Origin of the sequence: Bythopirellula sp. (genome assembly GCF_041737835.1) — a bacterium.
Taxonomy (GTDB): domain Bacteria; phylum Planctomycetota; class Planctomycetia; order Pirellulales; family Lacipirellulaceae; genus Bythopirellula.
This window is the reverse complement of record NZ_JBGSQY010000054.1, coordinates 57,672-101,922: the sequence shown is the minus strand read 5'-3', so window position 1 is coordinate 101,922 and position 44,251 is coordinate 57,672. Positions and strand designations below refer to the sequence as shown.

At 55.0% G+C, this 44,251-nt stretch carries 26 protein-coding genes and 1 pseudogene (1 of these 27 running past the window's edge); 15 read left to right on the top strand and 12 right to left on the bottom strand.

What is annotated here, in order from left to right:
- The 7 genes and pseudogenes from AC6T8Q_RS17295 to AC6T8Q_RS17265 form a co-directional block, all read right to left on the bottom strand.
- Nucleotides 1-497 (bottom strand): heterodisulfide reductase-related iron-sulfur binding cluster (locus tag AC6T8Q_RS17295; RefSeq protein WP_500680275.1); only part of this gene is annotated, 497 nt, incomplete at its 3' end.
- A gap of 35 nt (nucleotides 498-532) precedes the next feature.
- A pseudogene (locus tag AC6T8Q_RS17290) lies at nucleotides 533-1,813 on the bottom strand (L-rhamnose isomerase).
- A 52-nt stretch (nucleotides 1,814-1,865) separates the two neighbouring features.
- Nucleotides 1,866-3,326, bottom strand: a complete 1,461-nt coding sequence (locus tag AC6T8Q_RS17285) for a rhamnulokinase (RefSeq protein WP_500680274.1) — start codon at nucleotides 3,324-3,326, stop codon at nucleotides 1,866-1,868.
- 12 nt (nucleotides 3,327-3,338) lie between these two features.
- Complete coding sequence (locus tag AC6T8Q_RS17280; RefSeq protein ID WP_500680273.1) at nucleotides 3,339-5,534, bottom strand: bifunctional rhamnulose-1-phosphate aldolase/short-chain dehydrogenase; 2,196 nt, start codon at nucleotides 5,532-5,534, stop codon at nucleotides 3,339-3,341.
- A gap of 306 nt (nucleotides 5,535-5,840) precedes the next feature.
- Nucleotides 5,841-9,047 (bottom strand): PEP-CTERM sorting domain-containing protein, encoded by a 3,207-nt coding sequence (locus AC6T8Q_RS17275; protein ID WP_500680272.1) that lies wholly within the window; start codon nucleotides 9,045-9,047, stop codon nucleotides 5,841-5,843.
- Between the two features lie 273 nt (nucleotides 9,048-9,320).
- Complete coding sequence (locus AC6T8Q_RS17270) at nucleotides 9,321-10,292, bottom strand: PEP-CTERM sorting domain-containing protein (protein ID WP_500680271.1); 972 nt, start codon at nucleotides 10,290-10,292, stop codon at nucleotides 9,321-9,323.
- A 337-nt stretch (nucleotides 10,293-10,629) separates the two neighbouring features.
- Complete coding sequence (locus tag AC6T8Q_RS17265; protein WP_496922527.1) at nucleotides 10,630-11,787, bottom strand: XylR family transcriptional regulator; 1,158 nt, start codon at nucleotides 11,785-11,787, stop codon at nucleotides 10,630-10,632.
- 359 nt (nucleotides 11,788-12,146) lie between these two features.
- On the opposite strand from AC6T8Q_RS17265, the gene AC6T8Q_RS17260 reads away from it, so the two are divergent.
- The gene (locus AC6T8Q_RS17260; protein WP_500680270.1) at nucleotides 12,147-13,238 is read left to right on the top strand and encodes a DUF1559 family PulG-like putative transporter; all 1,092 of its coding nucleotides are present in this window, start codon (nucleotides 12,147-12,149) and stop codon (nucleotides 13,236-13,238) included.
- Between the two features lie 472 nt (nucleotides 13,239-13,710).
- Here AC6T8Q_RS17260 and AC6T8Q_RS17255 read toward each other — a convergent pair whose 3' ends face one another.
- A complete protein-coding gene (locus tag AC6T8Q_RS17255; RefSeq protein ID WP_500680269.1) occupies nucleotides 13,711-16,335 on the bottom strand; it encodes a dockerin type I domain-containing protein in 2,625 nt (874 codons plus the stop codon).
- Here AC6T8Q_RS17255 and AC6T8Q_RS17250 point away from each other — a divergent pair.
- The 14 genes from AC6T8Q_RS17250 (at nucleotide 16,334) to AC6T8Q_RS17185 (ending at nucleotide 38,100) form a co-directional block, all read left to right on the top strand.
- On the top strand, nucleotides 16,334-16,531 hold the full coding sequence (locus tag AC6T8Q_RS17250; RefSeq protein WP_500680268.1) for a hypothetical protein: 198 nt from the start codon (nucleotides 16,334-16,336) through the stop codon (nucleotides 16,529-16,531). The genes AC6T8Q_RS17255 and AC6T8Q_RS17250 overlap by 2 nt on opposite strands.
- A gap of 192 nt (nucleotides 16,532-16,723) precedes the next feature.
- The gene (locus AC6T8Q_RS17245; RefSeq protein WP_500680267.1) at nucleotides 16,724-18,136 is read left to right on the top strand and encodes a glycoside hydrolase family 28 protein; all 1,413 of its coding nucleotides are present in this window, start codon (nucleotides 16,724-16,726) and stop codon (nucleotides 18,134-18,136) included.
- 5 nt (nucleotides 18,137-18,141) lie between these two features.
- Complete coding sequence (locus AC6T8Q_RS17240) at nucleotides 18,142-20,592, top strand: pectate lyase family protein (protein WP_500680266.1); 2,451 nt, start codon at nucleotides 18,142-18,144, stop codon at nucleotides 20,590-20,592.
- A 6-nt stretch (nucleotides 20,593-20,598) separates the two neighbouring features.
- The gene (locus AC6T8Q_RS17235; RefSeq protein WP_500680265.1) at nucleotides 20,599-23,067 is read left to right on the top strand and encodes an alpha-L-fucosidase; all 2,469 of its coding nucleotides are present in this window, start codon (nucleotides 20,599-20,601) and stop codon (nucleotides 23,065-23,067) included.
- Between the two features lie 2 nt (nucleotides 23,068-23,069).
- Nucleotides 23,070-24,494 (top strand): L-fucose/L-arabinose isomerase family protein, encoded by a 1,425-nt coding sequence (locus AC6T8Q_RS17230; protein WP_500680264.1) that lies wholly within the window; start codon nucleotides 23,070-23,072, stop codon nucleotides 24,492-24,494.
- Nucleotides 24,495-24,502: 8 nt separating this feature from the next.
- Nucleotides 24,503-25,339, top strand: a complete 837-nt coding sequence (locus AC6T8Q_RS17225; protein WP_500680263.1) for a transketolase — start codon at nucleotides 24,503-24,505, stop codon at nucleotides 25,337-25,339.
- Nucleotides 25,336-26,352 (top strand): transketolase family protein, encoded by a 1,017-nt coding sequence (locus AC6T8Q_RS17220; RefSeq protein ID WP_500680262.1) that lies wholly within the window; start codon nucleotides 25,336-25,338, stop codon nucleotides 26,350-26,352. Before AC6T8Q_RS17225 ends, AC6T8Q_RS17220 begins: the two co-directional genes overlap by 4 nt.
- On the top strand, nucleotides 26,349-27,827 hold the full coding sequence (locus AC6T8Q_RS17215) for an FGGY family carbohydrate kinase (RefSeq protein ID WP_500680261.1): 1,479 nt from the start codon (nucleotides 26,349-26,351) through the stop codon (nucleotides 27,825-27,827). Before AC6T8Q_RS17220 ends, AC6T8Q_RS17215 begins: the two co-directional genes overlap by 4 nt.
- Before the next feature lie 34 nt (nucleotides 27,828-27,861).
- Nucleotides 27,862-28,854 (top strand): D-ribose ABC transporter substrate-binding protein, encoded by a 993-nt coding sequence (locus tag AC6T8Q_RS17210; protein ID WP_500680260.1) that lies wholly within the window; start codon nucleotides 27,862-27,864, stop codon nucleotides 28,852-28,854.
- A 5-nt stretch (nucleotides 28,855-28,859) separates the two neighbouring features.
- Nucleotides 28,860-29,504 (top strand): DUF2291 family protein, encoded by a 645-nt coding sequence (locus AC6T8Q_RS17205; protein ID WP_500680259.1) that lies wholly within the window; start codon nucleotides 28,860-28,862, stop codon nucleotides 29,502-29,504.
- Nucleotides 29,501-31,042 carry a sugar ABC transporter ATP-binding protein gene (locus AC6T8Q_RS17200; protein ID WP_500680258.1) on the top strand — a complete coding sequence of 514 codons (1,542 nt, stop codon included), beginning with the start codon at nucleotides 29,501-29,503 and terminating at the stop codon, nucleotides 31,040-31,042. Before AC6T8Q_RS17205 ends, AC6T8Q_RS17200 begins: the two co-directional genes overlap by 4 nt.
- A complete protein-coding gene (locus AC6T8Q_RS17195; protein ID WP_496922513.1) occupies nucleotides 31,039-32,013 on the top strand; it encodes an ABC transporter permease in 975 nt (324 codons plus the stop codon). The genes AC6T8Q_RS17200 and AC6T8Q_RS17195 overlap by 4 nt, the downstream gene beginning before the upstream one ends.
- A 19-nt stretch (nucleotides 32,014-32,032) precedes the next feature.
- On the top strand, nucleotides 32,033-35,281 hold the full coding sequence (locus AC6T8Q_RS17190; RefSeq protein ID WP_500680257.1) for a family 78 glycoside hydrolase catalytic domain: 3,249 nt from the start codon (nucleotides 32,033-32,035) through the stop codon (nucleotides 35,279-35,281).
- 2 nt (nucleotides 35,282-35,283) lie between these two features.
- Complete coding sequence (locus AC6T8Q_RS17185; protein ID WP_500680256.1) at nucleotides 35,284-38,100, top strand: glycoside hydrolase family 2 TIM barrel-domain containing protein; 2,817 nt, start codon at nucleotides 35,284-35,286, stop codon at nucleotides 38,098-38,100.
- 6 nt (nucleotides 38,101-38,106) lie between these two features.
- Here AC6T8Q_RS17185 and AC6T8Q_RS17180 read toward each other — a convergent pair whose 3' ends face one another.
- The 4 genes from AC6T8Q_RS17180 to AC6T8Q_RS17165 all read right to left on the bottom strand — a co-directional run.
- Nucleotides 38,107-40,839, bottom strand: a complete 2,733-nt coding sequence (locus tag AC6T8Q_RS17180; protein WP_500680255.1) for a glycoside hydrolase family 78 protein — start codon at nucleotides 40,837-40,839, stop codon at nucleotides 38,107-38,109.
- 60 nt (nucleotides 40,840-40,899) lie between these two features.
- On the bottom strand, nucleotides 40,900-41,817 hold the full coding sequence (locus AC6T8Q_RS17175) for a dihydrodipicolinate synthase family protein (protein ID WP_500680254.1): 918 nt from the start codon (nucleotides 41,815-41,817) through the stop codon (nucleotides 40,900-40,902).
- 43 nt (nucleotides 41,818-41,860) lie between these two features.
- Complete coding sequence (locus tag AC6T8Q_RS17170) at nucleotides 41,861-42,967, bottom strand: sialidase family protein (protein ID WP_500680253.1); 1,107 nt, start codon at nucleotides 42,965-42,967, stop codon at nucleotides 41,861-41,863.
- Nucleotides 42,968-43,070: 103 nt separating this feature from the next.
- A protein-coding gene (locus AC6T8Q_RS17165) for a glycoside hydrolase family 2 TIM barrel-domain containing protein (protein ID WP_500680276.1) crosses the window boundary here: on the bottom strand, nucleotides 43,071-44,251 show its 3' portion. 1,204 nt of this gene lie beyond the right edge of the window; 1,181 of the gene's 2,385 nt are visible here — the last part of the coding sequence; the start codon falls outside the window, past its right edge; it ends in the stop codon at nucleotides 43,071-43,073.

Sequence of the window (44,251 nt, the reverse complement as noted above, 5' to 3'; positions counted from 1 at the left end):
ATCCCCTTGAGCGGTTCAAGCAGCGACCGCATTTTGTTGAACGGCTGCCCCACAACTTCGCTGCAGCTTCCCAGCCGCAACTCTCTTAAACCGTGGCAGCCTTGATGAATCCCCACGCGATAAGGAAACCGCCCCGGGATTTCATCGATCTTTAGGACATCGACTAGAAACTCGCACAGCTCATAAGTCTTCTGCTGCAAATCGACATAGCAAGAGTTGTCGCCCAACAGATCGGCGTAATGATTGCGAACCATCGAAATGCAACTTCCTGACGGCCCGACGACGAAATCATACGGGGCGAACAATTCGACAAACCGCTCGGCGAGCGGTCGGGCTTCGTCAGCGAGCCCCACGTTGGCCATCGGTTGCCCACAACAGGTTTGCTGCGTGGGAAAAACGACGGTCATGCCAAAGTGTTCGAGCACCCGGACACTCGCCATGCCGACCTGCGGATAGAATTGGTCGATATAACACGGAATGAACAGACCAACTCGCATCGGCGAAATTTCTTAATCGATTACGCGGCGGCAATTTAACGCTTGGCCAGCACGTCGGCTTCGTACTGTTTCACCTTGGCCAGCCACTGAGGACCGACCGGCACTTCCGACCGCTGGCAATAATAATCCCAAACCGCTCCCAAGGGCTTGGTCTTCTGTTCCTCCAGCATAGCCAATCGACTGGTAAAGTCGCCAGAGAGTTCGATATCTCGTAAACGGTCAATCGGTTCCAATAGGGCGGCCAGCAGGGCCTTGATCATCGCCCGCGTGCCGATCACCCATGCCGCAATGCGGTTGATGCTCGCGTCGAAAAAGTCGAGCCCGATGTGGACCCGCCGGAGATAATCGCCGCGAACGATCTCCTGGGCGACCGCAAACAGCTCGTCGCTCAAGATCACCACGTGGTCGCTATCCCACCGCACACCCCGGCTGACGTGCAGAAGCACCTCATCCAAATGGCACAAAACGGCGGATAGTTTCTCGGAAATCACTTCGGTCGGATGAAAATGGCCCGCGTCGAGGCAGAGCACCTTGTTATTCCTGATCGCGTAGCCCAAATAAAACTCGTGCGAACCAACGACGTAGCTTTCCGAACCAATGCCGAACAACTTCGATTCGACCGCGTCGAGATTGTGATTTCGGTCAATCGGCTCGGCGAAAACGGCATCGAGCGACGCCGCTAACCGCTCGCGGGGGGCTTTGCGGTCGATTGGCAAATCCTTGTACCCGTCGGGAATCCAGACGTTCGTGATGCAAGTCTTGCCGAGAGCCTGGCCAATCGCCGCGCCGATCTTGCGGCAGGCGATGCCGTGGTCGATCCAAAATTGCCGCACTTTTTTGTCGGGATGCGACAACGTGAAGCCATCCCCAGCGAGCGAATGGGCAAAATAGGTCGGATTAAAATCCATCCCCAGACGATTTTCTTGGGCCCACTCGATCCATCGCTGAAAATGTTGTGGTTCGAGCGCGTCGCGGTCGACTTTCTTGCCACCCGTCTCGGCATAGCAGGCGTGTAGGTTCAACCGATGCTTCCCCGGAATCAAGGACAATGCCTGATCGAGATCGCCGCGCAGCTCATCGGCCGTGCGTGCCTTGCCGGGATAAGCCCCCGTCACTGCCAAACCGCCCCCCAGGTCTTCACCACTGTTTTCAAAACCGCCGACGTCGTCCCCACTGGATGTTGCATCCCGAACTTGCCGCGTTCACAGCAAAGAGATGGGAATCGTCGCCAATCGCTCCATAGCCTTTTCGGTGTCGACACCGATTTCCGCATATTGGTCCTTGGCGATTTCGTAGGCTTTCTCGATTTTCGACATGAGAATCTTTCCGGGAAAAGTCTTGAGCCGCGGCAAACTGTTTAGCTTGTGTTTAGCTTGTTGCCTGCAGCGTGTTAATTTCTTCGCATTCAAACGATCTGGCAACAACGGCCCGTAACTCGGCGGGATTGGCAATCTCGCCACTCCCCATCGCTTGCACGAGCAAATTGCCAATCGCCGTCGCTTCCACGGGGCCACAAATCACCGGCCGCTCCAAGGCCTCGGCCGTCATGCGATTGAGCAATTGATTTTTGGTTCCGCCGCCCACCAGATGCAAAACGTCGATCCGCCGGCCTAATATTTTCTCGAGTTGATCGGTCGTCTCACGATAACAGTGGGCAAGGCTTTCCAAGCAACAGCGAATGAGTTGACCCTTCGTTTCGGGCACAGGCTGGCCAGCACTCTGAGCATAACGGCAGATCTTCTCGGCCATATTGCCGGGGCTGGCAAACTCGGCGTGGTTGGGATCAATCAGAGTGCGGTGCGGCTCAGCTTGCTCGGCTTCGATCACTAGCTCGGCATAATCACGCCGTTCGCCTTGCAACTCCCATTCGCGACGAAGTTCTTGCAGCAACCACAGCCCCGCGATGTTCTTTAAGAATCGGACCGTGCCGTTGATGCCCCGTTCGTTTGTGAACGGCACTTGTCGCGCGGCGTCGGTGGCAATTGGGTCGTTGATTTCCGCCCCCAAGAGCGACCACGTTCCGCTCGACAAATACGCCCAGGAGCGCTCACCGCTCGCCGGGACCGCAGCCACGGCCGAGGCCGTATCGTGCGAAGGTGGCAAAATCACTCGCAATGATTTGGGCACGCCCGTGGCGGCAGCAACTTCGGCGCGGATCGAGCCAATGTCGGTGCCGGGCTCGACGATGGGTCCCAGCATGTGCGTTGGGAGCCCGAGCTTTTCTAAAAGCTCACGATCCCAATCCCCGGTTCTCACGTCGAGCATGCTGCTGGTCGAGGCAATCGTCCGCTCGGTGCTCAACTCGCCTGACAGCCAAAAATGGAACAGGTCGGGCAAGAACAGAAGTCGCTCGGCGGCATCAAACAAACGCGGTTCGCGCTCGAATCGCGCCGCAACTTGGAACAATGTGTTGAGCGACATCAATTGAATGCCCGTGCGAGCATACAACTTGTCGAAGCCCCCCAGCTTTTCGAGTACCCGTTTGCAAGCTCCGTCGTTTTGCGGATCGCGATAACAGTGGGGCAGCGCGAGCAATTCGCCCGACTTACCCACCAGCGCCCAATCGACGCCCCACGTATCAACCCCCACGCTCTGCAACTCGGCCTGATTCGCCGCACACCAACTAGCCGCGGTTCGCAGGCCTGTCAGAATGTTCTGCCAAATCCCGGTCAAATCCCACACCGGTCCCGCGGGGGTGGGGCAGGCATGATGCTCGAAGCGATGCACTTCAGCCAATTTCAAATGCGACGGCTCACCCGCGAGCGTGCCGACAATCGCACGCCCCGAACTGGCACCAAGATCGATCGCTAAGTGAGCGGCTGTCGTCATGCGATTGGGTTTCTAACGCTGAAAAGCTTCGTGCAAACCGCCGTCGACACAAATGATCTGGCCGGTTGTCTTGCTCGATTTGCTGGAGAGAAGAAAATACGCCGCCTCGGCTTGATCGGCCGGCGTGATCGGCTGCTTGGTCAAAGTCCGCTGAGCATAAAAATTCGCGAGCTTGCTGCGGAGTTCGTCGTCCGACTCGTCCTCGGCAAACGCGATGTTGTATTTAGTCAACGAGGCAATCACGCGGTCGCGGGGAAACATCGTCGAGCCTTCGACCACCGTGGCGGGGGCAATCGCATTCACACGCACCAGGGGAGCGAGTTCGATGGCGAGCTCTCGAACCAAGTGATTCGCCGCCGCCTTGGAAGTGTCGTAGGCGAGCGAGCCCTTCTTGGCGACCATGCCGTTGACGCTCGTGGTCATCACGATCGAACCCGGCAAACCTTGCGCGACGAACACCTTGTTCGCTTCATCGGCAATGTTGTAACTGCCGCGAACATTGACTTCAAACGTGAGCTTCCAAGCATCGTCCGAAACACGACCATCTCGGCTGGGCGGCAGGAACACACCGGCGGTCACCACCAAATTGTCGATCCCGCCATAGGCTAAAATCGTTTGTGCGAGCAATTCGTTGATCGATTCCCGCTTGGTTATATCGACAGCCGCGCCAATCGCAGGGCCACAACCCGAGATACCGCTGCCGGCCACGCCGATGCCTTGGCCGTATTTCTTGATGAGTTCTTGGGCCGTCGCCTCGGCCGCTTCGCGATTCAAGTCGGCACACACCACGTGAGCCCCTTCGCTCGCCACGCGATGGGCAATCACCTTGCCGATCCCCGAGCCAGCGCCAACCACGACGACAATGCTCCGAGCGAGTTCTTTTTCCGCCGGCATCCGCTTGAGTTTCGCTTCTTCCAACAGCCAATACTCGATATCGAAGGCTTCTTGCTGGGGCAGGGCGATGTATTCGTCAATCGCCTCCGCACCACGCATCACTTCGACCGCACAGTTGTAAAACTCCGCCGTCACGCGAGATTCACTTTTATTCTTGCCCCAGGCGATCATCCCCACTCCGGGAATCAAGATCACAGTCGGATTGGGATCTCGCATCGCGGGAGAATTCGCGTGCTTGCAGCGTTCGTAGTAATCGCGATAGTCGTCGCGATACTTGGTGAGCCCCGACGACAACTTTTCACGCAGTGCCTTGATGTCTTCTTGTTGCGGATTCCAATCCACATAGAGCGGTTTGATCTTTGTTCGTAGAAAATGGTCGGGGCAGCTCGTTCCCAACTCCGCGAGCCGCGCGGCATCGTGCGAGTTCACAAACCGCTGAATCGTTTCATCGGTTTGCACCGTTCCAATGAAGCGAGCCTGTTGCGAAATCTGCCCCCTCAGCCACGGCAACAATTCCACGAGCAAGGCATCCCGCGCCGTTGTGTCCAACGGTTGATACTTCCGCCCGCCAAAGGTTTGGGCGCCCTTGTCTTTGGATTCAATATATTCGGCAGCCTTGTCGATCAATGACAGTGTCAGTTCATAGCACTCTTTGTCGTCGTCTGCCCAGTTGATCATCCCATGCTGGCTCATCACCAAGCCTTTCAGCTCGGGATTGGCCTCGACTTCACGCTGCATCAATAGGCCCAACTCAAATCCCGGCCGCAACCAAGGCACCCAACCGACTTCACCGCCAAAGATTTCCTCGGTGAGTCGTTTGCTCGCACGGCTGGCCGCGATCGCGATCACCGAATTGGGGTGCATGTGGTCAACATGCCGCGCAGGCAAAAACCCATGCAGGGGCGTATCGATCGAACTCGCCCGTGGGTTGAGCGCGAAGGTGCAGTGCGGAAAGTAACCAACCATCGCGTCTTCCGCCGGCGTCTTGGGCCCGCGTTCGGCCTGGCTGCCGTAGACTTGCTGTAAGCCGATGAGCTTGTCCATATAGAGCGATGCAAAATTCTCCAGTTTGCTCGTCCGTAAATCCCCGCCGGAACCCTTCACCCACAGCACATCGACATCATCACCTGAGAGCGGATCAGCTTCCGCGAGCTTCGAAGAAGTATTTCCACCACCCGTGTTAGTAATCCGCTGATCCGCGCCCAAACAGTTAGAACGATAAACTAATCGCTCCGCGGGGCTGAGCTTATCGGCAGTGGCATCATCCCAAAGGAAAGTAACATGGCGGAATTGATCGGTCGAAGCAGCGCTCATAGTGGAATTCTTAAACTTTGATTGGGTTCAGCGAGACCTGCTGAAACCGTCCATTATCTTTGGCCTAGTCGGAGTGTGTCAATCGACTGTACACGTCTCACGGCACCGCAATTTTGCAGCTAATCATCCCAAATCCGCAGCCTGTGATAACACCTGCGCTTTGAATCAATCAGGCAAATTCAACAACTCGCCGCCAAGTTTTGCATCTGTTGCTGCGCATAAAAAAGCAACCCAACGACTTGTTGGTCGTTGGGTTGCTCAGTAAAAGATCAAGCATTTAAAGGTGAATCACGCACCCGAGTTGGGCTACGACCTTGCTTGTCGGCGTGATCCCAAGCACATCATGGCCAGACTGATCAGCACCATGCTGCTTGGTTCGGGCACCGAAGCCAAAGCACTGAGGGCACCGCCCACATACTTGAGCACGAGGCTATTTCCCACGATCTGCTTTTGGAAACCGGCCGCACCGGTTAAGGTCAAGCCGTTATCAGTAATGCCACCCGCTGCGGTCAGCACAGTGTACGTGCTGTTCAAAGCAGGGGAGAAGGACAACAGCGAAACGTTCAACGCACCACTCAGCGTGGCTGCACCGGTCACACTCAGCAAATCAATCTGAGCCGGCAACGTGCCAGCCAACTGCACACCGAGGATACCACCCGTGTTGAGCGTAAAGCTGCCCGCTACGCTGAAGTCACCCACAGTATTCAAACCGCCGGGAGCAAACGTGCCGCTGGTATTCACAACCAAGTTTCCGCCAACGCCACCGTTACCGCCGAGCGTACCCGCGTCAACGGTCGTCACGCCAGTTGTTGTATTCACGCTTTCCAACAACCAGGTGCCAGTGCCATTCTTGGTGATGTTTACAACACCACCCTTGGCTGAGTTGGTAATCACAGGGCTGAGAATATTGGCCTGGGCATTCGTGCCGCTCAGAGTTAGCGTCCGAGCCACGGTTCCCAACACAAGCCGAGTATTCTCCTTGTAGATAAACCCATAATTCGCGCTAATCCCAACCTGTTTACCATCATTGCTCACGCCAGTCACGACCGTGGGTTGAGGTGGAGTCTGGGTATCCGTTGCGGGAATACAATTCGAACCATCGCCCGCACATGGTGCTTGAGTAAAGTCCGTCATTATATTCGCTGGATCTGGGTCGGCGATGGTCATGCCGATGATCACATCTCGGGAATTCGACACGTTGGCGATCACGTTAGGGCTGAGCGTAAAGTCGTCGAGTGTGCCCGTGATATCCGCCGCATCGGCACTTACTGCCGAGCCCGTGTTGGTGAAGTTCACGGCTCCAGTTCCCGAGGCATTCAAAGTGGCCCCGGCAGTGCCGATGGTGAACAAACGGTCGGTCGAATGCCCCGTGCCGACGTACTTCAAGGTCGAACCTTGAATCAATAGATTGGCAGCGGCATTCGAAGAATTGCCAATGCTGCTGTTCGCACCACCGTTGGCCAATGTGTTCACTTCCAAGGTGGGGGCTACCAATCGATCAATAAAGATTTCAGGAGCGCCCGTCGCAGAATCTGCCGCCGCGCGCTCTTGATTGCTCTGCGTGTATTTGCTCTCGATAACCGTGGCGCCACCGTAGCTGTTGTTTCCCAACAGCCGTACCGTGCCACCGTTACGAACCGACAACGAACGCGCCGCGCCGCTGAGTTGAGCATTCGGCAAGGTCAATGTCCCCGTGCCACCGCCTAGGCGATATTGGTTCGCATTGGGAGTTAGCGTGCCAGTATAAGTCAAACCAGTTTCAGGCGCGGCAATACTCATGTTTTCAACATTGTTTAGCGCCGCCGAGCTGAGATTGATATTCACGGCTGCATCCGTTGAAGCCAACATCAAACCACCTGTGCTCGTGTGATCAATCTTGCCAATGAAGGTCGTATTAGTCGTGATATTTTGACCTGCCGGATGAACGTCCACGCCGACGGCACCACCAGTCGCACGAATATTCGCTGAGTAACCTGTGGCGACCGTTGTATTGACATTGAGCGAACCGTTGTTGGCGTAATGCAGATTTCCCATCGTTACGATTTCAGGTCCACTGTGATTGTTCGCACCAGGTGCCACGTCGATGACTAACACGCCCGTACCAGTTTTCTGAATTCGACGATCTTGACCCGTTGCGCCAATTTCATTGTCGCTAATCGTACCGGTAATCAAAGTCTTACCCGTGCCGTCCACGACAAACCGTCGTTCGAGCACTTCGTCGTCTTCCCAGATATCGATATCACCACTGAGTTTGAGCGTCTTGCCAGCTGGCAACATATTGATGATGCCGCGGTTGTTGGTCTGAGTAATATGACCGCTCAACTCCAGAGAGTGATCGCCCTTTATGGTTTGCCATTGGGCCATCGTGATGTCATTTGAAATCACGCGAGTATCATCCGTCGAAATCATGTTGAAGCCGAAGTTGACCGGGCCATCTTGCCGGTAATTCGCTTGAGGATAATAGTCGTCGGCGGGATTTTCCGGCGTGCCATTATCATTGAGCGTCTCGCTGGCTTTGCCGAGCGCATCATTATGCGCCAGGATCAAGTTACCTCGCCCGGCTCGAATACTGCCTAAGTAAGTATTAGCGTTATTGAGGCGAATGCTGCCCAGAGGCAAAAGCGAGCCATTATCGAGCGCTCCCAATTGCAAGTCGCCTGCCCCTTGGATTACGCCATTGATAACCACGGTGCCTTGAGCTTTGACATTGTTATTAATCCGAAAATCGACACCATCGAGAGCGTCGGAATTGGCAACTGTGATATTTCCATTCACCGTCAAAGTGAAGCCAGGATTGATGGCACGGAACGAAGCACTGCTCGCACCCGCAGCTTCCGGATCACCTTCATAAGTAATATTGCCATTGAGCGTCAGATTGTTGCTACCGCCAAATTCCAACTGCTCGTTCATGATGTGAATCGGAGCATTGATCGTATTGACCGAGCCAACAACGCCATTCGAAGCAACATTAGGCGTGCCAATGTTGAACAGGCCTGTCCCCAAACCGTATTGCTCTTGCCAAACTGCTAGGTCCAAATCATTGACCGTGCCATCGGCATTGGCGTCGCCGTTGCCGTTGTTCACTTGGCTCGTCGCACCAACATTGCGCTGCCAAATCAAAAAGTCTCGACCGGCCACTGTCGTGCTATTGTCGAAGTCGGCGTTGGCCGTTGTCGAGAGTACGAATGTATCATCATTGCGGAAAATCAGGCGGCCCGTGCCATTGATGGCCGTGGTCACGGCGGCGGAAGTACCACCGATTTCCAATCCTGCCACTGTTGTGTCTGTGGCCCCCAGGTCCAACGTCAAATTCGACCCCAGATTCACTGACAGATTTGCTCGTTTTAACGAATCGTTCGGAATCACGCCGCCCGTCCAATTGCCCGTTTCATGCCAATTCCGAGGACCAGTCGTGCCACCCCAATTGATGGTCTCAACATCGGTTTCCGCATAGGCTGCTAAACTCGATGCCGCCAGCGCCATGGCTGCCAAGGAGCGTGTGATTTTTCGCATGGATATTGTCCTTAATGCTGAAGCAGATAATCGATTAGTCTGTGAATAGCCGTTCGTCGAGCGCGTTCCGTGCTCAACTATTTCGGCAAACCGAGTGAATCATCGCCCACTCGACTCGGCTTGACATTGAAGTCGCGATCAGAAAACCGGGGGCAAGGAACGTGACTTCCGTCGTTCTTCGCGTGAAAAGTGATTTGATAAACTCTTGTTCCGTGTGCTAGTAAATTGATCGAAGCCCGCGGAAAGTTCCGCGAGCTTCGATCATCGTGAAAACTAAACCCGACGACGTCCCAACAAAGACAGTCCGCACAAGCCCAGCAACACAATGCTGCTTGGCTCGGGCACGAACAACAATTGCGGAGCAAACGGGTTGGCAGCCGTATTGGCGGCAGCACTGTTTGGACCAGGACCCGAAGGAATCGCGTCCGTGCTGTCGTTGTCGTAACCGGTGTCGGTCGTCAACGGATTACGTTCCTTAGGATTGAAAACGTAGTTGTGGTTGATCCAGTCAGGGGAAATACCAGCCGTATCAAAGACGTGTTGCAACGTCGACATCACGGTCACGGTCTTGTGACCGGTCGCTTGAGCAGCGGCAATTGCGGTGTGCAGCGGGCTTCCCACGGGGAAAGTGAGATCGAAGCTCTCGCCAACAGGAATGCGGTTTTCGACTGGCGTGATCACGCCAGCGATGTCTTTGCGATTCAAGCTGCGAAGTTCATTTTCACCCAAGTAGGTGAAGTTCGCAGCATTGACAATAATGTCTTTCGTGGAGAAGTTACCATCGAACGTCAAACCAGGAGCCCAGCTCACCGGCGTTGTGCCGTAGACCATCGTGGCTTCATTCCAATCCGCCTTGGCATTGTTTGGGTTTAACACATAGTAGTCGAACTTAACGTTTGGGTTATCAGCAAACGTGGCGTTGACTTGGTCGACTTCATCTTCAATACGGGCATTGTTCAAGTTTGTCAGTGCCCAAGTCGTGCGGACAGTGATGGGGTGATTCAGATTGGCGGCATTCACTCCTTGCACACCAAATTTCATATAGACGTGGCCATTGTGAGAGCTGGCCGAACGCATGCCCAATTCAGTCATCGCGCCGCGTGCAGTGGTCGGTGCGGCTTCGCGAACTTCGGAGTCAGCTCCGCCTGGATCAAAAGTGCTGATCACGCGTGCCGAGGCGGCCTGCGTTAGCGAGACAGCCAGCCCGCAGGCCAGCAATAGAGTCAATCGCAGTTGTTTCTTCATTAGTCAAACTCCCATTGGTAGACACGACGGGCTACGAAACCCATCTGAAAAGTGATTGAGATAGTCAACGGAAAAGAACGTGGCGATACCTCCCCGTACCGTTAACCACGTCCTGCCCACGTGGTTCGAGACAAGCAACTGAGCCCAAGGTATCCGCCACTTGAACGTCAGTCTTCGTTACAGACAGCCCAATAGCTCCAGCCGTCTGAATTCAATCTAATTGACACTGCATTGCTGTAAACAAGCTCTTGCCGCATAATTCTTCCCTAAAAACGCATTGCACGATTCCTCGCGAAATTTGCGTTTCTCAGGAAGAAAATGGACACAAAAAGCCTCTCTATGACTGAGCCGCTCGCCGATATTCGCGGGGGCTCATGCCGAAGTCTTGATGAAAAGCGATCGTCAATTGCTTCGCCGAAGTGAAGCCACTTCGCTGGGCAATATTGTAGATCTTAGCGCTCGGGTCGCTGGCAAGCAAACGCCGCGCATGCGCCAGCCGCTGCCGACGCAAATATTGATAAGGCGTTTCGCCCAAAGCATCGCGAAACGCATACTCCAGCCATCGCCGCGAGACACCCGCGTGCCGCGTGACTTCGTCAATCGACAGCGGATCTTCAATATGCATGTGCAGATAGTTCAGTGCGTCGCGCAGACGCGGATCGGACACGGCAAACGTGGCGGTCGAATCGCGTTCCACGATTTCCAAGGGCGAGACTGGCTCCGTCTCCAGTGGGACTTGTTCCCCTTGGATCATCCGGTCCAAAAGTTCCGCCGCACGATAGCCTTCCAGTTGGTTATTGCGGGCAATGCTTGTGAGCGTCGGATGAACGTGATCGCAAATAATGCGTTCATTATCCACCCCAACGATCGCCACTTCCTCGGGAATTTTGAGTCCCACCAGCCGACAGGCATCGAGCACTTGTCGGGCACGGTAATCCGACACGGCAAACAAGCCAATCGGCCGCTGCAGGCTTAAAATCCACTCGGCCAGTTCCCTATTTTGCTGTAGCCATTCACTCCCCCCCAGGCGGAAGGTCGGTTTGCACAAGTAGCTCGAAGGCTTGAAACCGGCTTCTTCGAGCCGATCTTCGAACCCCTTGCGGCGCTGATTGGAATAACCCACATCGCTCAAGCCATAATAGGCGAACGACTGAAAGCCTTTATCCAACAAATGCGACGCCGCGATTCGTCCCATCGCCACGAAGTCGGCTGCACAACGGGGCACGGGCGTGGTCTCTAAAGCACAGGAAATATTGACCACGGGAATCGGCATCGCCGCGGCACAGGCCGCTTCTTCTTCCGTACAAATCGCGGCGAGAATGCCATCGCCGGGCCAACCCACGAGGTCGAGCACCGACATCGACAAAGCTTCCAGGCCGGTGATATACGACCAGTTACGATTCGTATCCTTCGCGTACTTCAAGACCCCTTCAAAAAACGATTCACGATGAGGAAAGCGCGGATACGCGAGCGCGATTTCAAGGACTCGTTCCATGGTTTGTTCCCTGTTCACAGATAAGCTTTTGATAAGGCAAAAAGAAGGTGCGTCTTTTCGCCCTATTATTGCAAGAACAGCCCCTGCAATGCAAGGAAAAAGCAGCGTATCTTATGAATTATCGCCAAGAGATTTGGGAGGGCACAGATTCACTCGTGAATCGCAGAATGACCGCCTTGACCGACCAAGGAAAAGGGAGTCACCGATTTCGGGGGGGGTGCCTCTTTTCAACGGCTCAGGTGGATAAGATTCCGGTATCGGTGGGCTTTCGTCAAGAAGCCTGCTGAACCTCGTCTGAACTTCAGCTTATCGTCTATTCACTTTTTTGTTGGGCCTGTCTCATCTGGGAGATCAGTGGCATGAACAATACCTACGCAATGCGTTCACAGTCGCTCCGTACACGCCTTGGCTTCACCTTGGTGGAACTCTTGGTAGTGATCGCCATCATCGGCGTCCTCGTGGCCCTGTTGCTCCCCGCGATCCAAGCTGCCCGCGAAGCGGCCCGCAATGGTCAGTGCAAGAACAATCTTCGTCAGATTGGCCTCGGCATGCTCAACTACGAAAGCTCAAACAAGACATTTCCATGTGGTGGCTGGAGCTTCCACTGGATGGGGAATCCTGACTTTGGGAACGGACCGCGCCAGCCAGGGGGTTGGATCTATCAAGTTTCTGACTATCTCGAAAATCAAAACGTCAAAAAAATTGGCGGTGGTGGACTGACCGGTCCAGCTCTACGTACGGCCCTGCAAGAGCAAGCCACAGTATTAATTCCCATCTTTAACTGCCCGAGCCGTCGGCCTTCACAGCTCTATCCGAATTATGAAACCGTGATTTTCAACGCGAATCCTTCAGAGTTCGCCGCCAAAAGTGATTACGCCGCCAATGGTGGCCACAGCGTGACCCAAAGCAGCGGGAAACCGGCACCACTTGTCCCAAGTTTTACAGATTGCCGAGACCGCTATCCCAATTGTGACTGGGTCAATGGCGAGAACTGGTTGGCCTCTAGCTGGAGTGGCATAGTCGCCGACCGTGCCGGAGCCCGACTCGGTCAAATCACAGATGGTGCTTCCAAAACGGCAGCGGGTGGCGAAAAGTGGGTAAGCAACTATTTTTATGAGATCGCAACCAACCGGACTCCTCCCGCGCAACCAGCTGACAATCCAGCCGACAATGGTTCAATGTATCAAGGCTACGACTGGGATACTGTGCGGGCAATTAGTGGCAGCTATAGCAATTCAGGTGAGCCTCAAGGTGCTCTACCCATGCCGGATACAGCCTTGAATCGCGATCCGAAAGATGCGGGTGCAAGCTTCCCAGAAAGCATGGGAAGTGCACATCCCGCTGGCGTGAATGTTGTTATGTGCGATGGTTCCGTGCATGGGTATGGCTTTGACGTTGAACCTCTCGTTTGGGATGGCATCGGTGGTCGTGCCGACGGCGATCTGAACTGATCGACATTCATTAAAGGAACTCAACGCCCAGGGATTGCCATCCCTGGGCGTTTTTTATTGCGCACGATTTAAGCCGCAGACAAATGTTCGGGTTACCGCCCGGCGCAGCGCGTCGCAAACGAGTGCTTCACCACGCTTCGTAGCATAGGACCCCTGGTAGCTTTTCTAGGAATCGCTCCACGACCGAGGCAGCCATACTACACTTCTTTTGGCAGGGCGACAGTGGCCAAATATAGCGACTGAAATGGCCGCGCAGATGTGATATATTCGGCGAGCCTCCCACATGAGTGGGGGAGTTGGGATGGTAAATGGTCCCAGTTCCACCAACTTGATCAAACGTTTTCGTGATCAAGTTGAACAAGATGATCAACTTGCCGCTCGCGGCTTAGCGGCCTGGAACCAAAGGAGCTGCCCACAAAAAAAGTCGCAGTAGAATCCAGGCAAACCACAACGGAAGGGGGCACTCACAAGATCAGACCACAATACCCTGACCGGATCGCCGCAGGGCTAACAGCGTCAACAACCCCAGACCCAGCACCAACGTACCCGGTTCCGGAACGGAGAGCGAACTCAATTCCTCAGGAACGTTGCCATATTGGCCCTGCCAAATTTCGAGATCGGCGGCGTTCACCGTGCCATCGCCGTTGGCATCGCCCAAGGAATTGTTTTCCTGGCCGGTAGCGCCAAAACCCCGTTGCCAGATCAGAAAATCCCGGCCATCGACGTCGCCGTCGCCATCGAAATCGGCGTTCTCGGTGATCGCAGCCACAACCGACAGCGTGCCACTCACAAGGAGTTGCGAAGAATCCCAAGCCAAACCTTCGGCAAGCGCCGGCAAATTAAGATCAAACCCGCCCGTGGCCAACCCAAAGCTGAGAATCTCAAAAGCATCCCCCTCAACGGGAGCATAACCTTCGAGCAACACGTTCAAACTGCCACCCGCATTGAGTGTGCCATCGACCCAAAGGGCGTCGTAATCCGAGATTTGATTGCCGAAGATTTCGATGTCGATGGCACCGCTGTTCATCGTCAGATCGCCCATGACCAAGGTTTTCCCAGGGCTATTGCCGGGCGAAATGGCGCCGCCATTGTTGACCAAGTCAAAACCTACGACCTCGGCACTCAACACACCCCCGGTGAAATTGAACGAACCGCCAGCCCCCTTGAGCAACATTTTGGTCGTGAGCTTGCCGCCAGAAAGATTGAGGGTCGCCGTGGCTGCATTGTTATCGCCAATCACCAGAGTGCCGTCGCTTAAGCCGTGCGGAGCGTCCTGCACCTTGAGCCATCCTGCCGTGATGTTCAGCGTCGCGCTATCGCCCGGATTGGTCCCCAGCAGCAGATTCCCCGCATGTTGGCCGACCGCATCGACAACAACCGTGCCGGCATTGATGACCGCCGTATCGTAACGCGACGGCTGCCAGGGCAGATCGCGAGCCGGGTCGGGATTGCTATCCCAGTTAGTGATTTGAGCATAGCGACTGTTGGTCGAGGCATCGAACAGAATCGCCCCCGGCGCGGGCCAGGCGGCGGTGTCGTTCAGGTATTCTTCGAGATTCGTGTAGCCGTCGCTGTCGAAGTCCCCCGTGTCGTCGCGGGCATTGGGATCGAGCCCATGCTCCAATTCCCAATAGCTAGGCATCCCGTCACCCACACCATAACCCACGCTGGCCTCGGTATCCCAATCGACATCGCGAGTGGTTGTCGGGGTATTTTTGAGTGCTCGCCACTCGGCCCCTTCGTTGGGATCATTATTCCAAGGATCATCGGCCCAGCCCAAGATTTTGCCCGTGCCCGTGCGAGCTTCTTGGATCAACCGCTCGTCGGGGGTATCGATCACGTTGTCGCGGGTCCACCAGTTGGCCCCCATGTAGTTGAGGACTCGCTCGAAGGCAGCCGTGGCCGTATCGGTGGTCCCTGAATAAGTTGGCACGCCACCCTGCCAGAGGGGATTAGCCGCGCCGGAATTCGACAGCGCCACACCGTCATTGGCGTCGGCGTCCTTGTTGCTATCCAGGATATTGCCGTTGCGATATATGTTGCTATTGGTGCCGATCACGCCTGTGCCGCCGCTCGATTGATTCATGGCGACACTGTTGCCCCCCGCCGGATTGTCGCCGCCGTCGCCAGCCAGATAGAAGTTGCTTGCCAAATTCCAAAAAGTTGTCCCGCCGCGGCTGCCAGCCGTACCCAGCCAGTTGTAAAAGACGTTGTTGCGGAAGTCATAGTAAGCCCCCGTGCCGCCCCCTTGAGTCTGGGGCATGCGAGACTTCTGGTGGGCGTACAAGTTGTGATGAAAGCTGATTTTCGCCTGCGATCCCGCCTCGAGCAACGATCCGAGTGCATGACCCGTGTAGCCGCCCCCCTCGGCGTCCCACTGCGGGTAATTCTGGCCCTGCGAGATATTGCTGTATTGGACCGTAATGTTGTTGGCGACCTCGTTCATCGAGATCGTCTCATCGGTCGCGTACAGCGTGCTGACGTGATCGATCATGATATTCGTGCCGGAAATATCCATGGCGTCGAACACCGTGGCGTCGGGGAAATTGCCGACCCCTGTGTCACCAGCCACAGGTTGGGCGGGAAAAGCCTCGCCCGGCTGCCACCAGTTCCGCATGCCGTATCCGGAAGCCACCGTAATGTTGCGAATGATGTTGTTGTTGCCCTGGGGTTTGAGGCCGCCCCCCATGAAGATCACTCCCGCACCGGGGGCCGTTTGCCCGGCGAAAGTGATGTTCGTTCCGCCGATGGTCAGTCGTGACTGCGCATCCCAGCCGTTGCCGTTGGTGTCCCAACCTTCCTGCGAGAGTCGCCCCAGACTGAACACGCCGCCGACGTCGAACACGATCGTGCGGGGCACTCCGGCGGGAAAATTCGCGTTGTTCAAGCCATAGCGCAACGAGCCGAAGTCGTTCCGCGCGGGATCATCAATGGCAGAATTGATGGAGGTCACGTGGTAAACAATCCCGCCGCGGCCACCACTGGCATAAGCCGCCGCGCCATCCGCGCCCGAGAAGGCGGGAATTGCCTGTGCGCCAGCCATTTGTATGCCACACAACAAAACAAGACATAACGCCAACGCATATGACTTCAGCATGAAATCAACCTTCTGTGTTCCGGAGAAGAATTCGACGAGCGCAGAAATCTGCCTGCAATTTCAATCTAGATGGGACCAAAAACGGCCTCAAGATAAGGAAGTTGCAACTCCAGAACCTAAAAACGCAGTGAATATTGATCATGCAAACCAAGCGGATGCGCTTTTACAGGCCGCATTTGCAAAAAACGCCCGCTGATTGCATTGTCATTCCATAATAACCTCAAGGATTGCATCGCACCGAATGTCGTCGCCTAGCTAACGCCACTCGTTGCGACGTAACTTTGAACCAATAAACTGTTGTTGGAGAACGGTTTATTGCCTTGCCGTATGCTCCCACTTGTCTTTGCTCTTATCGATCACCGAAATTGTCCGAGAGGACCAGCAGTTGATGAACTCTGTTACACGTCTGATGCTGAACACAATTTGGGGTGCTGCGCTCGTACTTATGTCTACCCAACAGCATATTCTGGCTGAAGAACCCTCGGGCTGGGCTCGGCTTTCGTTAATCCTGGTGGAAATCCAAGAGCCTCGGTTTCCGGACAAAGATTTTGCCATCACCGAATTTGGCGCCAAATTGGATGGCCAAACCGATTGCAAACCCGCGATCGACAAAGCCATCGAATCTTGCGTCGCCGCCGGGGGAGGGCGGGTCACGGTTCCCAAGGGCCAATGGTTTGTGAAAGGACCAATTCACCTCAAGAGCAACGTCAACCTGCACGTGGCCGAGGGGGCAACCATCCTCTTCAGCAACGACCCCGCCGATTATCTGCCCGTCGTCTTTACGCGGTTCGAGGGGACGGAGCTCATGAATTACTCGCCGCTGATTTATGCCTTTGAGCAAAAGAACATTGCCGTCACGGGCAAGGGAACGCTCGACGGCCAAGCGGGCGACGGCAAGTGGTGGAATTGGAAAGGCCATTGGGGAGGCGAAACCGACATCGGCTGGAAAAAAGGCGATCCCGACCAAATGACCGATGTCGCCGCGCTCGGCAAGCAAGCCGACGAAGGAGTTCCCGCCACGGAGCGCGTCTACGGCGACGGCCACCGACTGCGTTCCAGCTTTCTGCAAACCTACAAATGCCAGAACGTGCTCATTGAAGGAGTGACGTTCACCAATGCCCCCATGTGGATCATTCATCCCGTGCTGAGCGAAAACGTGATCGTCCGGGGGGCAACGGTCGATAGCCATGGCCCGAACAACGACGGCTGCGATCCAGAATCAAGCCGCAACGTGCTGATCGAAAACTGCCGCTTCAACACAGGCGACGATTGCATTGCGATCAAATCGGGCCGCAATACCGAAGGTCGGCGAATCAACGTCCCCAGCGAGAATATCATCGTTCGCAACTGCGAAATGGCCGACGGCCACGGCGGCGTCGTGCTGGGGAGTGAAATGAGCGGCGGGATACGCAATGTGTTCGTCGAGAATTGCCGCATGGATAGCCCGCAACTCGACCGGGCGATTCGGCTCAAATCGAATCTCTTACGCGGCGGATTTCTTGAGAACCTCTACGTCCGCAATGTCGAAGTGGGCGAGGTGAAAGAAGCGGTCCTACATATCGATTTGGAATACGCCAACGAACAGGGCGATTTTCCACCCCAGGTGCACAACATCTTCATGGAGAATGTCACCTCGCAAAAAAGCGATATGCCGCTCTATCTGGTCGGCATCAAAGGGCATGAAATCGACAACGTGCAAATCCGCAATTGCGATTTCAACAATGCCAAACGTGCCAGCGTCTTCGAGCACGTTGGCAAGATGACGTTTGAAAATGTCACTCAACCCCGAACGGATGATTAAGTGCCATGAAGAATCTTTTCTTAATGCTGACATTCGTGGCGATGACATGTAGCTCTGCTCATTGCGCCGAGCCAATTCGCATCGACCTGGGCATGGATACCGGCCGCAACGACACAGCCACGCCGGGCTGGCAGGAATGGCAAGTGAAAAACGGCCACGAAGCCACGCGCGAATTTGATGGTATTGCCATTACACTCCGTGCTCCCGCAGGAAGCATCGTCGAAGGGCAATGGTACAAAGCCGGTTTGAGCACCGGTGCCACGATGGCCACCGACGGCGTGATGGCACCCGCACTGGAAATTGAACTTGCTGGGCTAAAGCCGGGTCGGCATTCGCTCGTGACCTATCACAACGGCTTAAACAAAGAACCGCTTAATCCCTTAACCGTTGCTGTCATCGGTAGTGAAGCCAGCACCACCGTTCAACCAACAATTCGTGTGGCAAGCAACGAAGCGGCTGAGAACGCTTTTGTGGAATTCGATGTCAGGGCAGATACTCCCGCTGTGATCCGAATCACGGGGGATCCGAGCGTGGTGCTCAATGGGTTGGAAATTGATGCCACGAACCCCAAAGCGAAAGCGTTAAGCCCCACCCCCGCCCACAACGATGGCCATGTTGCTGGCGACTCTGACAGTGTCACGCTCACTTGGCAACCGGCAGACAATGCCGTCAAACATCACGTTTATTTTGCCTCTGCTGACAGCGCGGATGAGGCTCAGAATTTAGCGTCGGCCGCAACTGTTGATTCGTCCCAATTCCTAGGATCGACAGATCGCGCTGAACAATCCACGAAAGTGAATCCCACGGCCAGCCAAACCCATTACGCTTGGCGAGTCGACAGCGAAGACGCCGGCGGCAAAGTCACGCGCGGCGATGTGTGGAATTTCCGCGTTCGCCATCTCGCGTTTCCTGGTGCTGAAGGTTACGGGCGCTTTGCCATCGGTGGCCGTGGTGGCCGCATTCTGAAAGTGACCAATCTTAATGATTCTGGCCCTGGCAGCCTGCGTGCAGCGGTGGAAGCCTCGGGACCGCGCACCGTTGTCTTCGATGTTTCGGGGCGCATCATCCTCAACAGCAAGCTGATCATTCGCGATCCCTATCTCACGATTGCAGGCCAAACAGCACCCGCCCCCGGCATTTGCATTTCCAACTATAACTTGGGATTGCTCGGCAACCACGACTGCATCATACGCTTCGTCCGCGTGCGCCCGGGCAACACCGCAGGCGTCACCCTCGACGGCATGGGCCTCGCCAGTTGCGATCACTCGATTATCGACCACTGCTCGATCAGTTGGACTCAGGATGAATCGTTCAGCTCACGCGGGGCGAAAAATATCACGCTGCAAAACACGCTCATTTCCGAAGCGCTCAACGTCGCGGGCCATTCCAAATATGAAAAGGGGAAACAGCACGGTTTCGCAGCGAGTATTAGCGGCGACATCGGCAGTTTTCATCACAATCTGCTTGCTCACTGCGCCGGCCGCAATTGGAGCCTCGCCGGGGGGCTCGACAAAGCCACCCGCCACGCGGGGCGGCTCGATATCCGCAACAACGTGGTCTACAACTGGAGCCATCGCACCACCGATGGTGGTGCCAAAGAAGTGAACTTCGTTAACAACTACTACAAACCCGGTGCCGCGACCAAAGTCTTTCACGTGCTGATGGCCGAGCGCGAAGCCGTGCCGAGCTTCGGCCCGCAAATGTATTACGCGGACGGCAACGTCATGGAAGGCAAGTTCGATGCAAGCGAGAAGCTAGCCGGAGTGTTCGAGCGGCACGGCGAACCCCACGAAAACTGGATCGTCAACGAACCGTTCTACGAATCGTACGTGACCACAACTTCCGCAGAGGCTGCATTTAAAGATGTGCTCTCGAACGTTGGTTGCAACGAACCCGTACTCGATGCCCACGATAAGCGTGTCATTGACGAAACGCTCCGTGGCGAAGCGCAGTTCAAGGGAAGCATCACTGGACTCCCCGGCCTGCCCGACACACAAGATGACGTCGGTGGCTGGGATGATTACGGAACCGAACAACGCTCAGACGACTGGGACGTGGATAATGACGGCCTCCCCACCTGGTGGGAAGAATTGCACAAGCTCAATCCCCAATCACCCGCAGACGATCTCTCCGACGCGAACTCTGATCCCGACAACGACGGCTATACGAACCTCGAAAACTATTTGAACTGGCTCGCAGTCCCACACTTCGAGTGCAAGGCCGGTGAGTCGCTCGATGTGGACCTGAACGCGCTGGCCGTTGGTTATGAGCTAGGTGAAAGAACCTTTGAAATTGGTGATGTCGAACAAGGATCCGTACAGCTCAACGATGAATCGGCTCGCTTTACTCCCTCGGAAAATGCCGCCGGACTCGCTCGATTTGAGTTCACCGTGAAGGACGCCGACGGTAATTCTCTAACGCGTCCCATTAATATTCGCATGGTAAAGGCAGAATAGGTTCCGATGATCGCGCGATTGGGTTTAACACTTGTTTTTCTGATTGGCTCGTGCTTGACGGCGCTCTGCGCGGAATCGGTCAAGGAAAATGTTGTCCCTGAAAACGTTTATCTTTCCACCTCCTTCCGCGGCAACGGCGAAGACGGGTTGCGATTTCTCTACAGCTTCGATGGATACAAATGGGCCAGCGTCCCCGGCACGTTCTTGAAGCCGCTCGTGGGCGACAGCCAGTTGATGCGCGATCCGAGCCTCTTGCTCGGACCCGACGGCGTTTATCATCTTGTCTGGACCACCGGTTGGAAAAAAGATCAGGGCTTTGGCTACTCAAGTTCCAATGACTTGGTCCATTGGTCGCCACAGCAGTTCATCCCCGTGATGAAACACGAGCCGACCACGGTCAACGTCTGGGCACCGGAACTCTTTTATGATGACAAGGAAAACCAGTTCATCATCTGCTGGGCTTCGACCATCCCCGGCCGCTTTCCGGAGAACGGCGAAGAACGCGATAACAACCAGCGGATGTACTACACAACGACGCGCGATTTTAAGACGTTTGCTCCCGCCAAACTGTTCCTCGATCCCAATTTCAATGTCATCGACTGCCAGATCGTCAAAGACGGCGAACGGTATGTGCTGATTTTGAAAGACAATTCGCGACCCGAACGGAATCTGCGCGTGGCGTTTGGAAAGACGCCGCTCGGTCCTTGGGAAGATATTTCTCCTGCGTTCACGGCCGATTTCACCGAAGGCCCCTCGACAATCAAAATCGGCGATGATTGGATCATCTATTACGATGCCTATCGAAATGGCACTTACGGCGCCGCTAGGACCCAGGATTTCAAGACCTTTACCGATATCTCTGATGAGGTTTCTTTTCCACCGGGTCACAAGCACGGGACGGTGCTTGAAATTTCACGCAAGGAACTCGTGTATTTACTTAAAGTTGGCAGCGAACAAATCCGCGACGTGCGTCTCCCCGTGGAGCCGGCCCTTACGAAAGATAAAACCGCCCAACGCATTGCCGAGATCGACAAAGTCGCCGAGCAAGGTCCGTTTCAACCCAACTGGGAATCACTCGGCAATTTCCAAACTCCCAGTTGGCTCCGCGAGGGAAAACTCGGCCTCTTCATTCATTGGGGACCTTATAGCGTGCCGGCGTTTGGCAGCGAATGGTATCCCCGCAATATGTATTTCAAAGGGACGCCCGAATTCGCGCATCACGTCGAGAAGTACGGCTCGCAGGCGGAGTTCGGCTACAAAGATTTCATTCCCCTTTTCAAGGCCGAAAAGTTTGATCCGCAGGAGTGGGCTAAGCTGTTTCACGAAGCTGGAGTGAAATATGTGATTCCCGTGGCGGAGCATCACGATGGTTTTCCGATGTACGACAGCGAATTCACCGAGTGGACCGCGGTCAAAAAGGGCCCCGAACGCGACGTGATTGGCGACCTCGCCGAAGCGCTACGCGATCAGGACATCGTGTTCGGCGCTTCATCCCATCGCGCGGAACATTGGTGGTTCTTCGATCAAGGGATGTATATCGACTCCGACGTACTCGACGCCAACAATAGTAGCCTTTATGGTCCGGCGAGCAACAAACGAGTCGCCGAAACTCACGCCGAGATGCCTGATCAGCAGTTCCTCGATGACTGGCTGCTGCGTACCTGCGAGATCGTCGATAAATACCAGCCCGAAGTGATCTACTTCGATTGGTGGATCTGCCAGCCGGTGTTCCAACCTTACTTGCAAAAATTCGCGGCCTACTACTACAACCGTGGCAAGGAATGGAACAAGGAAGTCGCCATCGATTTCAAGGAATGGGAAGGCCGTTCGTTTCCCGATGGCACGGGTGTGTTCGATATCGAACGTGGTCGCGCCGCGGAAATTCGCCCCGACTTCTGGCAGACTTGCACCTCGGTTTCGAAAAACTCTTGGGGTTACGTCACGAACCACGAATACAAGGAAGTCGACAGCATCATCGACGATCTGATCGACGTGGTGAGCAAGAACGGAGCCTTACTTTTGAACATCGGGCCCAAAGCCGACGGCACGATTCCCGAGACCGAACAACAAATGCTCCGCGACATGGGTGCTTGGCTCCAAGTCAACGGTGACGCCATTTACGGCACACAGCCTTGGCACAAGTTTGGTGAAGGGCCAACGCTCGACGTAGGCGGCTCGTTCACCGACACCGAACGGAAAGCTTATACGGGAGAAGACCTTCGCTTCACCACCAAAGACGGCGCTCTCTATGCGATCGCCCTGGCATGGCCCGAAGATGGCAAGTTGCTCGTGAAGTCGCTACCCGCGTCCGCAGGTAAGGTTGATGGCGTTCAACTTTTGGGCCATGAAGGCCAACTCAACTGGGAACAAACCGAACAAGGCCTTGCCGTGGAACTTCCCGCCGCACGTCCGACGGAGATCGCTTTGGCGCTAAAGATCACCGGACTGGAACTGGCGCACGATCAAAAGGACTGAGCATGAAGAATTCAACAACCACTCTCGGAGTGATCGTCGGCAACCGGGATTTTTTTCCCGATCAGTTGGTGTCAGAAGCTCGCGCCGATCTGACTGCTCTCTTCGAAAGATACAACATCCGGCCGATTTGGGTTTCGCCCGAGGAAACCAAACTCGGCGGCGTGGAAACCCATGCCGAGGCACGCCGATGCGCGGACCTCTTTCGCCGGCATCGCGACGAGATCGATGGTGTGCTGGTGACGCTCCCCAACTTCGGCGACGAAAAAGGGGTGGCCGACGTTCTCAAGCTCTCCGATTTGAATGTCCCCGTGTTAGTGCAAGCCTATCCTGACGACCTCAACCAGCTGGGCGTTTCGCGGCGGCGTGATGGTTTCTGCGGCAAGATCTCGGTTTGCAACAACCTCGTGCAAGCGGGCATCAAATTCTCACTCACCCACAAGCATGTAACGTCGCCCACGTCGGACGATTTCAAGCAAGACCTAGCCAAATTCCTCGGCGTGTGCCGCGTTGTGAACGGCCTGCGTGGTGTGCGGCTGGGAGCCGTCGGCGCGCGTCCTGGTGCTTTCAACACGGTCCGCTTCAGCGAAAAGATTCTCGAACGCCACGGCGTGAGCGTCACCACCGTCGATTTGTCGGAGTTGATTGCCCAAGTTGAGCAGCTTACCGATGGTGATGCCGCTGTGATTGCCAAACTCAAGGCGATCACCGACTACGCACCCGCACCGAATGTGCCCTCCGAAAAGCTGCTGCAAATGGCGAAGCTGGGCGTCGTGTTGGAAAACTGGATGGAACTCAACGCTATCGACGCGACCGCGATTCAATGCTGGACATCGGTGCAACAAAATCTCGGCTGCAACGTCTGCACGTTGATGAGCATGATGAGCGAGAATTTTCTCCCTAGCGCGTGCGAAGTCGACGTGCTGGGCGTGCTCACGATGTACGCCATGCAGCTTGCTGCGAAATCACCCGCGGCACTTGTCGACTGGAACAATAACTACGGCGATGACGAAGACAAATGCACGCTGTTCCATTGCGGCAACTGGGCTAAGAGTTTTCTCCCTGATATCAAAATCGCCAACGCGCCGATTCTCGGTAGCACGCTTGGCGTGGAGAACACCTATGGCGCGCTCGAAGGTCGCACTCCCGCAGGACCGCTAACCTACGGCCGACTTTCCACGGCGGATTGCGATGGCAAAATTCGCGCCTACGTTGGCGAAGGAGAACTCACGGATGATGAGCTCAACACCTTCGGCACCCGCGCGGTGGCTCACGTACCAAAGCTACAAGATTTGCTACGCTATGTTTGCCGCGAGGGCTTCGAGCATCACGTGGTCATGACAAACTCGCAGTCCGCCGACATTCTTGCCGAAGCCTTTACCAACTACCTAGGTTGGGAAACCTATCATCACGGAAAGACCAATTGCTAACCGTTGCTATGACCGATCGCGAACTCCAACTCAAATCGATTCAATATCGCCAGAAGATTCTGCGATACATAACCGAAGCCGGGGCTGGCCACACCGGCGGCAGCTTGTCGTGCGTTGATATCCTCAATGTGCTTTACAATCGCGTGATGAATGTTTCGCCACGGAATTTTTCGTCACCCGACCGCGACCGCTACATTCAAAGCAAAGGCCATTCGGTCGAAGCGTTGTATGTTGTCCTGGCCGATCAAGGTTTCTTTCCGGAAACGGAACTCGAAACTCTTTGCCACTATCAATCGCCTTTCGTTGGCCACCCAACGCGCAAAGTCCCTGGCATCGAGATGAATACGGGGGCATTGGGCCACGGCCTGCCCATTTGCGTGGGCATGGCCATCGCTGGCAAGCTCGATGCGTCCAAGTACCGCGTGTTCACTCTGCTCGGCGATGGCGAGATGGCTGAGGGTTCCAACTGGGAAGCCGCCATGGCCGCCGCCCATTACAAGCTCGATAACTTGGTGGCGATTCTCGATCACAACACGCTGCAAATCACCGGCCACACGCGCGACGTGTGTAGCAACGAGCCGCTCGACGAGAAATTTGCCGCTTTTGGTTGGCATGTCGTCGGTGTGAATGGCCATGACTTCGCCGAGCTGACCGACGCCCTCACGGCCCCACCCCAAACTGGCAAGCCGACCATGATCATCGCCAATACGGTGAAGGGCAGGGGCGTGAGCTTCATGGAGAACGTCGTGAGTTGGCATCATGGAGTTCCCTCTGCGGAACAGTACGAGCTGGCTCAACGCGAGTTAGCCGCAGCCGAGCAAGCGCTCGTGGGCGAGGCCCTATGAGCGCACCCGCCCCATCGATGTTTTCGCCGGAAGCCCAGCAAGTTATTGCACGCTTGGGCCTGAAAAAGGGCCGCGCGAATCTCGAAGAGTTCGCCGCGACGCTCGAAGAATTGGCCCGCGAGAATCCCAGCATCATCGCGGTCACGAGCGATTCCCGGGGTTCAGGCAAACTCGGCCCGTTTGGCAAAGCCTTGCCTAAGCAGCTTGTCGAAGTCGGTATCGCGGAACAAAACCTCGTCGGCATTACCGCGGGGCTCGCTGCGGCAGGCAAGAAATCGTTTGGAGTTTCCCCCGCCTGCTTTCTGACGGCGCGGTCGCTCGAGCAAATCAAGAACGACGTTTGCTATTCCGATGTTCCCGCCACGCTCGTGGGTATTAGTGCGGGCGTGAGCTACGGCGCCCTTGGCAGCACGCATCATTCGCTGCACGATCTCGCCGCACTGCGAGCCATTCATAATCTCACCATCCTGTTGCCAGCAGATAATTTTGAAACTCGCGAATCAATCCGTGCCGCAGCCGAAGCCAAGCACCCCGTCTTTGTGCGCTTCGGCAAAGCGGCCATGTACGATCTGCACACCGCTGCAACAAATTTTGAAGTCGGCCGGTCCATCACGTTGCGAGAAGGCAACGACGTCGCATTCCTCGGCACGGGCGAAACCGTTATCCACTGTTTACTTGCCGCCGAAAAACTTGCCGAGCAGGGATTGAATTGTCGCGTCATCAGTATGCACACCATCAAACCGCTGGATGAGGCAGCGATCATTGATGCCGGCCAAAATTGCCGCGCGATTGTCACCGCTGAAGAACATTCCGTTCATGGCGGATTGGGTGAAGCGTGCGCCGCGGTGCTGATGCAGGCGGGTGTTGCTGTATCCATGAAAATTGTTGGAATTCCCGACGAAGATACCGTCACGGGGGCTCAAGCCGATATCTTCCGTCATTATGGCCTCTCGATGGAAGGGCTTGCAGAAGCTGCGCACACGCTCATACAGCGTTCGGGGGCGGCACGATGACTCTCATCCTCGGCATCGATCAAAGCACGTCGGCCACCAAGGCAGTCCTATTTGATCAAAACGGCCGGATCGTCGACAAGGTTTCTCGCGAGCATCGTCAGATTTACCCGCAAAGCGGATGGGTTGAGCACGATGCCGAGGAAATCTGGCAGAACGTCCTTGCCGTCATTGCTGAACTCACGACTCGACACCAATCAGCCCTTGGTGAACTCGCTGGCCTGAGCATCACCAATCAGCGTGAAACCTTCGTTGTCTTTGATCGGCAGACCGGCAAGCCGTTGCACAATGCAATCGTATGGCAGTGTCGCCGTGGCGATGGGATCTGTAAAGAATGCACCGTGGCGGGTCATGAACCACTTGTTCAAGAACGTACTGGCTTAAAACTCGACACGTATTTTCCTGCTTCAAAAATTGCTTGGCTGTTGCGTGAGCGAGCAGATATCGCCACCGCCGTTCAAAAAGGCCACGCGCTCATCGGCACGATCGACGCCTATCTGATTTACCGTCTCACGAGTGGCCAGGTCTTTGCCACCGACCACACCAACGCCAGCCGCACGCTGCTTTACGATGTCCACAAGCTCGCTTGGGACGCGGAACTGTGTGAGCTATTTGGCATTCCACATGACTCTCTGCCGGAAGTGCGCGATTGTTCCGCGAAGTTTGGCGAAACAAATGCCGCAGGAAATTTGCCTCAGAGCATTCTCATTTGTGGCGTGATGGGCGATTCGCAGGCGTCGTTGTTCGCTCAGCGTTGCTACGAGCCCGGCATGGCCAAAGCCACGTTCGGCACCGGCACATCCGTGTTGCTCAATGTAGGCCAGGAATCAAAAGTTACCAACGGCGGTTCTGTGTTGGCACTGGCCTGGGTTCTCAATGGCAAGCCAACTTATGCCCTGGAAGGTCTCATTAACTATTCGTCGGCCACACTCACTTGGCTCCGCGATCAATTGCAATTGATTGGCGACTTGGCTGAGTGCGAGCCGCTTGCCACGGAAGTCGAAGACAATGGCGGCGTTTATCTCGTTCCGGCCTTTGCCGGTTTGAGCGCGCCACATTGGAAACCGGACGCCCAGGCCGCGATTTTTGGCATGACGGGGCATACTCGCAAAGCCCATGTCGTGCGAGCTGCTCTGGAATCAATCAGTTATCAGCTTCGAGACGTGCTCGACATGATGCAGCAGGAGAGCGGTATCACACCGCAAATTTTGTTCGCCGACGGCGGGCCAACCTGCAATGAGTTCCTTATGCAGTTCACGGCTGATATGATTGAACGCGAACTTGTCACGACCAACACGCCGGAGTCCTCGGCGCTGGGAGCTGTCTCGGCGGGACTGCTTGGCTTGGGAATCCATAATTCGCTGGCGGATTTGGCCAAGCTGCCTCGCGAAACCAAAACTTATCGGCCCAATCGCGATGCGGCGGAAGTCGAGCGCTCCCTTGCCGGCTGGCATACTGCCGTGGGGCGATTGCTGTAAATAATTTTCAATTGAAGCATAGGATAGGAATTCCATGTTCAAAACTCTTCTTAGTTTGTTGATCGTCGCCACCGTTCCCTGGATCGGTGGCTGCAGCCAAGCACCTCCGGAAAAAGAGCAAACCGCCCAAACCGTCGACGCGAAACCAAAGTCGGGCGAAAAAGAAAAGATCGCCATCATTGTTTCCACGCTTAACAACCCTTGGTTCGTCGTGCTAACGGATGCCGCGAAGAAACGCTGTGAAGAGCTAGGCTACGACGCCACGGTTTTTGATTCGCAAAGCGACACGGCCAGGGAAAGCTCCCACTTCGAAGATTTGATCGCCGGTGGTTACAAAGCCGTACTGTTCAATTGCACCGACGCTGATGGTTCCATTGCCAGCGTACGGAGGGCCAAGGACGCCGGGATCCCTGTGTTCTGCATCGACCGCGAAATCAACGCGACCGATGCCGCCACGTCGCAAATTCTTTCCGACAGTTATTCCGGCTGCGTCGCGCTCGGCGAGTATTTCGTGAGCGTTATCGGCGAAGACGGCAATTGGGTCGAATTGATGGGAACCTCCGGTGACAATAATACTTGGAATCGCTCGAAAGGTTTTCATAGTGTTGTTGATCGCTTTGAAGGCTTAAAAATGGTGGCCCAGCAGTCGGCTGATTTCGATCAAGGCCGTGCGCTGGAAGTCATGGAATCGATTCTGCAAGCCAATCCCAAGATCGACGCAGTTTTTTGCGCCAACGACGTCATGGCCATGGGCGCCTATCAAGCCATCGCCGCGGCCAATCGACAGGATGAAATCAAAGTGTTTGGCTTCGACGGCTCCGACGACGTGGTCCGGCTGATCAAAGAAGGCAAAGTCGCGGCCACGTGTATGCAGTTCCCGAAGCTGATGGCGATCCAAGCGGCGGAATTCGCTGACGAGTACCTCAAAGGGAAACGAGACTTTCCTCAAAAAATTCCTGTCGACGTCGAGCTCGTTACGCCAGACAACGTCGACGACTACGCCAACTTCGGCTTGAAGGAAGACTGAGCAATATGCCTGGGCCAAGTCTGAAACGCCGATTCGTTGTGCCGTGTGTCGTTCTTCTCGGCCTGGCCCTTACGTATTGGTTTCCGCTGTTTCGTATCGTGCCGCTGGAGCAGGTGGCCGCGGCGAACACCAGTCAAAAGTTCGACGCGAAGCCTTTTGCGCTGGACTTTTGGTCCAAGCAATTGGTTCCCAGTTTCGAGCAAGCAACCGACGCCGCGGAACTGATTCCTGCGATTCAGAACGACCCTGAAATGGCCCGCAAGACTTTTGGCAAATCGGTGGGCATCGGCCGTGTCTATTTTTATTTCTTGCAAGGCATAGGAACCGTAACTTCGATCGACAAATCAGGGGTGAATCTCAAGATTACTGATAACCCCGATATCGTCTTGAAAACGGGCTTACTCTTTGGCAATACAGTTCGCGATGCGACCGGGCAATTGGTTGCCGGCAAATTCGCCAATTCACAAGACTTCAATGCCATCTCCAAAGAATTGAACCGCATCGTAGAAGAGCAAGTTCAGCCCGAGCTCAAAAAGCAAGCCAAAGTCGGCGCAAAGATTCGCTTTGTCGGCTGCGCCGAAGTCCTTGCGTCGAACAAAAAAATTCTGCCTCTCACCGTGGTCCCCTTGCAGGTGGAATTTCCGCAATGACCGTCGACGCTTCGCCAACACCGCTGCTTGCCGCTCAGGAAATCTGCAAATCATTCCCGGGCGTTCGCGCGCTGCAAGATGTGCAGATCACCGTGCCTGCGGGACGACTCAACGCGGTGCTGGGAGAGAACGGTGCCGGCAAATCGACCCTCATGAACATCCTGTCGGGCGTGTTTCCTGCGGATGCTGGCGAACTCTTGCTTGATGGCAAACCTATTGCATTCCGCACGCCACGCGAGGCCACTGACGCCGGCATCTCGATTATCCATCAAGAACTCAATCTCATTCCTTACTTAAGCGTTGCTGAGAATATTTTCCTCGGCCGCGAGCCGCTCACGCCGTTAGGTTTTGTCGACCGCAAATCGATGAATCGCATGGCGGCTAAATTGCTCGAACGTCTGGAGCTGAAGGTCGATCCACGGGCTCTGATTTCGAGTTTGCGTGTCGGTGCCCAGCAAGTTGTTGAAATCGCCAAAGCTCTCTCGACCGACGCCCGCGTCATCATCATGGATGAACCGACGTCGGCAATTTCCGAGCAAGAAGTGACCGCGCTCTTTCGTATTATCACAGAGCTTAAACGAAGCGGTGTGGGAATCATCTACATCACTCATAAGCTCGACGAATTGCCGCAAATTGCCGACGACATTACGGTACTCCGCGATGGGGAATTCATCACTTCCGTGCCGTTTGCGTCAGTCACGCACGACGAAATGGTGCGCCTCATGGTAGGCCGAGATCTTGCCGACCAATTTCCGAAATCATCCACCAAGTTCGGTGACGAAGTGCTGCGAATTACGAACCTCACCGTCCGCGATCCTCAACATTACGATCGATTTCTGTTGCAAGAGATTTCGCTACATGTCCGCCGCGGCGAAGTACTGGGGTTGTTTGGTCTCATGGGAGCCGGGCGAACCGAATTGCTCCAAGCAATTTTCGGCTTGTACTCCAATTCAACGACTGGTTCAGTTGTTGTCGATGGTGAGCCAATGCGTATCGATTCACCAGCCGCAGCGATTGCCGCCGGATTGGCCCTTGCTCCGGAAGATCGCAAACTCGAAGGACTGTTTTTGCCGCTCAGCGTGGCCGCCAACGCCAGCATGGCTTCCCTTAAACAGACGGCAACTTATGGCTTTCTGAGCTCCGCCAAGGAACAACGGCTCGCTGAAAAATATGCCACGCGATTGCGACTCAAGACGCCATCACTCCGTCAGCAAGTTCGCAATCTTAGTGGCGGCAATCAACAGAAAGTCGTCCTCTCGAAATGGCTCGCCACCAACCCCAGCGTGTTGCTGCTCGATGAGCCGACTCGCGGAATCGATATCAATTCCAAACGTGAGATTTACACGCTCATCGACGAACTCGCCGCGGAAGGATTGGGGGTGATCGTCGTTTCTTCGGAATTGCCGGAAATCTTGGCGCTCGCCGACCGGATCGTCGTACTCAGCGAAGGTCGTAAAACCGCAGAATTCACACGCTCTGAAGCGAACGAAGAATGCATTCTTCGCGCGGCACTTCCCACGGGAAAGGCCTGTGCATGACGCTGAGCGAATTCAAATCCTGGGCCGTCCGATTTCAGTCCGTGCTGGCGCTTTCTCTGCTGGTCTTGGGATTGAGCCTCGCCACGGATCGATTTCTGACGGTCGATAACACGCTCAACGTGTTGCGTCAGATTTCGATCAATGTTTGCCTGTCGATTGGCATGACCATGATCATCCTTTCCGGCGGCATCGATTTGTCGGTCGGATCGATGCTTGCGCTGGCGGGGGCTGTTGCTGCTGGACTGATGAAGAACGGCATCACACTGGACCGCTTCGGCGTTCAATTGCAATTCACGGTATTAGGCGGAATCATTGCGGGGCTTGTTGTTGGTACAACACTGGGGCTTTGTAATGGCATCGCAATCACGCGTTTCCGCTTACCACCATTTGTGGCCACGCTCGGCATGCTCAGTATTGCCCGCGGCCTGACGATGCTTTGGACCGGCGGATTTCCGATCACGAGTCTGGGTGATGATTTCGGCAAACTCGGCACCGGTTACGTTCTGGGGATTCCCATGCCGGTGTGCATCGCCGCGGTTTTGGTGGGCATCTTTATCGTGGTCACGCAGCGCACTCGCTTTGGCAGGTATTTGTACGCCATTGGTGGCAACGAGCGCGCGGCAAAACTGAGCGGCATCAATGTCCCCAAAATCAAATTAATGGTTTATGCTCTAGGGGGGATGCTCGCCGGGGTGGCTGGCTTGTTGGTCACTGCGCGACTCGATTCCGCGACGCCCAACGCGGGGACGGGCTACGAACTCGATTCCATTGCGGCGGTCGTCATTGGCGGCACCTCGCTTTCCGGCGGACGGGGCTCCATTTGGGGGACCGTCCTGGGGTGTCTCATCATTGGGGTGTTGAACAACGGCATGGTCCTTTTAGAAGTTTCTCCCTTCTGGCAACAAGTGGTCAAAGGGGCAGTCATTATTGTGGCGGTGGCCATCGAGCGGGCCAATCGCAACGAGAGCTAACCTATTCAGGCGGTTTATCATGATTCAATCAACAAAATTTGTTCGCATCCTTTGTCACCTTCTTGTTGTGGGATGCCTTGCGGCGGTTTCAACGAATTCCTATGCCGACCTTTCCGTGACGGGATTAGAATGCGAACATCTTGTCAACCCTTTGGGAATCGATGCCGCGCAGCCACGACTCAGTTGGTACAGCACCTCCGACAAACGGGCCCAATCGCAATCGGCTTATCAAATTCTCGTTGCCAGCTCGCGGGAAAAACTCAACGCCGACGAAGGTGACCTGTGGGATAGTGGCGAAGTGAAATCGGATCAATCGCTGTTCGTTTCTTATGCTGGCCAGCCGCTGATGTCGCATGAGGAATGTTTCTGGAAAGTGCGCGTCTGGGATCAAGCGGGCAAAGCTTCCTCATGGAGCGACGTAGCACACTGGTCCATGGGACTGCTGCAACCTAACGACTGGCATGGTAAGTGGATTGGCCGCGAAGAATTTCCCAGCATTGAATTTTTGACCGACACGAATTGGATTTGGTTCCCCGAAGGTAAGCCCGCGGAATCAGCACCTCCCGAGGAACGCTTTTTCCGGCGGACCTTTGAGGTGCCCAAAGATCGCACGATTCGCTGCGCCACGTTGCGGATCACGGCCGATGATCGCTGCTCGATTTTTCTTAACGGCCGCGATGTCGGCAGCCGGAGTGGCCATCGCTCGGCAAAAGAAATGGATGTCACCAAGCGCCTCGAACTCGGCAAGAATGTGCTCGCCGTTTCGGCTAAAAATGAAGGAGAGAACGCCAATCCCGCTGGGCTTGTCGCTTGGTTGAAAGTGGAGTTCACTGAGGGCGAGCCGCTGCTGATCGTCACCGATGCCGAGTGGAAAGCCAACAATAAATCCGTGGATGACTGGTTTGCCCTCGATTTTTCGGACGAGAAATGGCCCGCCGCCATGGTAGTCGGCCCCGTCGGCATGAATCCTTGGGGAGAGGTCCGTCATGCCGAGGATCGTCGACTGCCTGCCCGCTATCTTCGCAAAGAATTTGACATCGAGAAACCGATTCGTCGCGCCACGATCAGCATGTCAGGCTTGGGCCTGTCGGAGCTTTTCATCAATGGAGAAAGAATCGGCGATGCCGTTTTATCGCCCGGTCTAACCGAATATCCCAAGCGAACGCTTTACGTCACACACGACGTCACCAAAGCACTGCACGAAGGTGAGAATGCGCTCGGCGTGATCCTCGGCAATGGCCGGTACTACTCCCCACGCAGCGACGTCTTTGCCTCGATGACCAACTTTGGTTATCCCAAGCTCCTGCTGGAACTCCGCATCGAACATACGGATGGCAGCATTTCGGAAATCGTCAGTGACAATTCGTGGAAGCTTACGACCGATGGGCCGATCATCGCCAACAACGAATATGACGGTGAAGAGTATGACGCCCGCAAAGAAATGCCGGGCTGGGATCAGCCTGACTTTGATGACACACGCTATCTCAACGCCGAGAATGCCGTCGTGCCAGCGGGTGAGTTGGTTCCTGAACCGATTGACCCCATTCGCGTTGTCGAAACCCTCAAACCAATTGCGGTCACCGAACCGCGCCCCGGTGTCTTCATTTTTGACATGGGACAAAACCTAGTCGGGTGGTGCCGCTTGAAGGTCAGCGGGCCGGCGGGAACGTCGGTCAAGCTTCGTCACGCCGAGACATTGACCCCCGAGGGCGAGCTCTATCTGGCCAACATTCGCGGCGCGAAAGTCACCGACATTTACACCCTGAAAGGCGAGGGGACCGAAGTCTGGGAACCAAAGTTTACCTACCACGGCTTTCGCTTTGTCGAAGTCACCGGCTTCCCCGGCAAACCCACGCTCGATTCCTTGGAAGGACTCGTTGTTCATGACGATGTCCAGCAAATCGGCGAATTTGAATGCTCCAATCCGCTGATCAATCAAATCTATAAGAACGTCGTGTGGGGCACTCGCGGCAACTATCGCAGCATTCCCACGGATTGCCCCCAACGCGACGAACGCCAGGGTTGGCTCGGGGATCGCTCCGAAGAATCGCGGGGCGAGACATATATCTATGACAACGCCGCGCTGTATGCGAAGTGGCTGCAGGATATGGAAGATTCGCAAAAACCGACAGGCAGCGTCCCCGACGTGTGCCCCGCGCATTGGCCGATTTACTCCGACAACGTGACCTGGCCGAGCAGCACCGTCATTATTCCCAACACGTTGCTGCGTCAGTTTGGTGATAAGCAGATCGTGGCAGATCACTACGACAGCGCCAAACGCTGGATCGACTACATGCTCACTTTCACCAAGGATGGCATCATCGATCGCGATCAGTATGGTGATTGGTGTGTACCGCCCGAGGACCCGAAGCTGATTCACTCGAAAGACCCAGCCCGTGCCACCGATAAGGCGCTACTGGCGACTTCGTATTTGTACTACGATCTGACTCTCATGCAGCGTTACGCCGAAATGCTCGATAAGCCGGAGGATGCCAAGCGATTGAAGCAACTCGCCGAGGAAACAAAGACCGCGTTCAACAATAAGTTTCTCAATCGTGAAAAGGGTTACTACGACAACGGCTCGCAAACGTCGAGCGTGCTGCCTTTGTACTTTGGCTTGGTTCCCGATGACATGCGGCAAAAGGTTTTCAACCACTTGGTCGAGAAGATCATGGTGCAAACCAAAGGTCACATCGGCACTGGGCTGATCGGTGGGCAGTTCTTAAACCGTGTGCTCGCCGACAACGGCCGTGCGGATATTGCCTACACGATCGCCTCTCAGACGGATTACCCCAGCTGGGGTTACATGATTTCCAAGGGGGCGACCACCATCTGGGAACTGTGGAACGGCGACACGGCCGATCCGGCCATGAATTCCGGCAACCACGTGATGCTCGTGGGTGATTTTGTCATCTGGCTGTTTGAAGACCTCGCGGGAATCTGCCCCGACGAAGCCCAACCCGCTTTTAAGCACATCATCATGCGGCCACAGCCCGTGGGCGATCTTACGTTCGTGAAGGCCAGCTATGTATCTCCTTATGGCAAGATCGCGAGCCATTGGGAGAAAAAAGAGGGCGTCTTCGATTGGAAAATCACCGTGCCAGCCAACACCACCGCGACTGTTTACATTCCCGCGGCCAATGCGGACTCCGTAAAGGAAAGCGGCCAGCCTGCCGCCAAAGCCGAAGGGGTTGAACTTGTTGGCATGGAAGCCGATTACGCGGTGTTCCAAGTCGGTAGTGGCTCGTACCACTTCGTAAGCCAATAGCCATGGCCAGCAGCATGAAAATTCCAAGTCTTATTTGCCTGATCCTCGCGATCTGTCTGTCCGCCGCAAGTTTCTTGTCGGCTGAGGAAACCGAGCGAGTTTATCTTTCCGGCCGCAACAAAGACCAGACTGTTCCGTGGAAGTTCAAATGCACAACCGGTGCGAAATCCGGCGAATGGACGACCATTCCGGTCCCCTCGAATTGGGATGTCCTCGGCTTTGGCATGCTCAATTACAAGAAGGACATCGAATCGGCGCTCGAAGAGCATGGGCTGTACGAATACGAATTCAACGCCCCTGAGCAATGGAAAGACAATCGCGTCTATCTCGTGTTTGAAGGCTCAATGACCGACACGACGGTCAAAATCAATGGAGAGCAGGCTGGCCCGACGCATCAAGGAGGGTTTTACCGCTTCAAGTACGAGATCACCAACTTATTAAAATTCGGCCAAAGCAATCTGCTGGAAGTTGACGTCGCCAAGCATTCGGCCAACGAATCGGTCAACAAGGCCGAACGGACGGCCGACTTCTGGGTCTTCGGTGGGATTTATCGGCCCGTCTATTTGGAAGTCGTGCCCCAGCAGTTCATTGAGCGCGTGGCGATCAACGCCCAAGCCGACGGCCAATTTTTCGCCGATGTCATAGTGAACGGTGCAGGGGATGCGGAAAGTATTGAAGTTCAAATCACTGATCTGGATGGCAAACCCGTCGGTGACTCTTTTTCGCAAGACGTGAAAAACGATTCGCCCCGTTTATCGACTAAAATTGAGAATCCGCGACAATGGACGGCGGAAACTCCGAACCTTTACCTCGCTGAGTTTCAACTCAAGCAGGGCGATGAAGTGTTGCATCGCTACCAACAACAATTTGGTTTCCGCACGATTGAAGTCCGCCCCGGGGACGGGATCTACGTGAACGGCAAGCAGGTCATACTCAAAGGGGTAAATCGCCATTCGACTTGGCCCGATTCCGGCCGCTGCTTGAGCAAAGACGTTCATCTGCTCGACATCAACACGATCAAAGACATGAACATGAACGCGGTGCGGATGTCACACTATCCGCCCGATCAAGAGTTTCTCGACCTGTGCGATGAGCACGGGCTCTACGTGCTCGACGAACTCGCCGGTTGGCACTGGCATTACGACACCAAGGTGGGCCGCAAGCTGGTGAAGTCGCTCGTCACGCGCGATGTGAATCACCCCAGCGTGATCTTTTGGGATAACGGCAACGAAGGGGGATTTAACGTTGCCTTGGATGAAGTGTTCGATGAGTACGACCCCCAAAAACGCAAAGTACTGCACGCCTGGGAAGCCTTTAACTACATCAACACGGCTCACTATTTGGAGTTCGATCGTGCCAAAGTCGCTAGCCAGGGGGCACCCACGCGTCATGGTCCCACCGAAGTCTACCAAGAATGGGAAGACCTGAACGATCCCAACAAGTACATCTATATGCCCACCGAGATGCTGCACGGACTGTACGACGGCGGCAGCGGGACTGGGCTGGCTGATTATTGGGAAATGATGCGCGAAAGCCCGCTGTTGGGGGGCGCATTTCTGTGGGTGCTGTTCGACGAAGGGATCAAACGCCCTGACGGCAGCATCGATTGCGCCGGCAACCAAGGGCCCGATGGTATTGTCGGCCCCTATCGTGAGCGCGAAGCAAGTTTCTATACGGTCAAAGAACTGTGGTCGCCGATAGTGATCGAGCGCAAAGGCGACAACACGTTTACAATCGAAAATCGCTATGACTTTACGAATGCTGATCAGTGCAAATTGACTTGGCAGTTGAGGAAGCTTAAGCGACCCAACGAACAAGGCGCCGGATTTGAACTCATCGATGAAAAAACTCAAACACTCCCCGACATCGCTCCAGGGCAAGTGCAAGAACTCACGTTGGATATTCCCAACTCAAAAGAGGCCGATGTTCTAGCAATTTGCGTTACTGATTCCCAAGGTCGCGAACTGTGGACATGGACCTGGCTGCTACGGGATTCATCCCCTACGAATGTTTTCAACAACTCTACCAAAGGAGCGGCTCCTCAGCTTTTGGAGTCTGATGACAAAATTACTGTGACGACGGGCGATTTGGTCATCGAGTTCGACAGAACGACGGGGGAATTGAACAAAGTCACTCGCGATGGCAAACCGTTTTCACTCAGTAGTGGTCCTGTCGCGACAACTGGTGAATCGAAATTGAAGTCTTTGAGCTCATCAATCGAAAGCGATACCGCGATTATCCAAGCTGAGTATGACGGCGCTTTGAAGGATATCACTTGGCAAATCAACAGTAATGGCTGGATTGAATGCGACTATCGTTACCACGCCGAAGGCAAGCAAGACTACTTCGGCGTGACGTTCGATTACCCAGAAAAACTTATTCGCGGTAAACGCTGGCTCGGCAATGGGCCCTTCCGGGTGTGGAAGAACCGCCAACATGGTGTGAGCTTGAACGTCTGGGAGAACAAGTACAACGACACCATCACCGGCTACTCCGGTTGGGAGTATCCCGAGTTCAAAGGCTGTTTTTCCGGCGTTCAGTGGCTGCAACTCGACACCGACGAAGGCCCCATCACGATTTTGCCGGGGAATTCCGGCTCGTTCGTGCAAGTACTCACACCCAGTTTCCCGCCCAAGGATCTGGAAGGCGAAACCAAATTACAACTCCCTGAATGTGGCATCGCGCTACTCGACGCCATTCCCCCCGTGGGGAGCAAGTTCAAAACCGCAACAACAACAGGTCCCCAAGGCCAACCCAACATCGGACAAGGCGAATACTCGGGGAGCGTAAAATTCTACTTCGGCGAACTGCCTGAATGAATTGGGTTACAACTTCGATTCAAACTCGTAAGTTCCCGAGCCCACGGAATAGACGTTCCGATCATCTTCGCGGCGTAAAAATTTCACGCCTTCGCTTTCGGCTGCCGGTTTGCGTGCTTCGGTGTCTTTGCTTGATTCGCTCGCGGGTAAATAGACGGTGGCCGTTGAATTCGCTGGAATGACAATCCGCAATTGGAAATCCTTCCCATTGCGACCCCAACGGCATTTGATCGGCCCCCGCAATGAATCATAACTCGCCTCGGCCCAAGTCAGATCGCCCACGGGCGTTGGCTTGATCACCACATTCTCGAATCCCGGCTTCTCGGGATCCGCATCGATGCCAACCAAGTCTTTGTAAAACCACTCGGTGATTTGGCCCAACATGAAATGATTGTGCGAAGCATTGTGGTTCGCATCCCACGCCTCGGTCAGGGCGGTCGCCCCCTGCTTGAGTTGATATCCGTAACCGGGCTTCTCGTCCTGGTTGATCATGTCGTAGATCACTTGCGAATCGCCGCTTTGGGCTAGCCCTTGCAACAGATAACGAAAACCGACATCACCCGCTGTCATGGCATTGCCACGGCCGCGCACATCTTTCACAAGCGCAGCGGAGACATTTTCCCGATCCGCCGGTTCGGCCAAATCCATCACCAGCGCCAAAGCATTCGAACACTGCGAGTTCGTGCCATAGGTTCCGTCTACATTATGAAACTTCGCCAGCCAAGCCGCGCGAATTTCATTGGCCAATTTGGCATACTTTTCGGCATCCTCATCTTTTCCCAAGAGCTCAGCGATTTGTGAAAGCAGCTTGGCATCGTAGTAATAAAAGGCCGTGGCAGTGATGGCGGGCGGTGTCAGCTTGGCATGTCCGGGCCGATCCTTGCCATCCAAGTCGTACCAATCACCAAGGCCCTCGTCGATGATGTGATCTTTGGTTTTGCCAGCCAAATACTCCATATATTTCTGCATGCCGGGGTAGTACTCTCGCAGCAACGCCGTATCGCCCGTGAACAGATATTGCTGCCAAGGAACCACGATAAAGGCACACCCCCATTCCGCCGCCGCGCGGAACGTGCCAGGAAAAACGGTGAACTCGGGGGCGATGTTAGGAATCAGTCCCTCGTCGGTCTGCGAATCCGCCATATCGCGCATCCCTTTGGCAAGAATCCGGTTCACGTCGAACTCATAGCGAATCGCGGGGCCATTGAGATGATATTGCTCGAGCCAACCCAGCTTTTCCCGATGAGGGCAATCGGTGAGTACCGAGACCATATTCGAGCGCTGCGCCCAACGAACTAACGTGCGAATGCGATTCAAAAGTTCGTTCGAGCAAGAAAACTCACCCACCGGCTCGGCCGTGGAATGCACCACCACCCCTTCGATGTTTTCGAGTTGAGGCAGCTCGCCGCCTTCTTCCGCGGGAATTTTATCTAGCTGCAAATAACGACAGCCGGCATAAAAAAATTGCGGAAACCAAGTTTCTTCGTCGTTGGTGGCCTTCGTGTACTGCCACCACGCCGGACCGCGATTTCCTCCGCATGTCCCACGATTGATCTGGCCTTTGTCGTCTAAGACTTCGGCGTGCGTGAGTCGCACAGTACTTCCCGCGGGTCCGGTCACCTTAATTCGCGGCATGTACGACGCGTTCTGTCCAAAATCAATCACATCCATTGCCTCACTCAATGGCGTGATCGACACTGGTTCGATTATTTCAATCTCGCCGAGGGGTTCGGCGCTCGATGTCTGCCCGCGCAGGACGCCACTAGGCCGCACAAGTTCTACGGCATGTACCCAATTCTGATCGTCAAAGCCGGGCTTATCCCAACCACTTTGAAGTAATCGAGCATCGTAATCTTCGCCGCCGAAGATATCGTTGTAGGTCACGGGCCCCGCGTGGACGCGCCAAGTTTCATCCGTGCCAATCACTTCGCGAGTGCCGTCGTGGTATTCGATCTCAATCTGACCGTACGCCCGCTGCGGGCCAAAGCTGCCTTGAAACTTACTAAACCGATTGCGGCGCTCGGTGTGGTACATGCCATCCCCCAAGGCTAATCCAATCGCGTTATCCCCTTGCCGCAGCATTTCGGTGATGTCATGCGTTTCATACAGGCACGTGCGGTTGTACTTCGTCCATCCGGGCGACAACAGATTGCTGCCCACTTTCTCGCCATTGAGAAACATTTCGAATTGTCCCAACCCTGTCATGTGAACGATCGCGCGCTTGAGCTCGGGTTTCACTTCAAAATCGCGGCGCATCAGCACCGATTCGCTCTGCCACGGGGCAACAATCCACTTGGCTTTCCAAGCATCATCGCCAATGACGCCCATCGTCCAAGTCGCGACGGGACTCCACGTCGATGGCTGATCCTTGTCATCCCAGGCACGCACTTTCCAATAGACTTGCTGCGAAGATTTGAGTGGCGCTCCGTCGTAAAGCACGTGCGTCGATTGGGCCGAATCTTGCTTGCCTGAATCCCAAAGATCGCCGCGATCTTCGTCCAAGTTATCCGCGGAACTCGCCACCAAAATTTGGTACGCCGACTGGCTTTGCCCTCGTCGACTTCCCGCCAACTGCCAGTACAATCGTGGCTGGGCCACATCGATCCCCAGCGGATCGACCGCATATTCGCACCGCGGCTTGGTCACCTGCCACGCAATGTCCTCATCCGCAGCTTGGAGCAACGAAGCCCCAACACAACATGCGCTCAAAATAAGTACGAAGAACCGGATCGCCGACATCGCGCGAATTCCCTCTTACAAATAAGAATACGAAAAGTCATTTCACGTAACGTGATGGCGTCACGCAAGATCGAGTGAATCAATAATCGCTTTAACCTGAGCTTGAGCTTCGTCCGTCACGGGTTGAATCGGTTGCGCGAGTATGTTTCGACAAATGCCGAGGGCTTCCAAGGCCATCTTAATTCCCGCCACGCCCGACGAAAACCGATTACCCGCCACCGCGTAAATCCTTCCAAGCTCAATGACTTGCTGCGTTAGTTTTGCCATGCGGTCAGCATCTTTGACAACAGCCGCTTCGTACAAACCTACCAACAACCGCGGAGCCACATTGGCACCACCGGTCACGCCGCCATGGCCCCCCAGTCGAATAATATCCGACAGGTTGGCCTCTTTGCCCGCTAGCAAACTGAATCCCGGTCTATGTTTAGCGACCTCGACAACCTTGGCAAAGTAATCAAGATCACCCGAGCTATCTTTGATGCCCACGATGTTCGATTCTTCCAGCAAGGCAGCAACCGTTTCTGGAGCAATGGAAACCTTGGTAAGCGCTGGAAAATTATAGAGCACCAACGGCAAAGGAACTCGGCGGGCGAGCTCGCGGAAATAGCCGATGAGTTCCGACTGATCGGACGGCAAATAATAAGGAGCCGCCGACACCACCGCCGCGCAACCATTATCCACTGCCACCTTGGCCGCCTTGAGCGATTCCTTGATCGAAGTGTTGCTAATCCCCATCAACACCGGCAGACGATCGCCCACCAACAGACAGGTGCGTTCGATCAACTGTCGCTGCAAATCGGCGTCGAGCGAGGGACCTTCACCGTTCGTGCCTAGCATAAATAGCCCATGCACGCCGCCTGTCACCAAGTGCTCGATCAACCGCTCCAGCCCTTGTTCGTCCAGGCGTTCAGAATCCAAGAGCGGCGTAACGACAGGGGGAATAATGCCGTGAAAATCAAGCGATGCGGAGCGAGCCATGCAATTTGTCTGCTGTGGGGTTGGCTGAAAGGGAAGGTTGAAATTAGTATTGCCCAGGCTTCTTGCCGGGCCAAGTCCCATCGACGATGGGCTGGAGTTCGAGTTTTTCGGGGTCGACGACCACGTGCTTGATCCGTTCGCGCCGCCAAGTGTAGGCGATGTGGACTTTACCGTCCGAAGTCTGAATCACAGCCGGGTAAGAATAACCGTTCTCACCTTTGTCGTCTTCCAGCACCAGCGCGGCCTGCCAATTCTCGCCACCTTCGGAAACGGCAACATTGAGTGGACTGCGACCTTTGTAATTGGGATTGTGATTGTACACCAACAACTGCCGACCATCGGCCAGCGTGACAGCATCCGTCCCGGCACTCGGGTTGGGTAGCGGAATCAGCGACATCTCGCCCCAGGTCTTGCCCCCATCTTCCGACCAAATTTGAAAAATGCCGCTCGAACGAGTGCGGCCCAAAGCTTGTAAGCGATTGTTGTCGTACTGCAAGATGCTGGGCTGAATCGCTCGAATCTTTTCGCCGTCATTCACCGGCGGAGATGCTTCCCAGGTTTTCCCTCCATCGGTCGACGTTTCAAAATGTACCCGCCAGTCGTCATGCTCCGTGCTCGAAGGCGAAATAATCGTGCCATCCGCGAGTTGTATCGGTTTGTTCTTAATCGGGCCGAGAATGCCCTCCGGTAGACGAGTCGGTTCGGACCACGTTTTGCCTTCATCCTCGGAGGTCATCACCATGCCCCACCAGTCAGACGGCGTTGGGCCGACTTTATAAAACAGCATCAAAGGGCCAGCTTGAGGCTGAAATAAGACCGGGTTCCAAGTTGGATAACGAAGTTCGGCAGATTCCACGCCGTTGGCGACTTCAACCGGATCGCTCCATTTGCCATCTTGAAAACGAGCTATCCAAATTCCGACGTCGGGATGACGTTCGTGCGTCCCACCAAACCACGCGGCAAGCAAACCCTCTTTGGTTTCCACCAACGTGGCGGCATGACAAGAAGGGAAGGGGGCCGACTCGTAAATGAACTCCGCCGACTCGATGCCCGGTTGATTCTCAGGAATTGCGTAGCCATGGGATGCAGCTAATACGCCGCAACATGAAATGCAGACTAAGATCAAACGCCGAGTGAAAAGACTTTTCATGATTGCTCGTTTTCAGTTTTGCTGAGACAAGATTTTATTTTATCAGTTGCTCGCAAGCACAATACCGCGTCGGTTTGCAACGGATTCCTCATAAATCGCAGGCTCAATCAGGCAGCGCTGCTTGCGACCGAATCTCCACACTCGCCTCAGGCAGACCTTGCGATTTCGCAGTGATTCTGATCGCGCCCGGCTCGGGCTTGGACCGCACCACAAGCAAGCTGCGCCCTTGGTGCAATTTGCGCGGATTGGTTTGATAAGATTCTTCGCTGCGAAGATCGCCACTGCCCACGGCAATGATCTCGCCGGGGCCTTCGATCTCATACTCCACAGTGTTGTCCGCGTTAGGACACTGAGTCCCCGCATCATCCAACAGTTCAACTTCCAAAAACGAAAGATCCTGCCCATCGGCTTGAATCGTGTCGCGGTCGGGCGTGAGCTGAATCTTGACTGGTGGACCTGCTGTCTTCAATTCGAAGCTTCCTAGCTCCTTACCCTCCTCAATCCCCACAACTCGTAGCACGCCTGGATAGTAAGGAACTTGAAACTCGGTGCGATATTTTTGTTCCCGCATCGTGGGCTTCTCGCCGAGCAATTTGTCATTGAGGTACAACCTAACAGCTGGATGCCGCGAGTAAACTTCTACGGTTAATTTCTTGCCTTCTTGCCCGGGCCAGGTCCAGTTGGCTTTCGTCGGTGGGTGGGCCCACTTGGATAATTGCCATGATTTGCCATCCGGCCCGGGGACTTGCACGGCCGCATAGAGTTTCTCACCACGATCCCACAAGATCTGACGGTAGTGCGACAACGGCTTTCGCTCGCAGTTCAAATCAAGATCGCCACACGCTCCCCCATGCCAAGGGAATTGCGACTCATCCCAGAACTCATGCATTTTCTCGTCCGGAGCAAACACACGACCAATTCCCGCCTCCCCGAGATAGTCGATCCCCGACCAAACAAAATCGCCAATCACATACGGCTCATCGTGCGATGCCTGCCAGCCTTCAAAGGCCGAGTTGGCGTACGTTTCGCTGCAGAAAATCACCCGCTCGGGAATACGCTTGTGATCGCCATGATGCTGATTCGTTTGATAGTTGTAACCAGCGACGTCGAGCGACTCAAAAACCGGATCGAGTTGGGGCCAATCTTCATTCTTTTCTAAGCCATTCAGCGCAATTGTCACGGGCCGCGTGGGATCGAGCTTGCGAGCATAATCAGCAAGTTCGCGAGCCAAACGCCTCCCCTCAGCTTTGCCGCGTTCAAACACTTCATTGCCGATGCTCCACA

Coding starts and splice junctions, on each gene's coding strand:
- AC6T8Q_RS17285 (WP_500680274.1), bottom strand. CDS start 3,326: ATGACGACAGCCGCTCACTTAGCGATCGATCTTGGTGCCAGTTCGGGG.
- AC6T8Q_RS17280 (WP_500680273.1), bottom strand. CDS start 5,534: ATGAGCGCTGCTTCGACCGATCAATTCCGCCATGTTACTTTCCTTTGG.
- AC6T8Q_RS17275 (WP_500680272.1), bottom strand. CDS start 9,047: ATGCGAAAAATCACACGCTCCTTGGCAGCCATGGCGCTGGCGGCATCG.
- AC6T8Q_RS17270 (WP_500680271.1), bottom strand. CDS start 10,292: ATGAAGAAACAACTGCGATTGACTCTATTGCTGGCCTGCGGGCTGGCT.
- AC6T8Q_RS17265 (WP_496922527.1), bottom strand. CDS start 11,787: ATGGAACGAGTCCTTGAAATCGCGCTCGCGTATCCGCGCTTTCCTCAT.
- AC6T8Q_RS17260 (WP_500680270.1), top strand. CDS start 12,147: ATGAACAATACCTACGCAATGCGTTCACAGTCGCTCCGTACACGCCTT.
- AC6T8Q_RS17250 (WP_500680268.1), top strand. CDS start 16,334: ATGAAATCAACCTTCTGTGTTCCGGAGAAGAATTCGACGAGCGCAGAA.
- AC6T8Q_RS17255 (WP_500680269.1), bottom strand. CDS start 16,335: ATGCTGAAGTCATATGCGTTGGCGTTATGTCTTGTTTTGTTGTGTGGC.
- AC6T8Q_RS17245 (WP_500680267.1), top strand. CDS start 16,724: ATGAACTCTGTTACACGTCTGATGCTGAACACAATTTGGGGTGCTGCG.
- AC6T8Q_RS17240 (WP_500680266.1), top strand. CDS start 18,142: ATGAAGAATCTTTTCTTAATGCTGACATTCGTGGCGATGACATGTAGC.
- AC6T8Q_RS17235 (WP_500680265.1), top strand. CDS start 20,599: ATGATCGCGCGATTGGGTTTAACACTTGTTTTTCTGATTGGCTCGTGC.
- AC6T8Q_RS17230 (WP_500680264.1), top strand. CDS start 23,070: ATGAAGAATTCAACAACCACTCTCGGAGTGATCGTCGGCAACCGGGAT.
- AC6T8Q_RS17225 (WP_500680263.1), top strand. CDS start 24,503: ATGACCGATCGCGAACTCCAACTCAAATCGATTCAATATCGCCAGAAG.
- AC6T8Q_RS17220 (WP_500680262.1), top strand. CDS start 25,336: ATGAGCGCACCCGCCCCATCGATGTTTTCGCCGGAAGCCCAGCAAGTT.
- AC6T8Q_RS17215 (WP_500680261.1), top strand. CDS start 26,349: ATGACTCTCATCCTCGGCATCGATCAAAGCACGTCGGCCACCAAGGCA.
- AC6T8Q_RS17210 (WP_500680260.1), top strand. CDS start 27,862: ATGTTCAAAACTCTTCTTAGTTTGTTGATCGTCGCCACCGTTCCCTGG.
- AC6T8Q_RS17205 (WP_500680259.1), top strand. CDS start 28,860: ATGCCTGGGCCAAGTCTGAAACGCCGATTCGTTGTGCCGTGTGTCGTT.
- AC6T8Q_RS17200 (WP_500680258.1), top strand. CDS start 29,501: ATGACCGTCGACGCTTCGCCAACACCGCTGCTTGCCGCTCAGGAAATC.
- AC6T8Q_RS17195 (WP_496922513.1), top strand. CDS start 31,039: ATGACGCTGAGCGAATTCAAATCCTGGGCCGTCCGATTTCAGTCCGTG.
- AC6T8Q_RS17190 (WP_500680257.1), top strand. CDS start 32,033: ATGATTCAATCAACAAAATTTGTTCGCATCCTTTGTCACCTTCTTGTT.
- AC6T8Q_RS17185 (WP_500680256.1), top strand. CDS start 35,284: ATGGCCAGCAGCATGAAAATTCCAAGTCTTATTTGCCTGATCCTCGCG.
- AC6T8Q_RS17180 (WP_500680255.1), bottom strand. CDS start 40,839: ATGTCGGCGATCCGGTTCTTCGTACTTATTTTGAGCGCATGTTGTGTT.
- AC6T8Q_RS17175 (WP_500680254.1), bottom strand. CDS start 41,817: ATGGCTCGCTCCGCATCGCTTGATTTTCACGGCATTATTCCCCCTGTC.
- AC6T8Q_RS17170 (WP_500680253.1), bottom strand. CDS start 42,967: ATGAAAAGTCTTTTCACTCGGCGTTTGATCTTAGTCTGCATTTCATGT.